Genomic DNA, 55,550 nt, shown 5'->3' with positions numbered 1-55,550 from the left:
CGCCTACTTCGAGGACACGGCCCGGGCCTGCAATGCGCCCAAGCTGGCCAGCAACTGGATCATGGGCGAGATCTCGCGCCGCCTGAACACCGAGGAAATCGGCATGGAGGCCGCCAAGGTCTCCAGCGCCCAGCTGGCCGCGCTGATCCAGCGCATCGGCGACGGCACCATCTCCAACAACGCCGCCAAGCAGGTGTTCGAGGCGCTGTGGAGCGGTGAAGGCAGCGATGTCGATGCCATCATCGAGGCCAAGGGCCTCAAGCAGATGAACGACACGGGCGCCATGGAGAAGATCATCGACGAGGTGATCGCCGCCAACCCGGCCAACGTGGAGCAGTACCGCGCAGGCAAGGACAAGGCCTTCAACGCCCTGGTCGGCCAGGTCATGAAGGCTTCCAAGGGCAAGGCCAACCCGGCGCAGGTCAACGAGCTGCTCAAGGCCAAGCTGGCCTGACCGGCCGCAGCGGGCGCCCCCACACGCTCCGGGGGGGCGCCTGCCTCAATCCACCGAGGCGCCCGACTGCCGCACGGCCTGGCCCCACTGCGTGATCTCGGAGGCCACGAAGGCATCCATCTCGCGGGGTGTGGTGGGTGCGGCTTCCGAGCCCCGGTCGCTGATGAACTTGCGCATCTCGGGGCTGCGCAGGATGGCCACGGCCTCTCGGTTGAGCCGGTCTATCACTTCCTGCGGCGTGCCCTTGGGCGCCATCAGGCCCAGCCAGCCCACGGCCTCGAAGCCCCGGAACTCGGGCAGGCCCGATTCGGCAATGGCCGGCACCTCGGGCAGCTGGCTGGAGCGGGCGCTGGAGGTCACGCCCAGCGGCACGGCCTTGCCCGCCTGGATATTGGGCAGGGCGGCCGTCACCGAATCCACCATCAGCGGCACCTGGCCGCCCACGAAGTCCGCCTGCGCGGGGCCGCTGCCCTTGTAGGGGATGTGCTCTATCTGTATCTTGGCGCGCGCCTTGACCATCTCGGCGCTCAGGTGCTGGGTGCCGCCGATGCCGGCGCTGGCGTAGTTCCAGCGGCCCGGCTCGGCACGCGCCTTGTCCACCAGATCTTTCATGGATTGGATGCCCGCACCCGGGTGCGCCAGGAACACCAGCGGCACCTTGGCGATCAGCGTGATGCCCAACAGGTCGGTGCGCGGGTCGAAATTCACCTTCTTGTACAGCGTCTGGTTCACGGCCATGGCACTGCCGGCCACGAGCAGCGTGTAGCCGTCGGCCGGGCTGCGCACCACCTGCTCGCTGCCGATGTTGCTGCCGGCCCCGGCCTTGTTCTCCACCACCAGCGGCTGGCCCAGCTTCTGGGCGAGCTTTTCAGCCAGCGCGCGCGCAAAGATGTCCGTGGCCTGCCCGGGCGGGAAGGGCACGATCAGGCGGATGGGCTTGTCGGGATAGGCGGCGCTGGCCGGCATGGCCAAGGCGGCGGCCGCGCAGGCTGCGGCGGCCAGAATGATCTGCTTCATGGTGTTGTTGTCTCCTGCGGGCCAGTTTAGCGGCGGCATGCCCGCTGCACCCGCACGCCGCTGTCCCGCAGCCAACAGCGCACCAAGCCATCTGCCGGAACAATCGGCGCACACCACAGGAGACTCCATGACCGCCAGCACCGACCGCCTGCACATCCCCGGCCTGCCCTGGGCCGACTCCCCTGAAACCGTGGGCCTGGGCAGCGCGCGCCTGGCGCGCCTGTCGGCCCGGCTGCAGCGCGGCGTGGACACCGGCGAGATCCCGGGCGCCGTGGCCCTGGTGGCACGGCGCGGCAAGCTGGCCTACCTGGAGAGCTTCGGCCTGCTGGACCCCGAGGCCGGCACGGCCATGCGGCCTGATGCCATCTTCCGCATCGCCTCCATGAGCAAGCCCATCACCTCGCTGGCCATCATGATGCTGGCCGAGCAGGGGCGGCTGTCCATCATCGAGCCTGTGGAGCAGTACCTGCCCGAGCTGGCCGCGCTGCGCGTGGGCCTGGAGCGCGCGCCGCTGGCGCGGCCCATCACGCTGCAGGACCTGCTGCGCCACACCTCCGGCATTCCCTATGGATTCGCCGGCACCGAACACCCCGTCAAGAAGATGTACCTGGATGCGGGCCTGTTCAGCGGCAAGTTCACCAATGCGCAGTTCATCACCAGGCTCGCGCAGCTGCCGCTGGTGGCCCAGCCCGGCGAGACCTGGGAATACGGCATGTCCACCGACGTGCTGGGCCGCGTGGTCGAGGTGGTCAGCGGCCAGACGCTGGCCGCCTTCGTGCGCGAGCACATCACCGGGCCGCTGGGCATGGCCGACACGGGCTTTCATGCGCCCGACAGCGAGATCGCACGCGCCGCGCGGCCCCAGCCCGAAGGGCCGCAGAAACAGATGCCGCCCATCCCCCCGGTCACGCGCGCCATGATGTTCGAGTCGGGCGGCGGCGGCATGGTCTCGACCATGGCCGACTATGCGCGGCTGTGCCTGTTCTGGTGCAACGGCGGCACGCTGGACGGCGTGCGCCTGGTCTCTCGCAAGACCGTGGAGCTGATGACCACCAACCACCTGCCCGCCAGCGTGCGCATGGGACCGGACATGGCGTATTTCGGCGCCCAGCTGCCCTCGCCCGAGGTGGGCCAGGGCTTTGGCCTGGGCTTTGCGGTGCGCACGGCGCCCGGCCTCAACCCGCTGCCGGGCAGCGTGGGCGATTTCTCGTGGAGCGGCATCTACGGCACCTTCTTCTGGGTGGACCCGAAGGAGGATTTGTTCGCCATCCTCATGATGCAGTCCATGGCCCAGCGCATTCCCTACCGCTGGGTGATGCGCGAGGGCGTGTACCAGTCCGTGGTGGACTGAGCCGGCAGGCGCGCCGCACCGAAAGGGTGCAAAGCCCATGCTGCCAGCAAGAGCGGCGTCCCTTCCTAAAATGACGCGCTTTTGCAGCCCTCCCCCGGGGCCGCGCAGGCAAAGACAAAAAGACAACAAGGCCATGGGCTGGAACAGAAAAGCATGGGGGCCGGTGGTGCCACGCCCCGCGCCTGCGGACATGTGGCGCGTGGCCATGGGCTCCATCGTGGGCATGGGGCTGGCCACGGCCCTGGTCTGGCTGGCGCATGCGGGCACCTGGGATCTTCCCCTGCGCCTGTTCGCGCCACTGGGTGCCACGGCCGTGCTGCTGTTCGCCGTGCCCACCAGCCCGCTGGCCCAGCCCTGGTCCTGCGTGGTGGGCAATACGGTGTCGGCGCTCTGGGCCCTGTTCGTGCTGCAGTGGTGCCCGCCCCAGCTGGCCCCTGCACTGGCCGTGGGCGGCGCCATAGGCTGCATGCTGCTGACGCGCTCGCTGCACCCGCCAGGTGGCGCCATGGCCCTGCTGACGGTGCTCAACGCCAAGGCCTCGCTGGCCGCCGGCTGGATGCTGCCCTTTCTGCCCGTGGGCGCGCTGACACTGGGGCTGGTCCTGGCGGCCACGGCGCTCCACCGCGCCACGGGCCGGCGCTATCCCCACCATGCCGACACGGCGCCCAAGGCCGCGCCCGCCGATGCGGCCCACCGCCATGCCTCGCGCCTGGGCCTGTCCCATGCCGATCTGGAGGCGCTGCTGCTGCGCTTCGGCCAGGAAAACAACCTGGAAGCCGATGACCTGGCCGAGCTGCTGGCCGCCGCCGAGGAAACCGCCATCGAGCATCGCCTGGGCGGCGTGCGCTGCGCCCAGCTGATGACGCGCGATCCCGTGAGCTGCTCCTTGGACGACGACGTGCACGCCGTGGCCGCACGCTTTCGCGCGCACCCGGCCAAGAGCCTGCCGGTGCTGAACGCCGATGGCGGCCTGGCCGGCACGGTCTCCCGTGCCGAGCTGTACGAGTGGCTGTGGATGAGCCCCGTGCGCCCGGCCGAATCGGCGGCAAAACCTTCTTTGTTGAACTGGCTGGGCCAGCGCCTGCCCGGCAAGACCCGGGCCGCGCCCCGCCTGTCGGAGCTGCCCCAGCTGGTTCATGCGCCTGAACTCAGCGTGGACGAAGACACGCCCGTGGGCCAGTTGCTGGACGCCCTGGCCCGGCACAGCGTGCCCTGCATTCCCGTGATGCGCGAAGGCCGGCTGACCGGCCTGATCACGCGCACGGATCTGATGCGGCTGCTGCTGCAGCCGGGCAGATAGGGCGACCCGGCAATGCGCCAGTTTCAGGAAGTGCGCCCAAGCGCAGCATCCTGAAACCTGGCCATCAGAACAGCACGCGGCAGCGGATGGTGCCGGGAACCTGGGTCAGTTTCTCGACCGCCAGGCCCGAGGACTGGGCCGCCAGGTCGATCACCACATAGCCCACCTTCTCGTCGGTGCGCAGGTACTGGCCGGCGATGTTGATGCCGTTCTCGGCAAACACCTGGTTGATGGCCGACAGCACGCCGGGCTGGTTGTGGTGCACGTGCAGGATGCGGTTCTGGCCGGGGTGGGCGGGCAGGGCCACTTCGGGGAAGTTCACCGCCGAGGTAGTGGTGCCGTTGTCGCTGTACTTGACCAGCTTCTCGGCCACTTCCAGGCCGATGTTGGCCTGGGCTTCCATGGTGGAGCCGCCCACGTGCGGGGTCAGGATGACGTTGTCCAGGCCGCGCAGGGGCGAGACGAATTCATCCTTGTTGCTGCGCGGCTCGGTGGGGAACACGTCGATGGCGGCGCCCAGCAGCTTGCCGGCCTTCAGGGCCTCGGCCAGCGGCTCGATTTCCACCACGGTGCCGCGCGAGGCATTGATCAGGATAGCGCCGGGCTTCATGGCCGCGATTTCCTTGGCGCCGATCATCCACTGGGTGGAGGGCAGCTCGGGCACGTGCAGGGTGACGATGTCGCTGCCGGCCAGCAGATCGGCCAGCGATGCGGCCTGGCGCGCATTGCCCAAGGGCAGCTTGGTGGACACGTCATGGAAGAGCACCTGCATGCCCACCGACTCGGCCATCACCGACAGCTGGGTGCCGATGGAGCCGTAGCCCACGATGCCCAGCGTCTTGCCGCGGATTTCGTAGGAATTCTCGGCGCTCTTGAGCCAGCCGCCGCGGTGGGCGGAGGCGTTCTTGGCAGGCACGCCGCGCAGCAGCAGGATGGCTTCGGCCAGCACCAGCTCGGCCACCGAGCGCGTGTTGGAGTAAGGCGCGTTGAAGACCACCACGCCGCGCTCGCGCGCCGCGTCCAGGTCCACCTGGTTGGTGCCGATGCAAAAGCAGCCCACGGCCACGAGCTTTTGCGCGGCGGCAAACACGTCGGCCGTCAGCTGCGTGCGCGAACGGATGCCGACGAAGTGCACGTCGGCGATCTTGCGCTTGAGCTCCTCGCCTTCCAGCGCGCCCGTCACGGTCTCCACATTGGTGTAGCCCGCATTGCGCAGCACTTCGAGTGCGGAAGGATGGATGCCTTCGAGCAGCAGGAACTTGATCTTCGATTTATCCAGCGACGTTTTGGTCATGGGCGAGCCCTCTCTAGTCAGTCAGAAATCAGAGCGAGCATTACAGCGGATTCGGGAAGCCGCTACAGCCGGTAGGCCCAAAGCCTGCGCGCCCGCAAGCGGGAGAACCATGCGCGCTGCGGCCATGAACGCCCCGCCATCCAGCAGGCGCTCATTGCAGGACGGCGCATGCCACAGGAGCACGCGCACACTTCGAGATTGGCGCGAAATGTAAAACATTGAGAACCGGTGCGCCCGTGCGCGGCAGCCTTCCTAGAATTCGCGCGTCTGTGTCCGGCGCTTTCAAATCAATAGCAACAGAACAGTCCTGCAGGCGGGCCGGGCACGCCCTTGTTTTACGAACCAACCGAGGATTCCGATGATTACAAACATGCTGCGCAGGATCGAGGACCTGCTGGTGCAGGTGGTGCGCGTGGTGCTGCTGGTGTTCTCCCTGCTCGTGCTGGTGGGCATGGCGCTGTGGACCTGGGAGAGCTTCAGGCCCGGCAAGGCCGAGGCGCCCCAGGCCGTGGCCCAGGAATTGAACTGGAAGGACGCCAGGCCCGACCTGCAGTTCGTCGTGGACGAAACCAGCCGCGACCTGGGCGCGGGCGGCGGCGAACCCGCCATGGAAAAGCGCCTGGCCGATCCGGCGCTGCGCCCCGCCTTCCAGAAGGCCGACGCCCTGGTGCGCGCCTACGTGAACAAGGATCCCGCGCGGCGTGAGCGCACCGAGCGGGACAATCAGGCCCGGGGCCTGGCGCCGCTGCACCCGCTGCTGCAAGGCGACGCCCTGCCGTCCGAGGCCGATGTGCAGCGCCGCATCCAGGAGCGCGGGCAGCGCGAAGGCGATGCCGGGGCCGTGGATGCGGCGGCCGACGCAGCGGCTGCCGCAGCCGCCTCCACCGGCGAGGAAGATGGCTGGATGGTCGAGCCCGTGGATACCGCCGCCGCCATCCACGAGCGCGCCCAGGCCGCCGAGCTGGAACATGGCAAGGGCGCCTATGCGGCCTATGTGCAGGGCCTGCCCGCCGCGCTGGAGCAGGTCTTCGGCAATGCCGCGCTGGAGCCGCGGCTGCAGGCGCAGACGGCCCAGCAGATCCTGTCCACGGTGCTGCTGAACTACACGCTGTCACTGGACAATGCGGCGCGCGCGCTGCGCGGCGAGGACAGCCACGGCAGCAGCTCCTGGAAGGAGCGCTTCGGCGCCGTGGAGACGGCCTTCTGGAGCATGCTGATGTCATTCCTCGTGCTGGTGGTGATGGTGCTGGTCTTCATCCGCATGGAGCGCCACCTGCGCGTGATCAGCCAGCAGCATGGCCAGGCACCGCGCCAGCCCTGAGGCCTTGCGCTATCGTTGCCGCTTTCCTTTCTGCTTGCCGCCTATCCGCATGACACGCAACACCACCACTCCCATCCATCCGCAATTCCTGGGCCGCATGTCGCCGCGCGCCTTCAAGCCGGAGGCACTGAGCCAGGCCCAGATCGAGCAACTGGCCGACGCCGCGCGCTGGGCGCCTTCGGCCAGCAACAAGCAGCCCTGGCACTTTGCCTATGCGCTGCGCGGCGATGCGAACTGGCAGGCCTTCAGCACCATTCCCAACGAGTTCAACCGCCGCTGGTGCCTGGAGGCGGGCGCGCTGATCGTGCTGATGTCCGACCGCCAGGCCTCGCCCGGCAAGCACAGCTTCGACGCGGGCTGCGCCTGGGGCTACCTGGCGCTGGAAGCCCACGCCATGGGCCTGGCCACGCACGCCATGGGCGGCTTCTCGGCCGACGCCGCCCGCGAGGTGCTGCGCCTGCCCGAGCACCTGGAGCCCGAGGTGGTGATCGCCGTGGGCTGGCGTGGCGATGCGGCCACCCTGCCCGACGATCTGCGCGAGCGCGAGGTGCCCTCGCCCCGCAAGCCGCTGGCCGAAGTGCTGAGCGCCGGCCCCGTGGCCACGGGCGGCTGACGGCGGGTTCCAAGTCCTACGCCGCTTTGCGGGGATGCCCCGGATGGCCTGCCCAGGCCCCGGGGCTACACTGGTCCACAGGCCTGCGGCGCAGCAGGCGTCCATGACCCCAAGGAGTTGCCATGACCCCATCCACCAGCCCCAATCTCGACAAGCTGCGCAACATCGTCCAGAAGTTCGGCGCAAGCTCCTTCACCACGGACCAGGTGGCCAGCGAATACGACGACGCCCCGGCCACGGCGGAAAGCACCGAGCAATTCGACGCCCTGCTGCAGCGCCACGCGGCCGTGCTGGGCATCCATGCCGTGCCTGGAAGCGGCGGCCAGGGCCACGGCGCCACCGTCTGGCAGCCGGCCTGAGCGCGCCGGCGGCGCAAAGCACGGCGCCGCTACACTCGCTGCGGCCGGCACGGTGCCGGCGCGCAGTTTCCTTTTGATGTCCTCACTCTCTCCCCATACCTGTCTGCAGCTGTCCGTGGCAGCCAGTGCCTTGCTGGTGCTCGCCTCCATCGGCTGGGTCTGGCACGGCACGCGCGCCCTGCCCGCGGATTCGCGCGATGGCCGCAGCGCCCGGTGCATGGCGGCCCTGTTCGCCCTGGGCGCCCTGGCCTGGCTGGCCTACGGCCTGTACACGGGCTATGCCGTGCTGTGGAAGGCAGACGCGCTGATGCTGTTCGCCCAGCAAGGCGCGCTGCTGCGCCTGCCGTTTCTGATCGGCGGACTGGCCTGGGTGGCCGCGCTGCTGGTCACGCGCGTGCTGCGCATGCTGGGCCGGGCCGGATCGGCATGAGGCGGAGCAGACCCCCACGGTGCTGAGCGCTCAGGGCGCCGCCACCTCCTTGGGCAGCACATAGGCGCGCACGCTGTCCCCGGCCTTGGTGCCGGTCGAACCATGCCCACCCGCCACCACCACCAGGTACTGGCGCTGGTCCGTGCCCAGGTAGGTCATTGGCGTGGCCTGGCCGCCTGCGGGCAGGCGGTCCTGCCAGAGCTGGCGACCGCTGTCCACGTCATAGGCGCGCACATAGTTGTCCAATGCCCCCGAGTAGAAGGCCACGCCGCCAGCGGTCATCACCGGGCCGCCAATGCCGGGCACGCCCATGCGAAAGCCCAGCGGCAGCGGGCTCAGGTCACGCGGCGTGCCGTTGCGGCGCTGCCAGACGATCTGGCCCGTGCGCAGGTCGGCACCCGCCACAAAGCCCCAGGGCGGCGCCTGGCAGGGAATGCCCAGCGGCGAGACAAAGGGCTTGAGCCGCACCGCAAACGGTGCGCCGAAGTTTTCGTTGAGCGCGGGCAGGCCGTCCTTGGGCGGGCCGCCGTCCTGCACCAGCAGCGAGGTATCGTCCGCACGCGGCACCAGGGTGGAGACGAAGGCCAGCCGCGTGGGCGTGGCAAACACCACCTGCCGGCGCGGGTCCACGGCCACGCCGCCCCAGTTGAAGACGCCGAAATTGCCCGGATAGATCAGCGAGCCCTGCTCCGAGGGCGGCGTGAAGCGCCCCTCGTAGCGCAGGCGGCGAAAGGCCAGCCGGCACCACAGTTGCTCGAAGGGGCTGGCGCCCCACATGTCGCGCTCGGTCAGGGCCGGGGGGTTGAAGCTCAGCTGCGAATGCGGCTGCGTGGGCGCCGTGCGGTCGCCGCGTGCCGCGCCCTGCGGCGCGGCCACCTCGGTGACGGGCAGCAGCGGCTGGCCCGTGCGCCGGTCCAGCACGAACAGCTCGCCCTGCTTGGTGGGCTGCACCAGGGCGGGCACGCTGTGGCCGCCGATCTCCAGGTCGATCAGGCTGGGCTGCGAGGGCACGTCGTAGTCCCAGAGATCGTGGTGCACTGTCTGGAACACCCAGCGCACGGCGCCCGTGGCAATGTCCAGCGCCACCACCGAGGACGAATACTGCTCGGCCTCGGCGCTGCGCCGCCCGCCCCATTGGTCGGGCGGCGCATTGCCCATGGGCACGAAAACCAGGCCCAGCGTCTCGTCCACGCTGGAGATGGACCAGCTGTTGGGCGAGCTGGGCACATAGGTCTGCCCGGGGGGCAGTGGCGTGCTGTTGCCTGGCCGCCCCGGGTCCCAGGCCCACAGCAGCGCGCCCGAGCGGATGTCGAACGCACGGATCACGCCCGAAGGCTCGCGCGTGGAATGGTTGTCCAGCACCGTGCCACCCACGATGATGCGGTCTCGCGCCACCACCACCGGCGAGGTCGAGTAGTACGAGCCCGGCTTGCGCTCGGGCATGCCCTGCCAGAGGTCGATCTGGCCCTGGCCGCCCGCCACATTGCTGCAGGTCTGGCCATCTGCGGGATTGAGCGCGACCACCTTGCCGTCGGCCGTGGCCATGAACAGCTTGGCGGTGCAGCGGCCGTCATCGCCAGGGGCTGCAGAAGCCGAAGCCGTGGATGCGGCGGTGGGTGAAGGCATGGCCTGCGCGCCGGACTTCCTTGCAGCCAGCGCCACCGCCGAATGCGTCTGCCCTGCCGCCGCATCGAACTGCGCGGCCGCCTGCGCGGACTGGTAGGACAGGCCCCGGCAGGTCAGATGCTGCAGCGCCAGCCCCTTGGGCATGGGCAGGTCGCGCCGCCACAGCTGCTTGCCCGTGGTGGCATCGAGCGCAATCACCGATTGATGGGGCGTGCACAGGAACAGGCGCTCGCCGATCTTCAGCGGCGTGACCTCGAACGTGGTTTCTTCGGGATCGCCGGGTTTGCCGCGCACATCGCCCGTGCGGAACTCCCAGGCCAATTGCAGCAGCCGCACGTTGTGCGGGCCGATCTGGCGCAGCGGCGAATAGCGCTGGCCCGCTCCGGTGCGGCCATAGGCATGCCATTCGCCCTCGGGCACGGCATCGGTGGCATCGCCCTGCAGCACCGGCGGGCTGCGCAGGCCACCGGCATCGGAGGCCACCATGGACATGTTCTGCACGGCCGTGACCTGGCCGTCGGCCGGCAGGTCCGACGCGGCGGCGGCCGCACCCGCAAACTGGCCCTGGGTTTCATGGGCATCGCGCTGGCGCCCGAATGACAGGCCCGCAAGAATGGCCGTGCCCAGCACCACCAGCGCCAGCGCCGCATGGGCCGGTGCCAGGCCCCGGTTCTGGCCCATGTCGGGCTCATGGCGCAGCGCACGCACCGACCAGGGCAGCACCAGCAGCAGGCCCATCAACCAGGGCACACCCAGGCGCCCCGCCAGCGGCCACCAGTCCAGCCCTATCTCCCAGACCGCCCACAGCGCGGTGCCCAGCAGCCACAGCGCAAACAGCCACAGCGCCGCCGCCGAACGGCGCGCCACGCCCAGGCCCACGGCCAACAGCAGCACACCTGCCACCACGTAGTAGCCGCTGCCCCCGGCCCACAGCAGCTGGGCGCCTCCCCAGGCCAGCCAGGCACCGGCGGCCCACAGCCACAGCACCGTCAACCATCGCCATGCCGTCATGCATGCTCCCTTCTCGCGGCGGCCCGGCACCAGTGGCTGCAGCGCACACCAGCAGCCAGGCCCTGAGGGCCCGGGAAAATCCGTGGCCGGGAATGTAGTGACAGCCTAGACCGCCGCAATGGCAGCGCTTGCAGGACGAATCCGATTCACGCGCACCGGGCGTGCGGCAGGCCGTTCGCGCCAGACGGGAAAGACAGGGGGCAAGGGCCGCTCAGCGGCCCGTGGGAGCCGCAGCGGCGGCGGCCGCGCTCCACAGCGCACGCAGCGGCACGAGCTCGGCATCGAAGCGCTGGTTGATGCGGCTTTTTTCCTGCTCCTGCTGCTGGATGAAGCGCTGCTGCTCTTCCTGGCTGCTGCGGTTTTCATCGAGCTGGCGGCGCAGGGAAGCGGGGGCCTTGGACGGGTCCTTGCGGTAGAACTCCATCTCGCCATCGATCTTGACGCGCTGGGCCTGCAGCTCCTGTATGCGCTGGCGCGCCAGGTTGGCGACCTGGTCGGTCTGCGACAGGGCCTCGGCGCGTTCGGCGTCGTGCGTGGCCTGGTTGGGATAGCGCGCAATCAGCGCGCGCTCGCGCGAGCGCTCCTCGCGCACACGGCGCTGTTCGGCCTGCTCGCGGCGGCGCTGGGCATCGAGTTCGGCGCGCTCGTTGTCGGTCAGCGTGGGACCGACGCGGCGCAGCTCCACGCCGGAGCTGCCCAGCACACGCTGGTCGCGGTCCACGCATTCGGCAATCGGGCGGTCTGCCGTCAGGCGCCGGCCCTTGGCATCGGTGCATGCATAGATGCCGGCCGGCACGCCGGCATCCAGGGCGCAGGCAGGGCCAACCGTGGCACCAGCCAGGGCGCACCACAGGAACCGTGCATGCAACGCCTTGTTCATCAAACCCTTATTCCTTGTCGTTGACTCCGTAACGCTGGCGGTAGGCCAGCACGCGCTCATGGTGGCCGCTGCCTTCGCTGCCGCCCTGAATCTCAAGATAAAGCAATAAGTCTGCCAACTTTGCAATGGTGCAGACCTGCATACCCAGCTGATTGCGCACGTACTGCACGGCGCTGTGGGGCACGTCCTGGCCATTCTCGGTGGCCATTTCCTGGCGGTCCAGCGCGATCGCCACGGCATGCGGCGTGGCGCCTGCGGCGCGGATGATGGCGATGGACTCGCGCGCGGCCGTGCCGGCGCTCATCACGTCGTCCACGATCAGCACGCGGCCCTTGAGGGGCGCGCCCACCAGGGTGCCGCCCTCGCCGTGGTCCTTGGCTTCCTTGCGGTTGTACGCAAAGGGCTTGTTCAGGCCCATGCGGGCCAGCTCCACGGCCACGGTGGCGGCCAGCGGAATGCCCTTGTAGGCGGGGCCGAAGATCATGTCGAACTCGATGCCGCTGGCTGCGATGGCTTTTGCATAGAATTCGGCGAGACGGCCCATCTTGCCGCCGTCATCGAACAGGCCGGCATTGAAGAAGTACGGGCTCATGCGCCCGGCCTTGGTCTTGAACTCGCCGAAACGCAGCACCCCTGCGTCAACGGCGAATTGCACAAATTCCTGCGCCAGACGGCCTGTGTCATCGGCCTGCAGATTACTCACCACCATGGATTCATCCTTGTTCAAATTGACCAGCCTCAACCTCAACGGCATCCGCTCGGCCTCGACCAAGGGCGTCGAAGCCTGGATCGAGGCCACTGCGCCGGATTGTATTTGCGTGCAGGAAATCAAGGCCCAGGCCGCCGACATGACCGGACGCTTCGAGCTGCTGGCCGGCCTGCGCGGCCACTTCCACTACGCCGAGAAAAAGGGCTACTCGGGCGTGGGCGTCTACAGCCGCCACGAGCCCAGCGATGTCGTGGTCGGCTTCGGCTCGCACGAGTTCGACGCCGAGGGCCGCTATGTGGAGGCGCGCTTCGACACGCCCGCGCGCAAGCTGTCCATCATCAGCGCCTACTTTCCCAGCGGCAGCTCGGGCGAACTGCGCCAGACGGCCAAGTTCCGCTTCCTGGCCGAAATGCACGAGCACCTGATGCGCATGAAGGGCGAGCGCGAGTTCATCCTGTGCGGCGACATCAACATCGCCCACCAGCAGATCGACCTCAAGAACTGGCGCAGCAACCAGAAAAACAGCGGTTTCACGCCCGAAGAGCGCGAGTGGATGACAAAGTTGTTACACAAAACTGATCCCACGGGCGGTCTTGTGGACGTTTATCGCCTGCTCCAGCCCGACACCACGGACGCCTGCTACACATGGTGGAGCAACCGAGGCCAGGCCTATGCCAACAACGTGGGATGGCGCCTGGACTACCACCTGGCCACCCCGGCCATCGCCGCACTGGCACGCACCGAGCACATCTACAAGGATGTGAAGTTCTCGGACCATGCGCCGGTGACCATCGGCTATGACATGAAGGTGTGAGCGCAAGGAGCGGCTCGCGCCGCCCCTTGTCCCTTGTGCCCCAGGCAGCACCTCACTCCAGCGCCTTGCCCATGTCCTCCACCACCTTCTTGGCATCGCCGAAGACCATCATGGTCTTGTCCATGTAGAAAAGCTCGTTGTCCAGGCCCGCATAGCCGGCCGCCATGGAGCGCTTGTTGACGATCACCGTCTTGGCCTTGTAGGCCTCCAGGATGGGCATGCCGTAGATGGGGCTGCCCTTGACGTGTGCGGCGGGGTTCACCACGTCGTTGGCGCCCAGGATGATGGCCACGTCGGCCTGGCCGAACTCGCTGTTGATGTCCTCCATCTCGAAGACCTGGTCGTAGGGGACCTCGGCCTCGGCCAGCAGCACGTTCATGTGGCCGGGCATGCGGCCCGCCACCGGGTGGATGGCGTACTTCACCGTCACGCCGCGCTCGGTGAGCTTGTCGGCCAGCTCCTTGACCGCATGCTGGGCACGCGCCACGGCCAGGCCGTAGCCGGGCACGATGACCACGGTCTCGGCATTGCCCAGGACGAAGGCCGCATCGTCGGCGCTGCCGCTTTTCACGTTGCGCTGCTGCTGGGAGCCTGCCGCCGCGCTGGTGGCCTCGCCGCCGAAGCCGCCCAGGATCACGCTGAAGAACGAGCGGTTCATGGCCTTGCACATGATGTAGCTCAGGATGGCGCCCGAGCTGCCCACCAGCGAACCCGCAATGATCAGCATGCTGTTGTTCAGCGAGAAGCCGATGCCCGCCGCCGCCCAGCCCGAGTAGCTGTTGAGCATGGACACGACCACCGGCATGTCCGCGCCGCCAATCGGAATGATCAGCAGCACGCCCAGCAGCAGGCCCAGGGCGATGACCAGCACGATGTCCATCCAGCTTTGGCTGTGCCAGAAGCCGAAGACGAAGAAGGCTGCTGCCAGCCCCAGCACGGCGTTGAGCGCATGCTGGCCCTTGAACTGCACGGGCGCGCCCTGGAACAGGCGGAACTTGTACTTGCCGCTGAGCTTGCCGAAGGCGATCACCGAGCCCGTGAAGGTCACGGCGCCGATGAAGGCGCCCAGCGCCAGCTCCACGCGGTTGCCGCCCGGAATGGCGCCGCCCTTGGCCGTGATGGCAAAGGCCCACGGCTCGGCCACGGCGGCCACGGCGATGAACACCGCCGCCAGGCCGATCATGCTGTGCATGAAGGCCACCAGCTCGGGCATCTTGGTCATCTCCACGCGCTGGGCCATGACGGCACCGGCCGTGCCGCCGACCAGCAGGCCCAGCAGCACCCAGCCCAGGCCCAGAGCGTTGCCGCCGGCCAGCTGCACGATGAGCGCCGCCGTGGTCAGCACGGCGATCACCATGCCGGCCATGCCGAACAGGTTGCCGCGTATGGAGGTGGTGGGATGCGACAGCCCCTTGAGCGCCTGGATGAAGCAGACGCTGGCCACCAGGTAGAGCAACGTGACGAGGTTCATGCTCATGACTGGCCCTCCGCCTTGGCATCCTTGCCGTCCTTGGCCGGAGCGCTCTTGCGCTCTTTCTTGCGGAACATCTCCAGCATGCGCCGCGTGACCAGGAAGCCGCCGAACACGTTGACCGCGGCCAGCGCCACGGCCAGCACGCCCATGGTCTTGCCCAGGCCCGTTTCCGTGAGCGCCGCCGCCAGCATGGCGCCGACGATGACGATGGCCGAGATGGCATTGGTCACCGCCATCAGCGGCGTGTGCAGCGCGGGCGTGACGGTCCAGACCACGTGGTAGCCCACGTAGATGGCCAGCACGAAGATGATGAGATGGATGATGGTGGGGGATACGGCTTCCATGTCATTTCCTCCGCAGCTGGCCTTCATGGGCCATCAGGCACGCGGCCACGATGTCGTCCTCCATGTCCACATGCAGGGCGCCATCCTTGTTGATGATGAGCTTGAGAAAATCGAGCACATTGCGTGCATACAGGGCCGAGGCATCGGCCGCCACCATGGCGGGCAGGTTGGTCAGTCCCACGATGGTCACGCCATGCGTGACCACGGTCATGCCGGCCTGGGTCAGCGGGCAGTTGCCGCCGCGCTCTGCCGCCAGGTCCACGATGACGGCGCCGGGCTTCATGGCCTGCACCATCTCGGCCGTGACCAGCACGGGAGCGGGCCGGCCCGGGATCAGCGCCGTGGTGATGACCACGTCGGCCTGGGCCACGCGCTTGGCCACCTCGGCCTTCTGGCGGTCCAGCCAGCTTTGCGGCATGGGGCGCGCGTAGCCGCCCACGCCTTCGGCGGCCTCCTTTTCCTCGGCGGTCTCGTAGGGCACGTCGATGAACTTGCCGCCCAGGGATTCGACCTGTTCGCGCACGCTGGGCCGCACATCGCTGGCCTCGATCACGGCGCCCAGGCGCTTGGCCGTGGCAATGGCCTGCAGGCCGGCCACGCCCACGCCCAGCACCACGACGCGCGCGGCCTTCACCGTGCCGGCCGCCGTCATCAGCATGGGAAAGAAGCGCTGGTACTGGTTGGCCGCAATCATCACGGCCTTGTAGCCGGCGATATTGGCCTGGCTGGACAGCACGTCCATGCTCTGCGCACGCGTGGTGCGCGGAGCCGCCTCCAGCGCATAGGCCGTCACTCCCGCGTCGGCCAGGCGCTGCAGGCCTGCGGGCTGGAACGGGTCCAGCATGCCGACCAGCGTTGCGCCCTTGCGGATGCCGGGCAACTCGTCCTCCGAAGGGATACGGACCTTGAGCACCAGGTCGGCGCCCAGGGCGCCTGCCACATCGACGATCTCCGCGCCCGCTGCCTCGTACAAGGCATCGGGCACGCTGGCCGCCACTCCCGCCCCCGCCTGCACGCGCAGCACATGGCCTTGCGCACGCAGCTTCTTGACGGTCTCGGGGGTCGCAGCCACCCGGGTTTCTCCTGCCATGGTCTCGGCAGGCACGCCAATCAACATACCGGTTCTCCCTCGCGTGATGCCGGTACCCGCCCTGCATTGCGCAGGTGGCGGCCCGGCCCATCCTCGAAAAAATCCTTGCGTGCCTGCATCGGGGGCAGGCTGGCTTGGCGGCACGGCTAGCTTGTAACACGGCGGCGTTGCCGCAGCCACGGGGTCTGCCCGCGAGGCTGTCTCCTGTCCGTCACAGGACCTGGATTGCCACGAGATGACAGCCACATTAAATGATCGCCATCCACGGCCCGGCGGACCGCTGCCGTGTCCCAATGCGCCTTTGAACGACTGCAGCGGCGCATCCGCGCAGTGCGAAGGAATACACCATGGGACTCTTGCAAAGACTGTTCGGAAATCATTCGCGCGGCGGCCACCACGGCGGCGGCGCATACCGTGCCGCAGCCGTGGCGGCGGTCTGCCCCGGCTGCCGTGCATCCATTGCCACCAGCTCGCGCTTTTGCCCGCAGTGTGGCGGCGCGGTGCTGCCGCAGGCCTGCAGGAGATGCAACGCCAGCCATCCGGCCGGCGCGCGGTTCTGCGGGCAATGCGGCCAGCCGACCACCTGACGGCGCAAGCGGGGCGGCCCTGCGCTGCCATCAGGGGAAGGAGCGGGAATAATGGGCGCTTTCGCCAGAAGCACCCACGCCGCCCATGCTCCAGTACCACACCATCCCCGTCACCGCCTTCCAGCAGAACTGCTCGCTGGTCTGGTGCGACCAGACCATGGAAGCCGCCGTCATCGACCCGGGCGGCGACCTGGAGCAGATCGGCTGGGAGATAGAGCGCCTGGGCCTGGCGCTCAAGGCCATCTGGCTCACGCACGCCCACATAGACCACGCAGGCGGCACGCGCGAGCTGGCCGATGCACAGCAGCTGCCCATCATCGGCCCCCATCCCGGAGACCAGTTCTGGATCGATGCGCTGCCCCAGCAGGGCGCCATGTTCGGCTTCCCGCATTCGGACCCCTTCACGCCCACGCGCTGGCTGCACGATGGCGACACGGTGAGCATCGGCCAGGAAACGCTGCAGGTGCGCCACTGCCCCGGCCATACGCCCGGCCACGTGGTGTTCCATGCGCCGCAGATCGACCGCGCCTTCGTGGGAGACGTGCTGTTCGCGGGCAGCATCGGCCGCACCGACTTTCCCCAGGGCAACCACCAGCAGCTGATCGACAGCATCGTCCAGCGCCTGTGGCCCATGGGCGACCAGACCGTGTTCATCCCGGGCCACGGCCCCGAAAGCAGCTTCGGCCGCGAGCGCAAGAGCAACCCCTACGTGGGCGGGACCTGAGCCGTACGGGAGTCCCCTACAGGACTCCGCGCGCCTGCGCCCATCGGGCATCATGCCCGGCACAGCCGGCGGCGCCCCCGGACCGCCTCCCATTCCAACTAACGGAGACAGCTTCATGAGCACGCAAGAGCACCTGCAGTTCTATATCGACGGCCAATGGGTTCCCCCGGCCGTGCCGCGCACGCTGGATGTGATCAATCCGTCCACCGAGGAGGTGGCGGCCCGCATCAGCATGGGCTCGGCCGCCGATGTCGATGCAGCCGTTGCCGCCGCACGCCGCGCGTTCGACGGCTTCTCGCAGACCACGCGCGACGAGCGGCTGGCCCTGCTGGACAAGGTGCTGGCGGTCTACATGCGCCGCATCGACGAGGTGGCGCAGACCATCTCGCTGGAGATGGGCGCGCCGCTGTGGCTGTCGCGCGCGGCCCAGGCCACGGTGGGCGCAGGGCACCTGAAGCAGACCCTGCAGGTGCTCAGGGACTTCGAGTTCGAGAGCGTGCGCGGCACCACCGGCATCGTGCATGAGCCCGTGGGCGTGGTGGGCATGATCACGCCCTGGAATTGGCCCATCAACCAGATCATGTGCAAGGTGGCACCGGCCCTGGCGGCGGGCTGCACCATGGTGCTCAAGCCCTCGGAGATCGCGCCGCTGAACGCCATCCTGGTGGCCGAGATCCTGCACGAAGCGGGCGTGCCGGCCGGCGTGTTCAACCTGGTCAACGGCGACGGCCCCTCGGTAGGCGAGGCCATGTCCGTGCACCCCGGCATCGACATGATGACCTTCACGGGCTCCACGCGCGCGGGCATTGCCGTGGCCAAGGCATCGGCCGATACCGTCAAGCGCGTGACGCAGGAGCTGGGCGGCAAGTCGGCCAACATCGTGCTGGACGACGCCGACATCGAAAAGGCCGTTGCCCAGGGCGTGAACGCCTGCTTCACCAACTCCGGCCAGAGCTGCAACGCGCCCACGCGCATGTTCGTGCCGCGCGCCATGCATGCGCGCGCCGTGGCGGCCGCCAAGGCCGCTGCCGAGGGCGTGAAGGTAGGCGATGCATTGGCCGACACGGGCGCCATGCACATGGGCCCCGTGGTCAGCGAGGCGCAGTTCCGCAAGATCCAGGGCCTGATCGAGGCCGGCATCGCCGAAGGCGCCACCCTGGTGGCCGGTGGCACGGGCCGCCCCGAGGGCCTTGCGCGCGGCTACTTCGTGCGGCCCACGGTGTTCGCCGACGTGCGCAACGACATGACCATTGCGCGCGAGGAAATCTTCGGCCCCGTGCTGGTCATCCTGCCCTACGACACGGAGGAGGAGGCCATCGCCCAGGCCAACGACACGCCCTACGGCCTGTCGGGCTATGTGCAGTCAGGCAGCCTGGAGCGCGCACGCCGCGTGGCATCGCGCCTGCGCACCGGCATGGTCCACCTCAACGGCGCGGGGCCGGACTTCGGCGCGCCGTTCGGTGGCTACAAGCAGTCGGGCACGGGCCGGGAATGGGGCGAGCATGGCTTCAAGGAGTACCTTGAAGTGAAAGCCGTGATGGGCTATCAACCAAAGCAAAAAGCCGCCGCCTGAAGGCGGCTGCCTACCCGCGCCGTGCGGCCTCGTAGAGGCCTTCCACGCGCGGGATGTTGCGCTCCAGTTCGCGGATGCGCTCGGGGCCTGCGGGGTGGGTGGACAGGAATTCCAGGCCGCCGCGGTCGCCCGTGGCCTGGCCCATCTTGCGCCACAGCGAGACCGAGGCCTGGGGGTTGTAGCCGGCGCGCGCGGCCAGTTCCAGGCCCACGAGGTCGGCCTCACTCTCGTCGCCCCGGCTGAATTTCAGCGACAGCAGCTGGCCACCCAGGCGGGCCGCCGCATTGCCCAGGTCGCCCAGGCCCAGCAATTGGGCGCCCAGCGAGATGCCGATGCTGGTGGCCTGGTTCTTGGCCAGCTGCTCGCGCGAGTGTTCGCGCAGCGCATGGGCCATTTCGTGGCCCATGATCATGGCGATCTCGTCGTCGGTCAGCTGCAGCTGGTCGATGATGCCCGTGTAGAAGGCGATCTTGCCGCCCGGCATGCAAAAGGCGTTGATCTCCTTGCTGCCGATCAGGTTCACCTCCCAGCGCCAGGCATTGGCACGCGGGTTCCATTGGGCGGTGTAGGGAATCAGCCGCCGGGCGATTGCGCGCAGCCGCTGCAGCTGCGGGTTGCTGTCGCCAGCCAGCGCGCCCTGGGCGCGGGCCTTGGCCAGCAGTTGCTGGTACTGGTCGGTGGCGGCGCCTTCCAGCGTCTCGGCCGGCACCAGCTTGCGCAGGCCCGAGGCACCGCCTACCTGCACCTGTGCCGCCACCGGCGCCGTGGCCAGCCCCATGGCCGCCGCGCTGCCGGCCAGCAGAAAACCGCGACGCGCGCGCCAGGGCGCGCAGGCACAGCCCCAGGCGGACGGGGCACAGGGTTCGGAGGAGAGATGGGATGGCTGCTGCATGCCGCCAAGTATAGCGGCCATGCATGCCTGAAACATGCGGAGAACAGCGCATCGTGAAGAGCGGCGCCGGCCTACAAAGAGTTACGCCATCTGCGCGGCCATCACGGCCCGCTGCGAGCGCATCTCGGCGCCAATCACCAGCATCAGCCCCGCCAGCACGGCCAGCAGCCCCAGCCACGATTGCAGCGGCTGCCGCTCGCCCACGACCCACACCGCCAGCACGAAGGCCGCCACGGGCTCGATCAGGCTCAGCGTCACGCCCGTGGGGCCCGAGATGCTGCGCAGCCCGATGGAAAACAGCATGTGCGCCAGGCCCGACACCACCACGCCCAGGTAGACCACCACCAGCACGGCCGCCAGGCTCCACTGCGGCAGGCCGCTTTGCACCAGCGCAATCGGCACCGCCATGCAGGCCGCCCCGGTGAAGACATAGAAATTCACCACGCGCGGCGACATGTGGGTGACCAGGCGCTTGTTGATCAGCGCATAGCCCGCGTACGACAGCCCCGCCAGCAGGCACAGGGCCAGGCCGCTCCAGGACAGCGTGGCGCCGCCCCTTGCCATCACCATGGCCGCACCTCCCGCCACGCTCACCAGCGTGCCGGCCCACCACAGGGCAGACAGGGGCGCGCGCAGCACCAGCGCCTGCATCAGCCCGGCCCAGATGGGGCCGCTGCCAATGGCCACGGCCGTGCCCACGGCCACGCCCGTGAGCGTCACGCCCTCGTAGAAGAAGACGCTGTAGCCGCCGATTCCCATGGATGCCAGCACGAACCAGACCGGGCGCAGTCCCAGGTGCACAGGGTTGGGCAGCAGCGGCTGGACGGGCGCCACGCCCTGCCCGGCCCGCCCGCGCAGCCTCCAATGGGAAACCGCCAGCAGCGCCCCCAGAAACAGGCTGGAGACGGCCAGCTGCGCGGCGCCCACCCAGAAGGGCGAGAGCCCGCCCGCGCCCAGGCTTTGCGCCGTGCCCGTCGTGCCCCAGAGCACGGCAGCCACGGAGACGAAGGCGATGCCGACGGCGGAGGAAGAGGCGGAAGAGTTGCGAGCCATGGCGCCATGTTGCGCCTGGCGCGGCCGGGCATTTGTCGAGAAACGCTCGTAGTCCGGAGGAATGTGAACGGGCTAGCCGCGCAGCTGCCGCGCCGTCACGCCCCGGTCGCGCCGCAGCGCATAGGCCAGCGCACTGGCCGAGGCATAGCCGCAGCGCAGCGCCGTGGCCTCCAGAGGCAGGCCCCGCGCCAGCCCGCGCTCGGCCGCATCCAGGCGCAGGCCGCGCAGCCAGGCCTGGGGCGGCTGGCCCGCCAGCTCCACGAAGCGCGCGTGAAAGCGCTGGGCGCTCATGTGGCACAGGGCGGCCAGCCGGGCCGTGGGCCAGTCCTCGTGCAGCGCGGCCTGCACCTGCGCGGCCAGCCCTTGCAGGTCCAGCCCCCGGCGCGCCAGCAGGCCGGGCGCCTGCAGCACCTGGGCCAGTTGCTCTGTGGCCGGGCCTTCCGACTCCCGGCCGCGCAGGGCCGGTGGCACGGAAAAGCGCCGCATCCGGTCCAGCCCCGGGCCGCTGGGCGCATCGATGACGAACACGCGCGAGCGCGGCGCCGCCAGGTAGCCGTGGTCCACGCCGGCGGGGATGAGCATGCCGCTGACGGCGTCCACAAAGGCGCTGCGCCCGCCCACCTCCAGCTCCATGCGGCCCTGCAGGGCATAGAGGATCTGCGCATGGCCGTGGGCGTGGGCCTGGTGCTCGCCGCTGTAGCTGCGCACCGAGCTGTGCGGCGCGAAGGCGGTATCGGTGGCATCGGCCGCGCCGTCTTGCGCGGCGGCATCGCTGTGGAGGGAAGAGAGGGTGTAGGCCATGGCGGCATCCTGTGCCCGCGATGGTAGCGCGCGCCAGTCCGCGCCACCATGGGCCCGATAATGGCCGCAGCCTGCCGCAGCCCAACATGACCGAGCCGTCCACCACCACCTCCTCCGCCCCTTCCACCCCCACTGAAGCGCCCCGCCGCAGCTGGGCCCAGACCCTGCGCGTCTATGCCGAGCCGGCCAGCCTGCGCATGCTGGCCCTGGGTTTTTCGGCAGGCCTGCCGCTGCTGCTGGTGCTGGGCACGCTGTCGTTCTGGCTGCGCGAGGCCGGCGTGGACCGCACCACCATCGGTTACCTGAGCTGGGTGGGCCTGGCCTATGCCTTCAAGTGGGTCTGGTCGCCGCTGGTGGACCGCATGCCGCTGCCGCTGCTCACGCGCTGGCTGGGGCGGCGGCGCGGCTGGCTGCTGTTCGCGCAGATGCTCATCGTCGCCGGGCTGTGCGGCATGGCGTTCAATGATCCGCGCGTCTCGCTCACGCCGCTGGTGTGGTGCGCGCTGGCCGTGGCCTTCGGCTCGGCCACGCAGGACATTGCGCTGGACGCCTACCGCATCGAATCGGCCGACACCGATCGCCAGGCCGCGCTGGCCGCCACCTACCAGACCGGCTACCGGCTGGCCATGATCTGGGCCGGCGCCGGCGTGCTGTGGCTGGCCGCCCGCGCCGAGGTGGCGGGCACGGCGGGCTACCAGAGCGGCGCCTGGCAGGTGGCCTACCTGGCCATGGCTGCCTCCATGGCCGTGGGCATGCTGACCGTGCTGCTCTCGCCGGAACCGGTGCCACGCCCGCTGGCGCCTGCCCGCAACGCGGCCGAGTGGCTGCGTGGCGCGCTGGTCGAGCCCTTCGCCGACTTCCTGGGCCGCTACCGCTGGCAGGCGCTGCTGGTGCTGGGCCTGATCGCCATCTACCGCATCAGCGACGTGGTCATGGGCATCATGGCCAACCCCTTCTACGTGGACATGGGCTTCACCAAGGACGAGGTGGCCGCCGTGACCAAGGTATACGGCGTGATCATGACGCTGGCGGGCGCCTTCCTGGGCGGGGCGCTGGCCATGCGCTGGGGCGTGATGCGCGTGCTGATGCTGGGCGCCGCGCTGTCGGCCGCCACCAACCTGCTGTTCGCCTGGCTGGCCACGCGCGGCCATGACGTGAATGCGCTGGTCTGGGTGGTGAGCGCGGACAACCTGGCCGGCGGCATCGCCTCGGCGGCCTTCATCGCCTACCTGTCGGGGCTGACCAATGTGCAGTACTCGGCCACGCAGTACGCGCTGTTCAGCTCCATGATGCTGCTGGCGCCCAAGTGGCTGGCCGGCTTCTCGGGCGCCTTTGTCGATGCGCATGGCTACGTGAGCTTCTTCCAGGCCACGGCCCTGCTGGGCCTGCCCGTGCTGGTGCTGATCGCGCTGGCCTCGCGCGTGCACGCGGTGCGGCCCGCGCAACGCGGCAGTTGAGCGGCTGGCCGCAGGCTGCGCTGTTTTACCGAACTTTACGCAAGCGACAAGCGCGGCTGACGGGGCGCTGCGAGCATCGTCGCAATACGACGCCAGGCCCCAGCATGAATACACTGCCCTCCATGAGTACGCACCATCTTCTGATGATCGAAGACGACACCCGCCTCGCGCAGATGGTGGGTGACTACCTGGGCAACAACGGCCTGCAGGTCACGCACATGGGCGATGCCCGCAGCGGCCTGGAGCAGCTGCAGCCCGCCGACGGTGTGCCGGGCGCCGACCTGCCCGACCTCGTCATCCTCGACCTCATGCTGCCCGACATGGACGGCCTGGAGGTCTGCCGGCGCATCCGCGCCCTGCCCGGCCCCGCAGCCCAGGTGCCGGTACTGATGCTCACGGCCAAGGGCGATCCCATGGACCGCATCATCGGCCTGGAGATCGGCGCCGACGACTACCTGCCCAAGCCCTTCGAGCCGCGCGAGCTGCTGGCGCGCATCCGCGCCATCCTGCGCCGGCGCGGCGGCGGCGAGGGCACAGCCAACGCCCAGGTGACCACGGCGCTGCGCTTCGGCAGCCTGGAGATCGACCGCGACGCGCGCAGCGTCACCGTGGCGGGCCAGCCCTGCGAGCTGACCTCCTACCAGTTCGACCTGCTGGTCACGCTGGCCGAGCGCGCGGGCCGCGTGCTCACGCGCGACCAGATCATGGAGGCCGTGCGAGGCCGCGAGCTGGAGGCCTTCGACCGCTCCATCGACGTGCACATGGGCCGCATCCGCGCCGCAATCGAGGCCGACCCCAAGGCGCCCAAGCGCATCCTGACCGTGCGCGGCGTGGGCTACGTCTTCGCCAAGCAACAAGACTGACCGCTGCATGAAGCTGCTGTCCCTCTTCTCCCAGCGCCTGTACCTGCGCATCTGGTTGGCCGTGGTCGGCGGCGTGGCCGTGCTCACGCTGACGGTGGCATGGGCCTGGCAGATCGCGGCCGAGCAGAACGCGCAGAACGTGCAAAGCGCCAGCTCGCCGCCCTCGCGCGACGTGGCCATGCGCGACGGCCAGGGCAACGTGATCGCCCAGGGCCGTGCACGGCGCCTGCCCGGCTCGCCCGAGGAGGGGCTGCGCTTCGAGATCGAGGGCACGGACGGCCAGACCTACATGCTGCACATGGCGCCGCGCCCGCCGCGCGGCGACCGCCCGCCGCACGACGGCGCAGCCGCCTTCTGGCTGCGCCCGCCCTTCGGCTTTCTGTGGCTGTTGGGCCTGGTGGGCGTGGCCGTGGCCGTGGGCGTGTTCCCCATCATCCGCCGCCTGCTCAAGCGGCTGGAGAACCTGCAGCGCGGCGTCAAGCGCTTTGGCGAGGGCGACCTGTCGGTGCGCGTGCCCGAGCACGGCAGCGACGAGGTGGCCGACCTGGCCCACCAGTTCAACGCCGCCGCCGCGCGCATCGAGACCCTGGTGACCTCGCACAAATCGCTGCTGGCCAATGCCTCGCACGAGCTGCGCTCGCCGCTGACGCGCATCCGCATGGGCCTGGAATTCATGGGCGACGACCCCGCCAGCGCCCGCGCGCGCGCCGAGATCCAGCGCAACATCAGCGAGCTGGACCAGCTGGTGGACGAGATCCTGCTGGCCAGCCGGCTGGAGACCTATGAGGGCGACGTGGGCACGATCGAGCCCGTGGACCTGATCGGCCTGGCCGCCGAGGAATGCGCGCGCGTGGATGCCGACCTGGACCTGCAGTCCACGGACGCGCTGGAAGTGCCCGGCATCTCCAAGCTGCTGCGCCGCGCCGTGCGCAACCTGCTGGAGAACGCGCGCCGCTACAGCCAGGGCGCCATCACGCTGGAGCTGGCGCGCCAGGACGCCATGGCCGAGATCCGCGTCTGCGACCATGGCCCCGGCGTGGCGCCGGCCCACCGCGAGCGCATCTTCGAGAAGTTCTTTCGCCTGCCCGGCGCCAGCGAGCGCTCGGGCGGCGTGGGCCTGGGCCTGGCCCTGGTGCGCTCCATCGCCCAGCGCCACGGCGGCAGCGTGCACTGCGAAGGCCGCGCCGACGGCCAGCCGGGCGCCTGCTTCGTGCTGCGGCTGCCGCTGGCCTGAGCTGCCGCCTGCGGCTCAGCCGCGCCGGTGCTGCCACTCCACACGTTCCACCAGATCCCTGAGCAGGTCGAAATGCCAGCGGGTGCGCTTGAGCAGGCGGCCGTAGCGCGAGCGGGGGAAGCGGTAGGCGCCATCGGCCAGTTCGATGGCGCAGGACGCCAGGTGCCACTGCTGCTCGAACGCCTGGTGGCTGTCAGGTGGGTCGGCGCGCATGCGGCGTATGTGCGCCAGCGCCAGCTCCACCGCGCATTCCACGTCGAACTGGCGGGCCTTGCGGTCGGGCTTTTTGCCACAGACCTCGGCCAGGGTGACCAGCCGCCCCTCGATGACGACCAGACAGACATGCATGGCCTGCCACGCGCTGGGCCAGTCGGAAGGCCTTGCGGCTTGCGATCGCTTCGGCAACGGCTGCGCCTGCACTGCCGCGCCGGCAGTGTTTTTGCGGGATGTCATGGGGTCAGCCCTCCTGATAGAGAGGAGGGCTGGAAGGGGCAAGCGCAGCGCTGGGGCTGGCAAGGATGGGGAGGGACATGGTCTGTTTTCCTACGAGATCACAGAAAACCACCGGTTGAGTTTCTACGCACAACAGGTGGGCGTGGTGGTTAGAAACACGTCCGTAGCCGTGCGGGCGTCCTTGCGGATAGCCCCCACCACGCCCGAAACCATGCGGACAGGCGCAAGCAAATGCGCCAATCCGACGAGATAAGGCATGACAAAGCCCCGCTTTAAGGTGGGGGCTGCAACCTCACGGAAGGTGTTTCTACGCACCGGGCCTTTCGGCTTGCGGCCAGTTTAACGGGGCCAGGGCGGGCCGGCCAGCCGCACCCTCAATCCCGGCCCAGGTGCTCGCACAGGAAGTCGATGAACACGCGGGTCTTGCGCGGCAGGTGGCTGCTGTCGGGAAAGACCACGCTGATGGGCTGGGGCGGCAGGGCGTGGTCCGGCAGCACGCGCTGCAGCACGCCGCCGGCCAGGTCGTCCTCCACAAACCACGCAGGCAGCACCGCCACACCCAGCGAGGACCGGGCCAGGGCGCGGATGGCGGTGGAGGAGTTGGATTGGTGGGCCGCCCGGCCCACCACGTCCACGCCCTGGCCGCCGGCAGTGCGCAGCGTCCAGGCCGTGGGATGGGCGAGGTTGCTGTTGGCAATCCAGGGCAGGTCCGCCAGGTCTTCGGGCTGGCGCACGGGATGGCTGCGCAGGAAGGCGGCCGAGGCCACCAGCACGATGTCGTAGCCGGCCAGCCTGCGGCTTTTGAAGCTGGAGTCCGCCAGGTGGCCCAGGCGCACGACCAGGTCCAGCTTTTCGGCCACCAGGTCGCTCAGTGAAGAGTTGACGTCATAGGCCACCGAGATGCCCGGGTAGCGCTCCAGGAAGGCCGGGATCAGCGGAAGAATGTACTTCTCCCCGTATTCGCTGGTGGTGCTGATGCGCAGCCGGCCCGCGATGCGGTTGCCGCTGTGCATGGCGTTGTCGAAGGCGCTGCCCACGTCGCGAACGATGCCCTTGAACTCGTCGTAGAACTCCCGCCCGGTTTCCGTCAGGGCGATGCTGCGGGTGTTGCGCACCAGCAGGGCCACCGACAGCGCCTCTTCCAGCGATTTCACGTGCAGGCTGGCCATGGCCTTGCTGATACCCAGGAAGTCCGCCGCCCTGGTGTACGAGCCGAAATCCACCACGGCCAGAAACGTCTGCGCGCGGTGGAGCAGCGTGTGCATGGCCGTGCTTGTGGGGGTCATTGTTCAATCCAGTCAAACAAAGAGTCCAGCATAGCCCCATCGACGTGGCCGCCCGCGCTCTTTAGTCTTGCCCCTCCTGAAAGCGCAAGATGACATACCGATACCGCCTGGCCACCGTTTTCCTGATGGGCTTCTTCGTCGACTGCATCAACATCTTCATGCCCGCCGTCGCGCTGCCCACGATTGCGGCCGAGTTCCATGTGGGCATCTCGGCCGGGGCCTGGGTGGCCAATGCCTACATGCTGGGACTGACGCTGGCCATTCCCCTCGCCCCCTGGCTGGCCGACCGCTGGGGCGCGCGCGGGCTGATGGCGGGCTCCATGCTGGCCTTCGCCCTGGCCGCCTGGGCCTGCGGCGAGGCGGGCAGCTTCGGCCAGCTGGTGGGCTGGCGCTTCATCCAGGGCATGGCGGGCGGCCTGGTGATTCCCGTGGGCCAGGCCCTGGCCTTCAATCGGTTCCAGGGACCGGAGCGCGCGCGTGTCTCCACGCTGGTCATGGCCGTGGCGCTGATCGCACCGGCCCTCTCGCCCTGGCTGGGCGGGCTGATCGTGGACCACGGCTCCTGGCGCTGGGTGTTCCATTCCAATATTGCGCTGGCCCTGGCCGCAGCAGGCCTGGCCTGGCTGTGGGTGCGCGATGCACCGGCCACGGCCCGGCAGCGGCCCGACCTCAAAGGCCTGGTGCTGGTCAGCGCCGCGCTGGCCGCCTGGCTGCTGGGCATGTCGCTCTATGGCGCAGGCCAAGGTTCGGGCCAGGGCCTGGCGCTGGCCTGGCTGGGCATGGCGGCGGGCCTGGCCTTCACGGTGCTGTATGCCCTCCATGCCCGCAAGACGGCCCACCCCATTGTGGAACTGCAACTGCTCAAAAGCCCGCGCCTGCGCATGTCGGTGGCCGTCTACCACGCCATTCCCGGCGTGTTCACGGGCGTGAACCTGCTCAACATCTTCTACCTGCAGGACATGCTGCACCTGAGCGCGCAGGCCACAGGCCGATTCATGATGGTCTACGCAGGCGGCGCCCTGGTGTCCATGCTGGTGGGCGGCCGGCTGTACAACCGCGCGGGCGCACGGCCCCTGTTCATCGCCAGCATGGTGCTGCACAGCCTGGGCATTGCGGCGCTGGCCGCCGTGGCGGCCCCTGCCGACCCCTGGCTGCTGGCGGCCGCCTACGGCCTGATGGGCCTGGGCGGCGGCCTGGGGGCCAATACCGCGCAGACGACGGCGCTGCTGGACTTCGACGGCCGGCAGACGCAGCAGGCCAGCGTGATCTGGAACCTCAACCGGCAGATGGCCTTCAGCGTGGGCGCCGCGTTTTTCCTGATGGTTTTCAACATGCTCGCCACCCGCCTGGACGCAGGCCGGGCCTATCACATCACGTTTCTGATCGCATCGCTGGCAGGGCTTGTACCCCTGCTGCAACTGCGATCGCTGCACACCCTCAAGGACCACCATGCAAGACAACAAGCCCATCGACCGTGACATTGACATCGGCATCGCCGAACGCAGCATCCACCAGGTGCACGAGCTGATCCACACCGTCTTCACCCAACCAGCGGGCGCACAGGCCGCGCTGCAGGCGCTGATGCCGCAGTTCAGCCCGGAGTTCAGCATGGTGACCACCACGGGCAGACTCGTCGGCCTGGACGATGTGGAGCAGATGTTCCGGCGCGCGGCCGGCCAGCGGCCAGGGCTGGAGATATGCGTCTGCGACATGCAGCCCGTATGGCGGGACACGGCCGGCCTGGCCATGCGCTACCTGGAAACCCATCGCCTGGACGGCGTGGAGACCTCGCGCCGATCAGTCGTGATCCTCAAACGTGCGGGCCAAGGGGTGCTGTGGCACTACCTGCATGAGACGGCCCTGGGCTGATGGCCCAGCGCGCGCTCGCCGCTCAGCCCCGCAGGTAGCGGTCGGCGATGCTGCCGGGCACGTAGAGGCCGCGCTCCAGGTACAGGTCCAGCTTCTTGCGGTCGGGCGCGCGCAGCTTGATCAGCGGCACGGGCGCCTTTTCGGTGCGCGAGAACATCAGGCGGATCTTGAGCGGGGTGCGGCCCCAGTTACCCTGCACGTGCAGGAAGAAGGGGCCGTCCTCGGCCTTGGCCAGCCGCAGGCGGTAGCTGCCGCCGGCGCGCAGCACGCGCTGCATGGCCAGGTGCATGCTGAGGTAGGCGGGCATGTCGATGCCCTGGCGCAGTTGCTCGTATTCGCCGGCCTGCTGGAGCTGGGCGATATAGGCCTCGCCCGTCTGCGGCAGGACCTGTTCCACGTATTCCTTGTGCAGGGCCGCGATGAAGGCGCTGCCCGGGGGGGCGGCCATGAGCCAGTTCTCGACCACGGGCACCTGCGGGTCGCGGGTGTAACGCTCCAGGTAGTAGGCGACCAGGTCGGCGCCGCTGCGTTGCTGCTGCTCCAGCAGCCAGTCCAGCGGCTCGGTGAGGATGGTGCTGGCGTCCAGCCAGATGCCGCCGTGGCGGTGCAGCAATTCCAGGCGCAGCCAGTCCGAGCGCTTGGCCACGGGCAGCTGCTGCAGGTTGCCGGGCAGCTGCGGCACGTATTGCGGCAGTTGCGCGTCGTTGAGGATGCGCAGGCTGTAACCGGGATTCAGGCGGGCCCAGTTGTCAAAGCAGCGCTGTATGAGCAGCGGCACCGAGTCGCCATTCCAGTAGGCCCAGATGATGCGGGGTATGGGCGTGGAGACGGGCACGGGCGCCGCAGGCCCGATGTCATGGCTGCGGAAGTCGGGCGCGGGGCCCTGCTCCAGGCGGCGTGCGAAGGTGGCGTAGAAGCGGCGCATGCCCGCCGCCAGCCACAGCTCGCCCCGGGTTTTCAGTTTCAGGCCGCTCATGCGTGGGCTCCTTGCTGGCGTGCCCACTGCTCCCAGCGGCGCAGCTTCCAGGCGCGCAGCACCCAGCCCCTGCGCACATAGGCCTGGCGCAGGGCCGGCAGGGACAGCGGGGAGATGCGGCCGAAGTCCGCCAGGAACTGCTGTGCCAGCACCTGCCGCTGCGCGGGCGGCATGTCCCGCTGCCGGTCGAGAAAGCGCAGGGCGCCGATGAGGTTGCGCGCGGCCTGGTGCGCCCAGGCGAAGTGCAGGCGCCCGTCGTTGCGCAGCGCATCATCCTGCAGGGCTTGCACGGCCTGCGCCAGGGGCCACAGGGCGGCGGACTGGTCTGCCGCCTTGGCAGGCGTCATGGACGCAAGGATGGAGTTGGCACGCTGCCGGTAGGCCACCCAGGGCTGGGGGTGGTAGTAGAAGCTGCTGCAGCGCAGCGCCATCTGCGGCATGGTCATCATGTCTTCGAAGTAGCGGCCTGCAGGAAAGCGCAGGCCCGCATCCCACAGGCTGCGGCGCGAGATCTTGGACCAGGCATGCAGTTGGCCCGTGCGCAGCAGGCCGGCCAGCAGGGCGCCCCGGTCCTGCGAGCGCTGCAGCGTGGGGCCCTGGAAGCTGTGCCGGTGCGCCTCGCCGCGCAGGCGGTGCTTGAGGCGCGGGGCCTCGCGCCAGACGGAGAAGTCGCAGAGCACGGCATCGGGCGCATGTTGCTTCACGATGGCCGACAGCCCGGCAATCGCGCCGGGCAGCAGCTTGTCGTCGGAGTCCAAAAACCACAGGTAGTCGCCCGTGGCCGCTTCGATCATGGTGTTGCGCGCCGCGCTCAGGCCGGCATTGCGCTCGTGCTGCATGAGCTGCAGGCGGCCGGGCCAGCGCTGGTCCAGCTGCTGCATCAGGGCCCAGGAGCCATCAGTGGAGCAGTCGTCCAGCACCAGCACCTGCACGCCGGCATCGGCCTGGTCCATGACGGACTGCAGGCATTCCTCCAGGTAGGGCAGCACGTTGTAGACGGGCACCAGGATGCTGAGCCAGGTCACGGACGCTCCCCCTGCAGCAGGCGGGCGAACAGGTCTTCGTACTGGCCGGTCATGCGCTGCAGGCTGTAGTGCGACAGGGCTTCCTGCCGCGCGGTGGCGGCCATGCGCAGGGCGGCCTCGTCATCCTGCAGCGCCTGCTGCAGGGCGTCGGCCAGCGATTCGGGGTCGGCATGCGCGGCCAGCAGGCCGTTGTCGCCGGGCCGCACCACTTCCTGCACGCCCACCACGCGGCTGCCCACCACCACGCAGCCCGCCGCCATGCCTTCCAGCAGGGAAAGGGGCATGCCCTCGTAGTGCGTGGACAGCACGCAGACGCGGTGCGCACGCAGCAGGCCGGGCACGTCGTTGCACATGCCGATGAATTGCACCTGGTCCTGCAGGCCCAGTTCGGCGCTGAGCCGCTGCGCCGCCTGCTGGGCGCGCGCCTTGCCGCCGCCGGCCAGGGTCAGCGTGGGCGTGAGGCCGCGCTGTCGCAGCACCACCAGCGCGCGCAGCAAGGTGGCATGGTCCTTTTGCCGCGCAAAGCGCGCGGCCATGACGATGTCCGGGCGGCGCTGCAGCAAGGGTGGCGGCTCCTGCAGATAGGGCTCGGGCCGGATGCCGTTGCTGATGGCCAAGAGCTTGGCGGCAGGAAAGCCGCGGTCCTGCAGGCTCTGGCGCACGCCTTCGGAGCAGCCGACGATGGCGGCCGTGCGCTCGGTCAGCCACAGGGCCTGCGCCAGCCGCCAGCGCGTGTAGCGCTCGCGCGAGTTGTGTTCCACATGCACCAGGCAGGGCACGCCGGCCCACAGCGCGGCAAAGCGGCCCCAGAGGTGGTCGCTGAACCCATGGGCGACTACGATGTCCGGCCGAAAGTCCAGGCAGATGCGGCGCAGCTGCCAGACGGTGGCGGCATGGGACCAGCCGGCCACCACATCGACATCGATGCCGCCGTCGCGCAGCTTTTGCACGCGTTCATCGGAGGTATTGCGTTTGCGCCGCAGCACCAGCCGGGCGTCGAAGCGGCCCGATGCGCGGTGCGCCGACACCAGATCCACCGCCACCTGGGTGGCACCCGAGAAGCCGCCCGTCACGAAGTGCAGCACCCGGGGCCGGGCCGTGGTGGCGCGCTCCGTCACCGCACGGCTCCGCTGGCCCTTTCCAGGCCATGCAGCGATGTCCACAGGGCCACCACGAGGAAGACGAAGAAGACGATGCCGCTGTTGTGCACGAAAAATTGCTGTGACATGCCGAACGCCAGGTACATGGCTGGCATCAGGCTGCCCAGGATACGCAGCAGCAGGGCCTCGCGCCAGGGGGTGCTGTCCGCAGGCCACAGCGCCATGCGCCGCCGCGAGGGCCAGAACAGCCACAGCAGCGAGATGAACAGCGCTGCCTGCAGCAGAACGCCCGGCACGCCGAGCTTGACCCAGATGTCCAGGAAGTCGTTGTGGATGAAGTTGTATTCGCGGATGGACTGGCCATAGCTGCCGGCGGCCACGCGCCGGTGCATCTCGTCCACATAGCCCTGCATGCCCCAGCCCAGCAGTGGCTTCTCGCCGATCATCTGCACGGCCAGCCGGTACTGCTCCAGCCGGGTGCCCAGCGAGGTGTTGGAGTTGCCGGCATAAAGGTAGGTGCTCACATCCAGGTAGACCTCATCCACGCGCTCGCTGACGCGCGGGATGAAGGCCATCACGGTGGCCAGCGCCACCACAATTGCAGCGCAGCCCAGCAACAGGCGCCCGAAGTACTGCGGGCGGTACATGCGCACCAGGACCATCAGCATGAAGAACATGGGCAACAGCGCCAGCCACCCGCCGCGCGAGCCCGACAGCAGCGAAGCCAGCGCCCCCAGCGCGGCAGCCGCCAGCACCAGCAGGCGCCAAAGCAGGGAGCGCTGGTGCCAGAAGGACACGGCATAGATGCAGGAGAAGCAGCCCAGCAGCAAGGCCATGTTGCCCCACTGGATGGCATTGGTGTAACCCGTGGCCCGTTCCATGCCCAGTACGCAGACCTGCCACAGGGCCATGAAGCCCGCGCCCGCGCTGCCCAGCGGTATGCCCCACAGGAAGATCCGCGCCGTGGGCGGATAGCACATGGCGAACAGCAGGCTGACCGCGCCCAGGATGAATTTCACGGGCCGGTCGAACTGCCCGGTGCCCCCGTCCAGCACGGACAGGAAGTACCACATCACCGCCATGCCCAGGAACAGCGCGACCAGCAGCCAGGTGCCGTTGGACTGCCGGTATCTGACCCAGCGAGGCAGAAAACACAGGGCGCCCAGGACCATGAGGCCGGCGCCATAGGAATAGCCCGAGCGCAGCCACAAGGCCAGCCCGGGCACCAAAATAGCGGCCAGGGTCGTGAGGAGCCCTGGCAGCTTCGACTTGTCAAATCTCATCAAGACCGCAACTTTCTGCCCCAAAATGCGGGCATTCCGCTTTCCATCCGCTCATGAAAAAAATTCCTGCGGTCTTATTCAGGCTGCTCCATCGCTGGGCGGCGCCTTCCAAAATCGGCGCAGATTACACCATGCCTGCGCCCTTGCAGCTGCCCCCATCGCCCCCGGCAGCCGATGGTCTTGCAGCGGAAATCCCGAAAACGATCTGGACGTACTGGAACCAGTCCGGCCTGGATCCCTTCGTCCAGCAGTGCGTGGACAGCTGGCGGCGGCAGTGCCCGGATCACCAGGTCATCGTCGTGACGCCAGAGAACCTGGGCCAGTACGTCGCCTGCGGCGACCTTCCTGCGGCGTTTGCCGAACTCCATCCCACCAAGCAATCGGACTGGCTTCGCCTGTACCTGGTGGCACACCACGGCGGCTACTGGTTTGACGCCACCACGCTGCTGACCGCGCCACTGGACTGGATGAGCGCCTCCCCCGGCGCAGGCGCTGCCGAGCTGGCAGGCTTCTACCTTGAGGGCTTCACCAGGGACAGGCGCTACCCAGTGATCGAAAGCTGGTCATTCTGCGCTCCGGCCGGCTCGCGCTTTGTATCGGAATGGCAAAAGGAGTTTCACCAGGCGCTGATCGTGGACGGCCCCGAGGCCTATCTGCAGCGCCTGCAGTCGCGGCACGACGCCGCCGAGGTGCTGCAGGGCATTCCCGATCCAAATTACCTTCTGATCCATGTGACGGCCCAGCAGGTGATGCGGCGCCTGCCCGATGCCCGGCTCACGCTGTTCAAGGCCGAGGACACGGCCTTCTTCTATCACTCTGCCCTGCGCTGGAAGTGGTACCTGCTCTACCCCCAGCTGTGCCTGGCGAAGGCGCCGCAGGTGGCGGCGCCCATCGTCAAGCTGCGCGGCGGGGAGCGACGCCATTTCACGGACATGCTGGCTTTGCACGGAGGTGCTGCGCCCGGCAGCATCTGGAGCCGCGCGCTGTCGGCGCGCTGAGACACACAAAGCGGGCCGAGGCCCGCTTTGTTCAATGCCCGCCTGCGAAGACTTCGCCGGCTTTCAGGCGGTACAGCGTGCCGCAGTAGGGGCACTTGGCTTCGCCGGTGTGGGCCACGTCCAGGTAGACCTTGGGATGGCTGTTCCACAGCTTCATGTCGGCCTTGGGGCTGGGGCAGAACACGCCGCCCTGGGCGTTGAGGTCCTTGGCCGCCAGTTCGACGGTGGCATTCGTTGTCATGCTTGCTTATCTCTTTCGTGGGTCTCTAGGGATGTTCAGACCCGAGTCAGCCAATGGGCGTACTTGGGGTTGCGGCCGTTGACGATGTCAAAGAAGGCCTGCTGGATCTTTTCGGTGAGGGGGCCGCGGCTGCCCGCGCCGATCTCGATGCGGTCTACCTCGCGGATGGGCGTGACTTCGGCGGCCGTGCCGGTGAAGAAGACTTCATCGGCGATGTACAGCTCGTCGCGCGTGATGCGCTTTTGCACCACTTCCAGGCCCAGGTCCTTGCAGATGTGCATCACGGTGTTGCGCGTGATGCCGTTGAGCGCGCCGGCCGACAGGTCGGGCGTGTAGACCACGCCGTCCTTGATGACGAAGATGTTCTCGCCCGAGCCTTCGGAGACGAAGCCCGAGGCGTCCAGCAGGATGGCCTCGTCATAGCCGTCGTCCAACGCCTCGGTGTTGGCCAGGATGGAGTTGGTGTAGTTGCTCACCGCCTTGGCCTGGCTCATGGTGATGTTCACATGGTGGCGCGTGAAGCTGGAGATCTTCACGCGGATGCCGCGCTGCATGCCTTCTTCGCCCAGGTAGGCGCCCCAGGCCCAGGCTGCAACCATCAGGTGGATGGTGTTGCCCTTGGGGGAGACGCCCAGCTTGCGGTCGCCGATCCAGGTCAGCGGACGCAGGTAGCACGATTCCAGCTGGTTGGCGCGCACGACCTCGACCTGGGCCTGGTTCACCACTTCCTGGGTGAACGGGATCTGCATGCGCAGGATCTTGGCGCTGTTGAACAGGCGCTTGGTGTGGTCTTCCAGGCGGAAGATGGCCGTGCCCTGTTCGGACTTGTAGGCCCGCACGCCCTCGAATGCGCCGCAGCCGTAGTGCAGCGTGTGGGTCAGCACATGGATCTTGGCATCGCGCCAGTCCACCAGCTGGCCATCCATCCAGATCTTGCCGTCACGGTCGGCCATCGAGGGAACAACGGGGCTCATAGGAACATCCTTGGGGGTATTGAACAGAACACCAACCCGCTATTTTAGGGCGCAGGGGCTGCCTCGGGGGCCGCAGACGCCGGCTCGGGCTCGGGCGTGGGGCGTACCAGGGTCCACTTCATGAGACGGCCACTCTTGAACTCGCAGGTCACATGCGACTGCGTACCGTCGGTCCAGCGGTAGATCTCGGGCTGCTGGCCCTCCTCGGACAGGCGCTCGCCCAGGGAGCGCGTCATGGCCACCACGTGCATCAGCGAGACCTTGGGCTTGAGCTTGACGTTGAGCATGACGGCGCTGCCCACATAGCCCATGGGCCGGTCCGCGGCCTTCCTCATGATGGACATCAGCCGCGTGAAATGCAGCAACAGCCACATCATGATGCCGCCGCCCACGGCGACCACACCCATCCAGCCATAGGACTGGTGCGCAGCCACCAGCAGTACGAGCAGGCCCAGAGGAATCAGGATATTGCGCAAATTCATGGCGCCGATTGTCTTATGGAGGCGCCGCAGGGCCGCTGCGGACAGTGCGTATGCCCCCGCAATGCGCTCGGCAAGCGCGTCAGCCCATCCCTCGGACGATGTTCATGGCCTCGTCCACGCGTTCGACGGCATGAACGGTCAGACCAGCGATGGCCTTCTTGGGCGCATTGGCCTTGGGTACCACGGCCATGGTGAAGCCCAGCTTGGCCGCTTCCTTCAGGCGCTCCTGGCCGCGCGGCGCGGGGCGCACTTCGCCGGCCAGGCCCACTTCGCCAAAGGCGAGGAATCCCTTGGGCAGGGCGCGGCCACGCAGACTGGAAGTGATGGACAGCATGACGGCCAGGTCGGCCGCAGGCTCGCTGATGCGCACGCCGCCCACGGCGTTGACGAACACATCCTGGTCCGCGCAGGCCACGCCCGCGTGGCGGCTGAGCACGGCCAGCAGCATGGCCAGCCGGTCGCGGTCCAGGCCCACGGACAGGCGACGCGGCGCGGGGCCGCCCTGATCGACCAGGGCCTGTATCTCCACCAGCATGGGGCGCGTGCCCTCCAGCGTGACCAGCACGCAGGAGCCGGGCACGGGCTCGCTGTGCTGGGACAGGAAGATGGCGCTGGGGTTGGTCACGCCCTTGAGGCCCTTCTCCGTCATGGCGAAGACGCCGATCTCGTTGACGGCGCCAAAGCGGTTCTTGATGGCGCGCACCAGGCGGAAGTTGCTGTGCGTATCGCCCTCGAAGTAGAGCACCGTGTCCACCATGTGCTCCAGCACGCGCGGTCCGGCCAGTGCGCCTTCCTTGGTCACATGGCCGACCAGGATCACGGTGATGCCCGTGGTCTTGGCCGCGCGCGTGAGGTGGGCCGCGCATTCGCGCACCTGGGCCACCGAGCCCGGCGCCGAGGACAGCTGGTCCGAGTACACGGTCTGTATGGAGTCGATGACGACCACGGCCGGCTGGGTGGCCTCCATGGTGGCGAGGATTTTCTCCAGCTGGATCTCGGCCAGCACGTTGACCTGGCTGGCCTCCAGCCCCAGGCGGCGCGAGCGCAGCGCGACCTGGGCACCGCTTTCCTCGCCCGTGACATACAGCGTGGGCAGGCCGACGCGGTGCAGCGCGTCCATGGCCTGCAGCAGCAGGGTGGACTTGCCGATGCCGGGATCGCCACCAATCAGCACCACGCCGCCTTCGACAATGCCGCCGCCCAGCACGCGGTCCAGCTCCTCGATGCCGCTGGGCGTGCGCGCCACGTCCTGGGCCTCGATGGCCGACAGCGGCATCACGGCCTGGACATTGGCCAGGCCCGCATAGCCCTGGGGCTGGCTGAGCCGGTTCTTGCCCGCGCTCGCAGGCTCGGCAACGGCCTCGATCAGAGAGTTCCAGGCCCCGCAGGCCGGGCACTTGCCCAGCCAGCGCGGGCTGGTGCCTCCGCAGGCATTGCAGATGAACGTGGTTTTGTCTTTGGCCATGGGGTGAGCACTATACCGAGCGGTGGCCGCCGCCCTGGCACGCATGTTTCGCGCCTATCGCAGTTGCGTGGCGGAAAGATATCGGTTATAGTTCACTTCTTCGCTGCAGAAAATGCAGTGAAAACGAAATTACTGCGGATTACCGCGCGATGGAGCAGTCTGGTAGCTCGTTGGGCTCATAACCCAAAGGTCGGAGGTTCAAATCCTTCTCGCGCAACCACCACGAAAAAAAGCCCACTTCGGTGGGCTTTTTTTCGTCTGTGCTATCCGTTCTTTTCTCCAGGCAGGTCAGCTGGGATCGTTCAGGTCTTCATGGTGGTCGGCCGTGCCCTGCTTCCAGTAGGAGGCCACGCGCATGCGCTTGGGCGATGCGCCTTTGGCCAGCAGAAGGCGACGCAGCTCGGCCATGGCGCTGTGCTCGCCCGCCGCCCAGATATAGCCGTCGTCCTGGGGCAGCTCCAGCGCCTGCACGGCGTCGGCCAGCGATTCGACCCAGTCGCAGTCCAGCCGGGCCGTGCTGCTCCACTGGCGGCGGTCGGCCGGGTTGCGCAGCTGCACGCGCACCACGGCGCGGCTGCCGGCGGGCAGCTCGGCCAGGCGCCGCTCGATGGCGGGCATGGCGGTCTCGTCGCCGAACAGCCAATGCCATGGCAGGTTGGCCGAGATCACCAGGCTGCCGCGCGGCCCGGCCAGGCCCACCCACTGGCCCAGCGGGGCGGTCAGCGCCCATTCGGTGGCGGGGCCGGCATCGTGCAGCGCGAAATCCATGATGAGGTTCTGGCGCGCGGCGTCGTAGCGCAGCGGCGTGTAGTCGCGCAAGGTGGGGCGCTCGTCCTCCACGAAGGTCGGACGGCCATCGAGCAGCACGGGAAGCGCAGGCAGTTCGCGCCCGGCCTGCGGCAGGATGAGCTTGACGTGGTCGTCAAAACCGGCGCTCACGAAGTCCTCAAGATCGGGTCCGCCCAGGGTCAGGCGGACAAAGCCGGGGCTGGGCTGCTCGCGCGAGAGCAATTGCACATGGCGGGCGCGGAAGGAATGGCGGACACGCTGGACGACGGGGGCCGGTGTCACGGCAGAGGTGGCTGGATTGGGCAAGTTCATTGGCGAAACGGCCTGCGACGGCCTAGAATGTTGATTTAGTCCACCAATTCTCTGCCATCCGTTGACTTTGTCAACGTATTTCCACAAGACCCTGCCATGAATGCCTCCCTGCCCGCCGATATCTTCGAGGCCATGCACGAGCTGCTGCACCTGTTCCGGTCGCGCATGCGCGAGGACATGGAGTCCATGGAGCCCGGGCTGACGCCCAACGAGGTGCGCGTGCTGATGTACGTGGGCCGGCACCCGGGCCGCACGCAAAGGGATCTGGTCGACCACAGCCACATGGACAAGGCCCAGCTTGCGCGCATGCTGGCGCAGCTGCAGGAGCAGGGATGGCTGGACCGCGAACCGGACGCCCGCGACCGCCGCGTGCGCTGCCTGAGCCTCAGCCCCCAGGGGCAGGCCCTGTTCGACCGGCTGCGCCAGTCGCGCCAGGCGCTGGCGGCCCGGCTGCTCAAGGATTGGGAGCCCGCCGCGCAACAGCAGTTGATGGCGCTGCTGGAGCGGGCCAGGGACAGCGTGGAAGCCGCGCCCTGATCAATCGATGGTCTTGTTCACGCGCGGCGCGACGGCGCACATGAGTTCATAGCCCAGCGTGCCTGCGGCCTCGGCCACCTCGTCGATGGGCAGCACGGCGCCGTTGCTGGCGCGGCCCCACAGCGTGACCTCGCTGCCCATGCCGGCATCGGGCACGGGCGTCAGGTCCACGGCCAGCATGTCCATGCTCACGCAGCCCAGGGTGCGGGTGCGCACGCCGTTCACCAGCACGGGCGTGCCCGTGCCGCAGTGGCGTGGATAGCCGTCGGCATAGCCGCAGGCCACGGTGCCCAGGCGCAGGGGGCCCTCGGCCGTGAAGCGCGATCCATAGCCCACGCTCTGCCCCTCGGTCAGTTGCTGCACGCCGATGATGCGCGAGCTCAGCGTCTGCGTGGGCTGCAGGTCCCAGTGGGCCGCCGTGTGCTGCGGATAGTCGGGGGAGCTGCCGTAGAGCACGATGCCCGGCCGCACCCAGTCGCAGCGCACCAGCGCGTCGTCGCCCTGGCGCAGCGTGGCTGCGCTGTTGCCCACGCTGCGCTCGCCGGGCAGGTCGCGCGTGGCGTCATGAAAGCGCTGCAGCTGTGCCGAGATTCCGGGCTGTCCGGCCCCTGCGTCGGCATCGCTGAAATGGGTCATGAACGAGATTTCCTCCACCTGGGGCAAGGCGTTCAGCCGGGCCCAGGCCGCGCGGTATCGCTCGGGCGTGAAGCCCAGGCGGTTCATGCCGGAGTTCATCTTGAGGAAGACGCGGTGGCCGTTCTGCGTCTTGTGCGCGGCCAGCCAGTCGATCTGGGCGTCGCAGTGCACGGCATGCCAGATGGACAGGCGCGAGCACAGCTCCAGGTCGCGCGGCTCGAAGACCCCCTCCAGCAGCAGGATGGGGCCGCGCCAGCCCAGCTGGCGCACACGCTCGGCCTCGGCCAGGTCCAGCATGGCGAAGCCGTCGGCGCCGCGCAGGGCCTCGAACACGTTCTCGATACCGTGGCCATAGGCGTTGGCTTTGACCACGGCCCACAATTTGGCATCGGGGACCGCCTGCCGCACCCGCTCCAGGTTGTGGCGAAGCGCGGCGGAATGGATGGTGGCAAGAATGGGACGCGGCATGGTTTTCACTCAGTCAGAAGCTTGGGATTCTGGCACTGCCGGCCGAAGGCCGCGTGATATAACCGCCAGTCACTTGCCACGGGGTCCTTATTTAACCGGTCAGCAGCCCTGCAGCTGACCCCATCTGCCTATCCATGAAGCGCGGTTTCTACACCATCATGTCAGCGCAGTTCTTCAGCTCGCTGGCAGACAACGCCCTGTTCGTGACCGCCGTGGAACTGCTGCGCACCAATGGCGCCCCCGAGTGGCAGCGCGCCGCCCTGGTGCCCATGTTCGCGCTGTTCTACGTGATCCTGGCCCCCTTCGTCGGCGCCTTTGCCGACGCCCTGCCCAAGGGGCGGGTGATGTTCATCAGCAATGCGATCAAGATCGTGGGCTGCCTGATGATGCTGTTCGGCAACCACCCGCTGATCGCCTACGCCGTGGTGGGCCTGGGCGCAGCGGCCTACTCGCCGGCCAAGTACGGCATCCTCACCGAATTGCTGCCCGCCTCCCAGCTGGTCAAGGCCAATGGCTGGATCGAGGGGCTGACCATCACCTCCATCATCCTGGGCGTGCTCGTGGGCGGGCAGTTGCTGAGCCCGGGCATCTCGGCACATCTGCTGGACTTTGACCTGCCGCTGCTGGACACGGGCGTGGACACGGCCGCCGAAGCGGCGATTGCCGTGCTGGTCGGCGTCTATGCGCTGGCCGCCTGGTTCAACCTGCGCATTCCGCTGACCGACACCATCCTGCGCCCGCTGCGCCAGGACCCCAGCAAGAGCCTGCTGGCCAACACCCTGGCCCTGCTGCCCGACTTCTGGACCTGCAGCCAGCGGCTGTGGGGGGACAAGCTGGGCCAGATCTCGCTGTCCACGACCACGCTGTTCTGGGGCGTGTCGGGCAACCTGCGCTACATCGTGCTGGCCTGGGGCGCGGCGGCCCTGGGCTACGGCACCTCCCAGGCATCGGCCCTGGTGGGCGTGGTGGCCATCGGCACGGCCGCAGGCGCCATCCTCGCGTCCATGCGCATGCGGCTGGACAACGCCACGCGCGTGATTCCGCTGGGCATCACCATGGGCCTGCTGGTGATCGCCATGATCTTCATCAAGAGCGTGTGGGTGGCCATTCCCTTCCTGATCCTGCTGGGCGGCCTGGGCGGCTTCCTGGTCGTGCCCATGAATGCGCTGCTGCAGCACCGCGGCCACAACCTCATGGGCGCGGGCCGCTCGATTGCCGTGCAGAACTTCAACGAGCAGGCCTGCATCCTGGCGCTGGGCGCCTTCTATGCGCTGTCCACCAAGTTCGGACTGTCGGCTTTCGGCGCCATCACGGTGTTCGGCCTGGTGGTGGCCGGCATCATGTGGCTGATCGGCCGCTGGCACGTCAGCAACGTGCGCAACTATCCCGAGGAAGTCGAGCGCCTGCTGGTGATTGCCCGCAAGGATTGTCATTGAGACTACCCCCTGAGGCGCTTCGCGCCTTCCCCCAGGGGGGACGACACCCTCGCGGCGGGGCGGCCCTGGCTCGGTGTCTCTCGCTTTGGGCCTCGCCAGTTCCATAGGGCGCTATCGATTGATAGGCCTGGTCTAAATGGTCTTCTCGTATTGTGTCCGGTGCGGGCTTTGCCTGACCGGGCACTTTTTCGTGGTTTTATGCACAGCCCCCTGCCCGTTCTCGCCCTGCTGTTCAACACCCTGGTCTGGGGTCTGGCCTGGTGGCCGTTTCGCGCCATGCACGAGGCCGGCCTGCATCCGCTGTGGGCCACGGCGCTGATGTATGCCCTGGTGCTGGCGGGGCTGGTGGCGCTGCGCCCGGCCAGCCTGCGCCAGGCGCTGCAGTACCCGGTGCTGATCCTGCTGGGTGCCTGCGCGGGCAGCAACAACATCGCCTTCAACTGGGCCGTGACCATTGGCGATGTGGTGCGCGTGGTGCTGCTGTTCTATCTGATGCCGGCGTGGTCCGTGCTGCTGGCCTGGAAGATCCTGGGCGAGCGGCCCACGCCGGCCGCGCTGACACGGCTGCTGCTGGCCTTTGGCGGGGTGGCGCTGGTGCTGGTGCCCGAGGGCACATTCAGCGGCGGCTCGCCCGGGCTGCTGCGCGGTCTGTCGCTGGCCGACGGCCTGGCACTGTTTGGCGGCTTCACCTTTGCGCTGACCAATGTGCTGCTGCGCCGCCTGCAGGCCGTGCCGGCGCAGGCGCGCATGCTGGCCATGTTCAGCGGCTGCATGGCCATGGGACTGGCCAGCGCCTTCGCGGGCAGCAGCGTGGGGCTGGTGCCGCCCATGCCTGCGCCGCAGGCCGGCTGGATGCTGATTGCCGCCGGCTTGGCCGTGCTGCTGATGCTGGGCAACTGGGCGCTGCAGTTCGGCGCCGCGCGCCTGCCGGCCGGCGTGACCGCCGTGGTCATGCTGGCCGAGGTGGTGTTTGCCAGCGCCTCCTCGGTGTTGATTGCAGGCGAGGTGCTGACGCCGCGCACGCTGCTGGGCGGCGCCTGCATCATCGCGGCCGCGCTGCTGTCTGCACTGGCGCATGCACGGCGGCGTGGGGCTTGACGCCCCGCCCGTACTGACGCTGCGCAATCAGCCCGTGAGCTGCCCGGCCAGCAGCAGGTAGCCCGGCAGCCAGCCCGTGAGCACGCCCTGCGCAATGCACAGGGCGCCCGTCACGCGGCCGATGTTGCGGCCCAGGGCCAGCAGCACGAAGAACATGGCCCACAGCACGGCCCAGGCCGCCCAGTTGGCCGCCATCCACCAGTCGATGGCGGTGCGCGCGCCCAGCAGGGTGTCGATGGCCACGGGCACCGCAGTGATGGCCACGAACAGGCTGAACCAGCCCAGGCCCCGGCCATCGGCGCCCGTGAAGCGGTTGATGGCCACCCACAGGTAGGTGAAGGCGAACAGCAGGGTCAGCGCGCCGGTCTTGACCGAGGCCGCATCAGGCTCGGGCCCGAAGGCCGAGGCCAGGCCGATGATCAGCGAGACCAGGCCCGCGAACACGTTGATGACCCAGATCTCCCGGTCGGCGATGCGCCCCAGCATCCACAGGCCGTTCAGGCACAGCACGGCGCCCACGTAGAACAACGACAAACCCAGCCACATCGCAAGTCTCCTTTTGCTTTTTGCCTTTTGCTTTTGAAGTGCCTTGCGCGCCGTGTTCATTTCCCGGAACGAGCGCGCACGGCAAGGCGCCGCCGCCCCGTGGCCGGGTGCAGCGGCGTCCGTGAAACAGTTCATCCCCGGGCCCGCCCCTGGTGGGCATCTGCGTGCTGGCGGAAGGGTCCGCTGCAGAGATGCCGCCTGTGATCCAGGGCAGGTGCACCGGCGCGGCCCTTGCCGGGCACGCGGCGGTGGAGTGTGCCGGCAGGCGGTGCTGCCGGTCTTTGGTGCCTCAGGCCGCCTGCGTCTGCAGGCGGCGGCGGGCGCGTTCCAGCTGCTGCGCCACCTGGCGCGGGTTCATGCCGTACATGTCGGCAAAGCCGGCTTCGGAGGTCTGGCCGCTGGCCTCGAAGGCGCGCAGCAGCGCCTCGTCGCGTGCGGTGCGCGCATCGGCCTCGGCCAGTGCCTCGGCCACCAGGGCGTTGGTGGCCTCGTCACGGCCTTGCACCCGCGCCGCGTAGTCGTCGCGCGACAGGCCCGATGCCTCGTAGGCCGCGATGATGCGGTTGCGCAGCTTGGGCGCCAGGTCTTCGGGCGAGCGGTGCTGACGGCGGCGGAAGACTTCGATCAGCGCATGGTGCACATGCTCGGGCGCCATGGCCTCGACCGACTGGCCCTGCAGGTCATGCCGGGCCTGGCCGCTGGCCACCACGGTGAGGTAGCGGCTCGAGCGCGTGTGCTGGGACAGGGCCAGCTTGAGCTGGTCGCGGTCAATGGCTTCAGGATGGGCGGCCAGCAGGTCCTCGAAGATGCCGCGCTTGAGCGGCAGCGGCTGCTCGCCGAACAGGTTCGGATGCCATTGGGCCAGTTGCGCCAGCAGCGGGTGCTGGGTGCGCACGGGCCTGGAAGCGTTGGCCTCGGCACTGGCGGCCGTGCCGGATGCGGCATCGGCGGCAGGCTCGGTGGCCTTGCCCTTGTTGCGGCCACGTCCGCCACGGCGCGAGCGCTTGCGGCCCTGGCCATCGGCGCTGGCTGCAGCCTGCGGCTCGGTGCCGGCAGCGGCGTCCGCCGGCAGCGCGGCGCTCTGTTCTTGCGGTTCAGACACGGATTCAGTCATGGCGGAGCACGTGGGCTTGGAGAAAACGAAACCCCGCATCATGCCAGCATTGCAAAGGCTTGCGCGGGCATAGGCCCCACGGCGTCGCGCTGGAGGCACAGATGCGCAGTCGGTACGCGGCGGGTCTCAGGCCAGCAGGGCCTCGTCCAGCACCTCGATCCAGTGGCGCACGGGCAGGTCCGTGCCGTTTTGCAGGTGGACGATGCAGCCCATGTTGGCCGAGAGGATGGCGGCGGGCCGCCGGGCATCGAAGCCTTCGGTCAGCGCACCGATCTTGCGGTCGCGCAACTGGTGCGAAAGTTCGGGCTGCAGCACCGAGTAGGTTCCCGCCGAGCCGCAGCACAGGTGGGACTCGGTGCGCGCCACGCGCAGCTCGAAGCCCAGCCTGGCCAGATGGGTTTCCACGCCGCCCCGCAGCTTTTGCCCGTGCTGCAGCGTGCAGGGCGGGTGGTAGGCCATGGGCGCGGCCGGTGCGCGCACCCTGCCCTGCAGGCGCTCGGCCAGCTCGGGCAGGAGCTCAGGCAGCAGCTCGCTCAGGTCGCGCGTGAGGGCGCTGATGCGGGCTGCCTTGTCCGCGTACTGCGCATCGTCCTTGAGCAGATGGCCGTATTCCTTGACGGTGACGCCGCAGCCCGAGGCATTCATGACAATGGCCTCCACCGCGCCGCTGTCCACCTGCGGCCACCAGGCGTCGATATTGGCGCGCATCTGCGCCTTGCCGCCTTCCTGGTCGTTGAGGTGGAATTTCACGGCGCCGCAGCAACCGGCCTTGGGCGCGATCACGGTCTGTATGCCGGCCGCATCCAGCACGCGCGCGGTGGCGAAGTTGATGCGCGGCATCATGGCCGGCTGCACGCATCCGGCCAGCAGCAGCACCTTGCGCGCATGCTCGCGCACGGGCCAGGCGCCCGCATCCTGGGGCTGGGGCACTTTCTCGGCCAGGACTTCGGGCAGCAGGCCGCGCACGGCCTGGCCCAGCTTCAGGGCCGGGGCGAACAGCGGCGAGTTCAGCCCCTCCTTGAGCGCCCAGCGCCTGGCGCGCTCGCCGAAGGGGCGCGGCACCTGTTCCTCGACGATCTTGCGGCCTATGTCCACCAGGTGGCCGTACTGCACGCCGCTGGGGCAGGTGCTTTCGCAGTTGCGGCAGGTCAGGCAGCGGTCCAGGTGCTGCTGGGTGGCGCGCGTGGGCTTCTCGCCCTCCAGCACCTGCTTGATCAGGTAGATGCGGCCACGCGGCCCGTCCAGCTCGTCGCCCAGCAATTGGTAGGTCGGGCAGGTGGCCGTGCAAAAGCCGCAGTGCACGCACTTGCGCAGAATGGCTTCGGCCTCCTGGCCCTCGGGCGTGGCGCGGTACTGGGGTGCGAGTTGGGTCTGCATGGTGGGGCTCTTGTTGTATGGGTATCGGGGAACGGTCAGGCACGGCAGCCGGACGCGGCGGTCACGCGCGAGGCGCGGCTCGCCGGCCCAGCAGCAGGGGCAGCCGCGCACGGTCGGCCCACAGCGGCGGCAGGGACAGCAGGCACAGCACCACGGCCAGCGGCACGACGAACACAAAGCCCAGGTGCCGGAAACCCAGCGCACCCGCAATGCCGCCCAGCAGGAACATGGACAGCAGCCCTGCGAACAGCCGCAGCCGCACATGGTTGGCGTGGACCCGGTGCTCGGGCGGGCTGCCATGGCGGTTCCAGTAAAGGGCTCGGCCCAGCTCCATGCCCAGGTCGGTGATCACGCCCGTCATGTGCGTGGTGCGGATCTGCGAGGACGACATCTTGGTCACCGTGGCGTTCTGCAATCCCATGATGAAGGACAGCAGCAGCACGGCCAGCGGCACGGCGAACGGCGTGGGCCAGGCCAGCATGGCCGCGCCCAGCACGCCGAAGAGCAGCATCAGCGCGGCTTCCAGCAGCAGCGGCAGCGCATAGCTGCTGCGCAGCCGGTGGTGGCGCGCCCAGTTGACCAGCAGCGATGTCGCGGCCGCGCCGCACAGAAAGGCCAGCAGCGCGCCGCAGGCACTGAGCACCAGCGCCGTATTGCCCAGCACGAGGTTGTCGGCCAGCAGCGAGACAAAGCCCGTCATGTGCGAGGTATAGGAGTGCACCAGCAAAAAGCCGCCCGCATTCACCGCACCCGCGTTGAAGGCCAGCAGCAGGCCCAGCGTGCGGTTGCTGGCCACCGTGCGGTGCCGGTCCGTGAGCAGGTGCAGGTGGTGGCGCATGCGCATGGGCGGAGCCAGGCGTTGGCCAGGCCTACCAGGCGGCGGCCAGCCGGCCGCGGTTGAAGATGCCCGCAGGATCGAAGGCCTGCTTGAGCCGCGCATGCAGCGCAGCCGTGGCATCGGCCGCCTGGGCGTCGAAATCGGGCTCGGCGCCGGGCTGGTCTGCGGCCTCGGAGCGGAACAAGGTGGCCGATCCGCCCGCTGCTTTTGCCAGCGCGCGCAGCGCATGGCCCAGCGCGCGCGGCGCCTGTACCCAGCGCAGTGCGCCGTGCCATTCGATCAGCGGCCCCGTGCAGCCGTCCGGCAGCGCCAGGGCTGGAGCCGTCTGCGGCACGGACAGGCGCCACAGCGCATGGCCCGGCGCGCGTGCGGTGAACCAGGGCAGCTGCTGCTCGCGGCAGGCCTGCCAGTCGGCAGCGGCATGCGCAGGGTCCATGCGCTGCACACGCTCGCCACCCAGGCGCTCGCAGGCCGCCTGCACGGCGGCACGTGCGCCGCGCAGGCGCAGGTACAGCACGCCCTGGGCTGCGCCGTCTTCCTGCAGCCAGCAACTGGCATTGAGCGGCAGCGGCTGCCCGCCCCAGGCATTGAGCCAGTCCAGCGCCTGCTGCTGAGTGCATTCGAAGCGCAGCGTGGCCTCGGCCGGCGCCACGGGCAGCACCTTGAGGCTGACCTCGGTGATCAGGCCCAGCGCGCCCCAGGAGCCCGCCATCAGCCGCGAGACGTCGTAGCCCGCCACGTTCTTCATGACCTGCCCGCCGTAGCGCAGCAGCTCGCCCTGGCCGTTGATCATCTCCAGCCCCAGCACGAAGTCGCGCACGGCGCCCACGCTGGCGCGCGCCGGCCCGGACAGGCCGCTGGCCACCATGCCGCCCACGGTGGCGTTGCGGCTGTCTCCATCGAAATGCGGAGGCTCGAAGGCCAGGCACTGGCCCTGGGCGGCCAGCAGGGCCTCGACCTCGGCCAGAGGCGTGCCGGCACGCACGGTCACGACGAGTTCGCTGGGCTCATAGCTGACCACGCCGGCCAGCGCCCGCGTGTCCAGCAGCTCGCCCTGCAGGGCCAGGCCGTGAAAATCCTTGGTGCCGCCGCCGCGTATGCGCAGCGGCGTGGCGTCGGCCGCAGCAGCGCGCACGCGCTGGGCGATCTGGAGGAGGTGGCTTTGGGCTGAATCCATGGCCTGCATCGTAGCGGCTGGGCCCTTTTGCGCCTCGGTGCGGACCCGTGAATTTTTTGAACGGCGCGCTTGAAGTTCTGCGGGCGGCGCAAAACAGCCGGGACGAAAAGGCAAAGACGCCATCTCTGCAGCGGCTCCAAAGCAAAAAAGGCCCCGGTGCAAGCACCGAGGCCAATCCGCAATGAAATCCCTGGAAACCGATCAGCGGTAGTACGCCACCTCGCCGTGCGTGGTGATGTCCAGGCCCTGGCGCTCGGACTCTTCGCTGACGCGCAGGCCGACGACCAGGTCGCAGATCTTGTAGGAGATGCCAGCCACCACGCCGGACCAGACGATGGTCAGCAGCACGCTCTTGACCTGCACCCACACTTGATGGCCCATGTTGAAGTCTGCGGGCTCGATGCCGCCCAGGCTGGAGGCGCAGAACACGCCGGTCAGGATGGCACCCAGGATGCCGCCCACACCGTGCACGCCGAACACGTCGCAGACATCATCGACCTTGAGCAGCTTCTTGAGGCCCGACACACCCCACAGGCAGACAGGACCGGCGATCAGGCCCATGACGATGGCACCCATGGGGCCCACGAGGCCGGCCGCCGGGGTGATGACCACCAGGCCGCCCACGGCGCCCGAGGCGGCGCCCAGCATCGAGGCCTTGCCCTTGTGCAGGGCTTCGGCAGCCAGCCAGGAGATGGTGGCGGCGCCCGTGGCGACGATGGTGTTGATGAAGGCCAGGCCGGCAATGCCGTTGGCAGCACCTGCCGAGCCGGCGTTGAAGCCGAACCAGCCCACCCACAGCAGCGAGGCACCGACCATGGTCAGCGTCAGGCTGTGCGGAGGCAGTGCCTCGCGGCCGAAGCCGATGCGCTTGCCCAGCATGTAGGAGCCCACCAGACCGGCGATACCGGCGTTGATGTGCACCACGGTGCCGCCGGCGAAGTCCAGCGCGCCGTCCTTGCCCAGCAGGCCGCCACCCCAGACCATGTGGGCCATGGGAATGTAGCTGAAGGTGAACCACAGCACCGAGAACAGGATCACGGCCGAGAACTTGATGCGCTCGGCGAAGGCGCCGACGATCAGGGCCACGGTGATGGCGGCGAACGTGGACTGGAAGGCCACGAACACGTACTCGGGAATGGTAGGCAGCGCGCCGGACAGCGTGTCGGGCGCGATGCCCTTGAGGAAGATCTTGCCGAAGCCGCCGAAGAAGTTGCCTTCGCCCGCAAAGGCCAGCGAGTAGCCGTACACGGCCCACAGCAGCGTGATCAGCGAGAAGATCACGAAGACCTGGCAGAGCACGGACAGCATGTTCTTCGTGCGCACCAGGCCGCCGTAGAACAGTGCCAGGCCCGGGATCACCATCAGGATCACCAGCATGGTCGAGGTCAGCATCCAGGCCGTGTCACCGGCGCTGAGTGCGGGGGCCGGCGCCTCGGCTGCGGCCGCGGCGGCGGGGGCTGCTGCAGCGGCCGCATCGGCAACGGCTGCAGCGGCGGCGGGCTCCTGTGCCAGGGCAGCGGCGCCTGCGGCCAGCAGGCCCAGCCCCAGGCCCATGGAAAGAAGTCGTTTGGTCATGGCAGTCTTTCGGGAAACGAGGGGTTGAAACTCACAGTGCGCTGTCGCCGGTCTCGCCGGTGCGGATGCGGACGGCCTGCTCGATGGGCAGCACGAAGATCTTGCCGTCACCGATCTTGCCGGTGCGCGCAGCGGCCTCGATGGCATCGATCACCTGATCCACCAGCGCGTCGGGCACGGCGGCCTCCAGGCGCAGCTTGGGCAGGAAATCGACCACGTATTCCGCGCCGCGATACAGCTCGGTATGGCCCTTTTGGCGGCCGAAGCCCTTGACTTCGGTCACGGTGATGCCCTGCACGCCGATGTCGGAGAGCGCCTCGCGCACCTCGTCGAGCTTGAAGGGCTTGATGATGGCGGTCACCAGTTTCATGATGCTTTGCTCCTCAGGTCCGGTTACAGGGTCTTGGTCAGCGTCACGATCAGGCGCGCCTTGTTGACGTCACCGAAGTACGACTTCTTGTTCGCACCCGTCACGGCCGCGCCCAGCGACACGCCGTCGCCGAAATCGTAGGCACCGCCCACGCTGTAGTCCATATAGTTGGGCACGCCCAGGCCCTTGATGTCGCTGGCAAAGCGGGTGAAGCCCAGCGATGCCTTGACCGTCACCTTGGGCATCACTTCCTGGGTGAAGCCCAGCCACAGGTAGCCGGTGTTGCGGCCCGACAGTCCCGAGCCGGCCTTCTCGCCAGCCCAGTTGAAATAGTCCTTGGAGACGGTGTGCGAGTACTTGGCCGTGAACGGTCCATAGGTGGCCGCACCGTACAGCTCCGTCGTGTTGCCGGCGGAGTTGCCCGAGTACAGGTACTGCAGCGCGCCGAAGTCCAGGTCCACCTCGCCGGCCTTGAACTTGTAGCCGCCGTAGAAATCGGTTTCCAGCGAATTGCGGGGGAGCCAGTCCACGCTGGAGTTCCAGTTGCCGATGTACCAGCCGCTGTCACCGAAGGTGTAGTCGAAACCGCCCTGCAGGGCCGGCTTGACGGCCTTGTTGCGTCCCGAGTCCTGGTCCTGGCCACGGAACTTGTAGTTCGTGGTCAGCGACACATTGGCCGTGAGCTGGGCATGGGCCCAGAGCGGAGCGATGGCGACACAGGCGATGGCGAGCGACTTGAGGCTGGCACGGGACATGGGATCCTCCGGTTTGAAAAATTTCGTGACAACCGGGTTAAGCACGGACCGTGCCAGTCTTTTGATGCCGGGGCATGCGCCTTTCTGGCTCCCCAATGCGGCACTGCACCACACAGCGATGCACCGGCTTTGTGCAAAAAATGTGCACCGATGCGGCGATAGCGGGCACTCACATGGCGCATCATCAAAAATGCACCAAGATAGTGCATATCACACTGCAATCCTGCTTGCACTGCCATGAGAGGCCCGGCATTGCTAGAACGCACTGTTAGCAGGGACTCTCAAAACGCCTGTATTGGGGTATTCCGATATCGATGATTTCCCAAATAAACACCACCTTGCATCCCAGATAAGGCAATTGCTTACATATCCAGGATATTTCCGACCCATCATTTGATTGCCCTATGGCCATCGGCTTGTCTATGATCCCCGCTCATCAAGAGCAGGGAGGCCGCCCCCAGGGCGGCGCGCACTATGACACGCAGAGTCACCATACACACGCCATTGGGCGAGCAGCTGCATTTCCGTGAATTGCGCGGCCAGGAAAACATCAGCCAACTCTTCAGCCTCGATGTGGAAATGCTCAGCGAAAGCGAAAGCATCGATCCCAAGGCCCTATTGGGTAAAAACGCCACCATAGAAATAGAAACCCAGGGCGGCGGCAGGCGCTTCATCGACGGCATCGTCACCCGCTTCGGCATGCAGGGCCAGGACCACCGCCACTACGCCTACAAGGCCCGCCTGAGCCCCTGGCTGTGGCTGGCCACGCGCAAGAGCGACTTTCGCATCTTCCAGAACCAGACCGTGCCCGACATCATCGAGCAGGTATTGGGCGTCTATGGCCATCCATTGCAAAGGAAACTCACGCGCGCCTATCGCAGTTGGGATTACTGCGTGCAATACAACGAAAGCGATTGCGACTTTGTCTCGCGATTGATGGAGCACGAAGGCATCTACTACCACTTCGCGCATGCCATGGGAGAACACACCCTGGTGCTGTGCGACGACATCATTGCCTCGCACAGCGTATTGCCCGGGGGCGCCTCCATTCCCTTTTATCCCCCGGAAAAAGCCGCCGCAGGCGATCAGGAAAACATCCACGCCTGGCAGCTGGAGCAGGAAATCAAATCGGGCCGCCATTACAGCGACGACTACGACTTCAAGAAACCCCGGGCCGACCTCACCCACCTGCGGCGCGACCCGCCGGGCCACGCCCATGACGGCCACGAAATCTACGAATGGCCGGGCGGCTACACCCAGCTGAGCGACGGCGAGGACTACATCCGCGTGCGCCTGAAGGAAAGCCTCACGGGCCAAAGCCGGGTGCGGGGCCAGTCCTGCCACCGGGCGCTGGCCACGGGCTACACCTTCAGCCTCTACAACTATCCGCGCGGCGACCAGAACCAGCAGTACCTGATCACGGGCCTGAGCTACCACTTGAAGGAGAATCCCCGCGTCAGTGCCGTGGCCCCGGGCGCCAAGGGCAGCGCCGCGGAAGACGGCTCCTTCCAGCGCTACGAGTTGCAGGCCCAGCCCACGAGTCTTGCCTACACCCCTGCGCGCACCACGCCCAAGCCGCGTACCACCGGCCCGCAGACCGCCGTCGTCGTGGGCCCGGCCGGAGAAGAAATCTGGACCGACGAATACGGCCGCATCAAGGTGCAATTCCACTGGGACCGCCTGGGCGCCATGAACGAGAACTCCAGCTGCTGGATCCGCGTGGCCACGAACTGGGCAGGCCCGGGGTTCGGGGCCATCTCCATTCCCCGCATAGGGCATGAAGTCGTCGTCGACTTCCTCAATGGCGACCCGGACTACCCGCTGGTCACGGGCTGTGTCTACAACGCGGCCAACATGCCGCCCTGGGCGCTGCCGGCCAACGCCACGCAATCGGGCATCAAGACCAGATCGAGCAAGGGCGGCGCACCGGGCGCCGGCATGAAGAACGGCCAGGGCGACGCCAACGCTATCCGCTTCGAGGACAAGGCGGGCGCAGAGCAGCTGTGGCTGCATGCCCAGAAGGACCAGCTCACCGAGGTCGAGAACGACGAGGACAAATGGGTGGGCAACGACAGGCGCAAGACCATCGACCGGGACGAGACCAGCGTCATCCACCGGGACCGCACGGAGACGGTGGACCGCAACGAGACCATCACCGTGCACAACAACCGCACGGAGCGCGTGGACCACGACGAGAAGATCAGCATCGGCGACAACCGCAACGAAGACGTTGGCATCGACGAGAACATCTCCATCGGCAAGAACCGCAGCAAGACCATCGGCAAGACCGAGACCGACAAGATAGGCCAGAACTGGCACGTCACGGTGGGCCTGCTCAAGACCCAGACCATAGGCATGGCCTACATGCAGAACGTGGGTGTGATGAAGATGATGAACATCGGCGTCAACTACATGGAAAACATCGGCGTGGCCATGCAGACCACGGTCGGCATGAGCCAGAACCTCACCGTGGGGCAGGAGCGCCAGGTCAAGGTCGGCAGCAAGCAAAGCACGGAAGTGGGCTCGCAGTACTCGCTGACCGTGGGCGGTGGTGGTGGCGCGGGAGGCGGAGGCGGAGCCGGTGGCGGCATGGCCATGAACATCACGTCGCCCGGTGGCGGTGGCGGTGGCGGTGGCGGTGGTGGTGGTGGTGGTGGCGGCGGCAGCGGTGGGGGCGGTGGAGGCGGAGGTGGCAAGGCCTCCCAGCTCACCATGGATGGGCAAAGCATTGAGCTCAACGCCGCCAAGATCCGGCTCGAAGCCCAGCAGGAAATCCTGCTGACCTGCGGCGAAAGCACCATCCGCATCACGCCCGGCGACATCCAGATTCTCTCGCCCACGGACCGGCTCAACTGCTGAGGCCCGCATGTCCTGCAGCCCCTGCATTCCCCGCATCCGCCGTCCCGTTCTCTCTCACCTCTCCAGGAGCAGCCTCGCATGAGTGGCAAACCCGCAGCCCGCATCACCGACAGCGTCGTCAAGGGCAAGATCGTCACCGGCTCGCGCACCGTGCTCATCGGCAGCCAGGGGGGCCTGGCCTGCTCCGTCTGCCCAGGTGGCATCACCGTCGGCTCCCCCGTCAACCCCCAGCTGGGCGCCAAGGTCCTGCTGGGCGCACAAGACCTGGACTTTGCCCTGCCGTCGGCCGCGCTGCCTGTGGCATGGCAGCGCCAGTACAGCAGCTACGTCAACCCCGAGCACGGCGCTGCCTGCGGCCTGCTGGGCCATGGCTGGCACCTGCTGCAGGAGCTCAGCATCCGCCTGCAGGAAGAGGCCACCTTGCTGCTGGATGCCAGCGGCCGCGTCATCACCTTCGACCAGCCTCTGGTGCCGGGCGGCCAGCTGCACAGTGCCAGCGAAGACCTCTGGCTGCTGCGCGGCGGCAGCATGGAGCCGGACGGCGGCACAGCGCCCTGGGCCGCCAATCCTCGGTGGTCGCATGTGGAACAGGCACTGGTGCGCAACCCGCAAGCCATCCTCGCGGTCAGCGGCGATGGCGACACCCTCTGGGGCTTTGGTCCTGCGCCCGGTGAACCTGTCGACGGTCCCTGGCGGCTCATGGCCCAGATCGACCGCTTCGGGCGCCGCCAGCTCTACCACTACAGCGACGGCACCACGCCAGAGGCCGGCCACAGTGCCGGCAAAGAGGCTGTGCCCGCAGGCCGCCTGGTCTCGCTGAGCGACGGCACAGGCCGGCGCTACCGGCTGCTGCACCAGCGCATCCATGGTGGCAAGGACGCGCAGGGACTGAACGGACTGTGGGGCGCCGACGACGGCTGGCGAGTCACAGGCGTGGACCTCACACAGGACCCGTTGCACCCCCTGTCCACCCCCATTGCCCTCGTGCGCTACGGCTACAGCAGCGCAGGCGACCTCATCACCGTCCACGACCGCGCAGGCCAGCTCGTGCGCGAATTCGAATGGGACCACCACCGCATCAGCGCCCACCGCCATGCCAGCGGACCCTGGCACCGCTACCGCTACGAGAGCGCCCAGCCCGGCGCCCGCGTCATCGAGCACAGCAACCAGGAAGGGCTCAGCTACCGCTTCGACTACCTGGCCCAGCCCCCGGGCCCGGACGGCCAGCCACGCGCCGCCACCCGCGTCAGCGACAGCCTGGATCGCATCGAGACCTACTACTTCGAAGGCGCAGCGGGCCTGTCGCGCCTCATCGCCCACCACAAGGCCGATGGCAGCCGCTGGCTGCAGGCCTTCGACAGCTTCGGCCGGCTGGCCTCGCGCACCGACCCGCTGGGACGCAGCGTGCACCTCAGGCGTGATGGCCAGGGCCGACTCATCGGCGTGCAACTGCCCGACGGGCGCAGCACCCAGCAGGAACACGATGAAGCCACGGGCCGCCTGCTGCAAAGCACTGACACCGCAGGGGCCACCACCGGCTACGAATACGACAGCTGGGGCCGCCTCACCCAGATCACCCAGGCCGACGGCAGCACCGAGCGCTACCACTACCCCGATCCCAAAGAAGCGCCGCTCACCTGCGACAGCCCCCGGCGCATCGAAGACGCCCAGGGCGGCAGCAAACAGCTGGCCTGGAGCGACGCGGGCCAACTGCTCAGCTACACCGACTGCTCGGGCCACAGCACGCACTACCACTACGACCGCTGGGGAGCGCTCATCGAAGTGGACAACGCCCTGGGCCAGCGCCAACGCCACCAGCGCGACGGCCAGGGGCGCATCGTGGCCAGCGAACTGCCCAACGGCCAGATCGAGCGCTACCACTACGACAGCGCAGGCCACCTCACGCGCATCGAGCCAGCCCAGCCTGCGGGCACCTCCAGCGAAACCCAGACCGCAGACCCCAGCATCCACCTGCGCTACGACCTCTGGGGCAGGCTGGTCCAGCGAACACATGGCGGCCTCACCCTGGCCTTCGAATACGACAGCGCAGGCCGCCTCCTGCGCCTCGTCAACGAGAACGGGTCGCAAAGCCGCTTTGCCTGGGACGCGCTGGACCGGCTCGTGCAGGAAGAAGGGTTTGACCAACGGCTGCAGCGCTACCGCTGGGACGCGGCAGGCCAGCTCCTCGAAGCCACGGACGGCAACGCCGCACAGCAAAGCAGCAGCCACTACCGCTGGGA

54 protein-coding genes and 1 tRNA gene (2 of these 55 running past the window's edge) are annotated in these 55,550 nt (G+C 68.3%); 24 read left to right on the top strand and 31 right to left on the bottom strand.

The features are described 5' to 3' along the window. Positions 1-454 carry the end of an Asp-tRNA(Asn)/Glu-tRNA(Gln) amidotransferase subunit GatB gene (gatB, locus tag DACI_RS01755; RefSeq protein WP_012202290.1) on the top strand. The gene continues 992 nt to the left of window position 1, outside the view, so 454 of the gene's 1,446 nt are visible here — the last part of the coding sequence; the start codon falls outside the window, past its left edge; its stop codon occupies positions 452-454. A 45-nt stretch (positions 455-499) separates the two neighbouring features. Here the strand turns inward: gatB and DACI_RS01750 are convergent, their stop codons facing one another. Beyond that, on the bottom strand, positions 500-1,471 hold the full coding sequence (locus tag DACI_RS01750) for a tripartite tricarboxylate transporter substrate binding protein (RefSeq protein WP_043780336.1): 972 nt from the start codon (positions 1,469-1,471) through the stop codon (positions 500-502). Between the two features lie 127 nt (positions 1,472-1,598). Between DACI_RS01750 and DACI_RS01745 the strand changes: the two genes are divergently transcribed. Further along, positions 1,599-2,822 carry a serine hydrolase domain-containing protein gene (locus DACI_RS01745; protein WP_012202288.1) on the top strand — a complete coding sequence of 408 codons (1,224 nt, stop codon included), beginning with the start codon at positions 1,599-1,601 and terminating at the stop codon, positions 2,820-2,822. A gap of 133 nt (positions 2,823-2,955) precedes the next feature. Then, positions 2,956-4,122: an HPP family protein gene (locus DACI_RS01740; RefSeq protein WP_043780333.1), complete on the top strand. Its 1,167-nt coding sequence runs from the start codon at positions 2,956-2,958 to the stop codon at positions 4,120-4,122. A 64-nt stretch (positions 4,123-4,186) separates the two neighbouring features. Here the strand turns inward: DACI_RS01740 and serA are convergent, their stop codons facing one another. After that, a complete protein-coding gene (gene serA / locus DACI_RS01735; RefSeq protein WP_012202286.1) occupies positions 4,187-5,416 on the bottom strand; it encodes a phosphoglycerate dehydrogenase in 1,230 nt (409 codons plus the stop codon). 358 nt (positions 5,417-5,774) lie between these two features. On the opposite strand from serA, the gene DACI_RS01730 reads away from it, so the two are divergent. The 4 genes from DACI_RS01730 (at position 5,775) to DACI_RS01715 (ending at position 8,139) form a co-directional block, all read left to right on the top strand. Continuing rightward, a complete protein-coding gene (locus DACI_RS01730; protein ID WP_012202285.1) occupies positions 5,775-6,737 on the top strand; it encodes a hypothetical protein in 963 nt (320 codons plus the stop codon). A gap of 49 nt (positions 6,738-6,786) precedes the next feature. Next, the gene (locus tag DACI_RS01725; protein WP_034397858.1) at positions 6,787-7,350 is read left to right on the top strand and encodes a nitroreductase family protein; all 564 of its coding nucleotides are present in this window, start codon (positions 6,787-6,789) and stop codon (positions 7,348-7,350) included. A gap of 122 nt (positions 7,351-7,472) precedes the next feature. Further along, a complete protein-coding gene (locus tag DACI_RS01720; RefSeq protein ID WP_013800215.1) occupies positions 7,473-7,709 on the top strand; it encodes a hypothetical protein in 237 nt (78 codons plus the stop codon). A gap of 76 nt (positions 7,710-7,785) precedes the next feature. Beyond that, the gene (locus tag DACI_RS01715; protein WP_043780328.1) at positions 7,786-8,139 is read left to right on the top strand and encodes a hypothetical protein; all 354 of its coding nucleotides are present in this window, start codon (positions 7,786-7,788) and stop codon (positions 8,137-8,139) included. A gap of 30 nt (positions 8,140-8,169) precedes the next feature. Here DACI_RS01715 and DACI_RS01710 read toward each other — a convergent pair whose 3' ends face one another. The 3 genes from DACI_RS01710 to pyrE form a co-directional block, all read right to left on the bottom strand. After that, the gene (locus DACI_RS01710) at positions 8,170-10,776 is read right to left on the bottom strand and encodes a membrane-bound PQQ-dependent dehydrogenase, glucose/quinate/shikimate family (protein ID WP_012202281.1); all 2,607 of its coding nucleotides are present in this window, start codon (positions 10,774-10,776) and stop codon (positions 8,170-8,172) included. A 211-nt stretch (positions 10,777-10,987) separates the two neighbouring features. Beyond that, positions 10,988-11,656 carry a hypothetical protein gene (locus DACI_RS01705; protein ID WP_012202280.1) on the bottom strand — a complete coding sequence of 223 codons (669 nt, stop codon included), beginning with the start codon at positions 11,654-11,656 and terminating at the stop codon, positions 10,988-10,990. A gap of 7 nt (positions 11,657-11,663) precedes the next feature. Beyond that, positions 11,664-12,365 (bottom strand): orotate phosphoribosyltransferase, encoded by a 702-nt coding sequence (pyrE, locus tag DACI_RS01700; RefSeq protein ID WP_013800211.1) that lies wholly within the window; start codon positions 12,363-12,365, stop codon positions 11,664-11,666. Positions 12,366-12,375: 10 nt separating this feature from the next. Here pyrE and DACI_RS01695 point away from each other — a divergent pair, with 10 nt between their 5' ends. Continuing rightward, complete coding sequence (locus DACI_RS01695) at positions 12,376-13,179, top strand: exodeoxyribonuclease III (RefSeq protein WP_012202278.1); 804 nt, start codon at positions 12,376-12,378, stop codon at positions 13,177-13,179. Positions 13,180-13,231: 52 nt separating this feature from the next. Here DACI_RS01695 and DACI_RS01690 read toward each other — a convergent pair whose 3' ends face one another. The 3 genes from DACI_RS01690 to DACI_RS01680 are packed head-to-tail and all read right to left on the bottom strand — an operon-like array spanning position 13,232 to position 16,114. Continuing rightward, on the bottom strand, positions 13,232-14,656 hold the full coding sequence (locus tag DACI_RS01690) for an NAD(P)(+) transhydrogenase (Re/Si-specific) subunit beta (protein WP_012202277.1): 1,425 nt from the start codon (positions 14,654-14,656) through the stop codon (positions 13,232-13,234). Further along, entirely contained in the window at positions 14,653-14,997 is a 345-nt protein-coding gene (locus DACI_RS01685) for an NAD(P) transhydrogenase subunit alpha (protein WP_012202276.1), read from the bottom strand. Before DACI_RS01685 ends, DACI_RS01690 begins: the two co-directional genes overlap by 4 nt. Before the next feature lies 1 nt (position 14,998). After that, a complete protein-coding gene (locus tag DACI_RS01680) occupies positions 14,999-16,114 on the bottom strand; it encodes a Re/Si-specific NAD(P)(+) transhydrogenase subunit alpha (RefSeq protein ID WP_012202275.1) in 1,116 nt (371 codons plus the stop codon). A 320-nt stretch (positions 16,115-16,434) separates the two neighbouring features. On the opposite strand from DACI_RS01680, the gene DACI_RS30860 reads away from it, so the two are divergent. The 3 genes from DACI_RS30860 (at position 16,435) to DACI_RS01670 (ending at position 18,971) form a co-directional block, all read left to right on the top strand. Next, complete coding sequence (locus DACI_RS30860; protein WP_080518230.1) at positions 16,435-16,674, top strand: zinc ribbon domain-containing protein; 240 nt, start codon at positions 16,435-16,437, stop codon at positions 16,672-16,674. An 85-nt stretch (positions 16,675-16,759) separates the two neighbouring features. Then, positions 16,760-17,398, top strand: a complete 639-nt coding sequence (locus DACI_RS01675; RefSeq protein WP_012202273.1) for an MBL fold metallo-hydrolase — start codon at positions 16,760-16,762, stop codon at positions 17,396-17,398. A gap of 115 nt (positions 17,399-17,513) precedes the next feature. Continuing rightward, positions 17,514-18,971, top strand: coding sequence for an aldehyde dehydrogenase family protein (locus tag DACI_RS01670; RefSeq protein WP_012202272.1), 1,458 nt, complete (start codon positions 17,514-17,516; stop codon positions 18,969-18,971). Positions 18,972-18,981: 10 nt separating this feature from the next. On the opposite strand, the gene DACI_RS01665 is transcribed toward DACI_RS01670, so the two are convergent. From DACI_RS01665 to DACI_RS01655, 3 genes are all read right to left on the bottom strand, one after another. Next, a complete protein-coding gene (locus DACI_RS01665) occupies positions 18,982-19,884 on the bottom strand; it encodes a M48 family metallopeptidase (RefSeq protein WP_043783126.1) in 903 nt (300 codons plus the stop codon). A 60-nt stretch (positions 19,885-19,944) separates the two neighbouring features. Beyond that, positions 19,945-20,916, bottom strand: coding sequence for a DMT family transporter (locus DACI_RS01660; RefSeq protein ID WP_012202270.1), 972 nt, complete (start codon positions 20,914-20,916; stop codon positions 19,945-19,947). Positions 20,917-20,988: 72 nt separating this feature from the next. After that, positions 20,989-21,717, bottom strand: a complete 729-nt coding sequence (locus tag DACI_RS01655; protein ID WP_012202269.1) for a helix-turn-helix domain-containing protein — start codon at positions 21,715-21,717, stop codon at positions 20,989-20,991. Between the two features lie 86 nt (positions 21,718-21,803). On the opposite strand from DACI_RS01655, the gene DACI_RS01650 reads away from it, so the two are divergent. From DACI_RS01650 to DACI_RS01640, 3 genes are all read left to right on the top strand, one after another. Further along, on the top strand, positions 21,804-23,174 hold the full coding sequence (locus DACI_RS01650; protein ID WP_404825842.1) for an AmpG family muropeptide MFS transporter: 1,371 nt from the start codon (positions 21,804-21,806) through the stop codon (positions 23,172-23,174). A gap of 104 nt (positions 23,175-23,278) precedes the next feature. Then, complete coding sequence (locus tag DACI_RS01645) at positions 23,279-24,037, top strand: response regulator transcription factor (RefSeq protein WP_012202267.1); 759 nt, start codon at positions 23,279-23,281, stop codon at positions 24,035-24,037. Positions 24,038-24,044: 7 nt separating this feature from the next. Beyond that, positions 24,045-25,271 (top strand): ATP-binding protein, encoded by a 1,227-nt coding sequence (locus DACI_RS01640; RefSeq protein ID WP_012202266.1) that lies wholly within the window; start codon positions 24,045-24,047, stop codon positions 25,269-25,271. Between the two features lie 15 nt (positions 25,272-25,286). Here DACI_RS01640 and DACI_RS01635 read toward each other — a convergent pair whose 3' ends face one another. Beyond that, the gene (locus tag DACI_RS01635; RefSeq protein ID WP_012202265.1) at positions 25,287-25,724 is read right to left on the bottom strand and encodes a hypothetical protein; all 438 of its coding nucleotides are present in this window, start codon (positions 25,722-25,724) and stop codon (positions 25,287-25,289) included. 374 nt (positions 25,725-26,098) lie between these two features. Beyond that, positions 26,099-27,010, bottom strand: a complete 912-nt coding sequence (locus DACI_RS01630; protein ID WP_012202264.1) for a LysR family transcriptional regulator — start codon at positions 27,008-27,010, stop codon at positions 26,099-26,101. Between the two features lie 89 nt (positions 27,011-27,099). Between DACI_RS01630 and DACI_RS01625 the strand changes: the two genes are divergently transcribed. Together DACI_RS01625 and DACI_RS01620 are read left to right on the top strand one after the other, a co-directional pair. After that, positions 27,100-28,488 (top strand): MFS transporter, encoded by a 1,389-nt coding sequence (locus tag DACI_RS01625; RefSeq protein ID WP_012202263.1) that lies wholly within the window; start codon positions 27,100-27,102, stop codon positions 28,486-28,488. Then, positions 28,460-28,879: a hypothetical protein gene (locus DACI_RS01620; RefSeq protein ID WP_012202262.1), complete on the top strand. Its 420-nt coding sequence runs from the start codon at positions 28,460-28,462 to the stop codon at positions 28,877-28,879. Before DACI_RS01625 ends, DACI_RS01620 begins: the two co-directional genes overlap by 29 nt. A gap of 22 nt (positions 28,880-28,901) precedes the next feature. Here DACI_RS01620 and DACI_RS01615 read toward each other — a convergent pair whose 3' ends face one another. From DACI_RS01615 to DACI_RS01600, 4 genes are read right to left on the bottom strand one after another with little or no spacing between them, the layout of a single operon-like run. Further along, positions 28,902-29,855, bottom strand: coding sequence for a glycosyltransferase family 32 protein (locus tag DACI_RS01615; protein ID WP_012202261.1), 954 nt, complete (start codon positions 29,853-29,855; stop codon positions 28,902-28,904). Next, the gene (locus DACI_RS01610; RefSeq protein WP_012202260.1) at positions 29,852-30,880 is read right to left on the bottom strand and encodes a glycosyltransferase family 2 protein; all 1,029 of its coding nucleotides are present in this window, start codon (positions 30,878-30,880) and stop codon (positions 29,852-29,854) included. Before DACI_RS01610 ends, DACI_RS01615 begins: the two co-directional genes overlap by 4 nt. Next, positions 30,877-31,998 (bottom strand): glycosyltransferase, encoded by a 1,122-nt coding sequence (locus tag DACI_RS01605; RefSeq protein WP_012202259.1) that lies wholly within the window; start codon positions 31,996-31,998, stop codon positions 30,877-30,879. The genes DACI_RS01610 and DACI_RS01605 overlap by 4 nt, the downstream gene beginning before the upstream one ends. Continuing rightward, positions 31,995-33,263: an O-antigen ligase family protein gene (locus DACI_RS01600; protein ID WP_012202258.1), complete on the bottom strand. Its 1,269-nt coding sequence runs from the start codon at positions 33,261-33,263 to the stop codon at positions 31,995-31,997. Before DACI_RS01600 ends, DACI_RS01605 begins: the two co-directional genes overlap by 4 nt. A 131-nt stretch (positions 33,264-33,394) precedes the next feature. Here DACI_RS01600 and DACI_RS01595 point away from each other — a divergent pair, with 131 nt between their 5' ends. Then, entirely contained in the window at positions 33,395-34,261 is an 867-nt protein-coding gene (locus tag DACI_RS01595; protein WP_043780325.1) for a capsular polysaccharide synthesis protein, read from the top strand. Positions 34,262-34,292: 31 nt separating this feature from the next. On the opposite strand, the gene DACI_RS01590 is transcribed toward DACI_RS01595, so the two are convergent. The 4 genes from DACI_RS01590 to radA form a co-directional block, all read right to left on the bottom strand. Continuing rightward, on the bottom strand, positions 34,293-34,502 hold the full coding sequence (locus DACI_RS01590) for a zinc-finger domain-containing protein (protein ID WP_012202256.1): 210 nt from the start codon (positions 34,500-34,502) through the stop codon (positions 34,293-34,295). A gap of 35 nt (positions 34,503-34,537) precedes the next feature. Then, positions 34,538-35,476 (bottom strand): branched-chain amino acid transaminase, encoded by a 939-nt coding sequence (locus DACI_RS01585; protein WP_012202255.1) that lies wholly within the window; start codon positions 35,474-35,476, stop codon positions 34,538-34,540. Positions 35,477-35,520: 44 nt separating this feature from the next. Next, entirely contained in the window at positions 35,521-35,958 is a 438-nt protein-coding gene (locus tag DACI_RS01580) for a hypothetical protein (RefSeq protein WP_012202254.1), read from the bottom strand. A gap of 79 nt (positions 35,959-36,037) precedes the next feature. Next, positions 36,038-37,423, bottom strand: a complete 1,386-nt coding sequence (radA, locus tag DACI_RS01575) for a DNA repair protein RadA (RefSeq protein WP_034397813.1) — start codon at positions 37,421-37,423, stop codon at positions 36,038-36,040. A gap of 143 nt (positions 37,424-37,566) precedes the next feature. Between radA and DACI_RS01570 the strand changes: the two genes are divergently transcribed. Next, a tRNA-Met gene (locus tag DACI_RS01570) sits at positions 37,567-37,643 on the top strand. 68 nt (positions 37,644-37,711) lie between these two features. On the opposite strand, the gene DACI_RS01565 is transcribed toward DACI_RS01570, so the two are convergent. After that, the gene (locus DACI_RS01565) at positions 37,712-38,524 is read right to left on the bottom strand and encodes a siderophore-interacting protein (RefSeq protein WP_012202252.1); all 813 of its coding nucleotides are present in this window, start codon (positions 38,522-38,524) and stop codon (positions 37,712-37,714) included. 96 nt (positions 38,525-38,620) lie between these two features. Here DACI_RS01565 and DACI_RS01560 point away from each other — a divergent pair, with 96 nt between their 5' ends. Then, the gene (locus tag DACI_RS01560) at positions 38,621-39,061 is read left to right on the top strand and encodes a MarR family winged helix-turn-helix transcriptional regulator (RefSeq protein ID WP_012202251.1); all 441 of its coding nucleotides are present in this window, start codon (positions 38,621-38,623) and stop codon (positions 39,059-39,061) included. Here DACI_RS01560 and alr read toward each other — a convergent pair whose 3' ends face one another. After that, positions 39,062-40,165: an alanine racemase gene (gene alr, locus DACI_RS01555; RefSeq protein WP_012202250.1), complete on the bottom strand. Its 1,104-nt coding sequence runs from the start codon at positions 40,163-40,165 to the stop codon at positions 39,062-39,064. A 134-nt stretch (positions 40,166-40,299) separates the two neighbouring features. Here alr and lplT point away from each other — a divergent pair, with 134 nt between their 5' ends. Further along, complete coding sequence (gene lplT, locus DACI_RS01550; RefSeq protein WP_012202249.1) at positions 40,300-41,601, top strand: lysophospholipid transporter LplT; 1,302 nt, start codon at positions 40,300-40,302, stop codon at positions 41,599-41,601. A 198-nt stretch (positions 41,602-41,799) separates the two neighbouring features. Then, positions 41,800-42,699, top strand: coding sequence for a DMT family transporter (locus DACI_RS01545; RefSeq protein ID WP_012202248.1), 900 nt, complete (start codon positions 41,800-41,802; stop codon positions 42,697-42,699). 27 nt (positions 42,700-42,726) lie between these two features. Here the strand turns inward: DACI_RS01545 and DACI_RS01540 are convergent, their stop codons facing one another. The 5 genes from DACI_RS01540 to glcE form a co-directional block, all read right to left on the bottom strand. Then, a complete protein-coding gene (locus DACI_RS01540) occupies positions 42,727-43,245 on the bottom strand; it encodes an AmiS/UreI family transporter (protein WP_013800183.1) in 519 nt (172 codons plus the stop codon). A 289-nt stretch (positions 43,246-43,534) separates the two neighbouring features. Further along, the gene (locus DACI_RS01535; protein WP_012202246.1) at positions 43,535-44,401 is read right to left on the bottom strand and encodes a ProQ/FinO family protein; all 867 of its coding nucleotides are present in this window, start codon (positions 44,399-44,401) and stop codon (positions 43,535-43,537) included. A gap of 84 nt (positions 44,402-44,485) precedes the next feature. Then, positions 44,486-45,736, bottom strand: a complete 1,251-nt coding sequence (gene glcF, locus DACI_RS01530; RefSeq protein WP_012202245.1) for a glycolate oxidase subunit GlcF — start codon at positions 45,734-45,736, stop codon at positions 44,486-44,488. Between the two features lie 61 nt (positions 45,737-45,797). Further along, positions 45,798-46,580, bottom strand: a complete 783-nt coding sequence (locus DACI_RS01525) for a YoaK family protein (RefSeq protein WP_012202244.1) — start codon at positions 46,578-46,580, stop codon at positions 45,798-45,800. A 25-nt stretch (positions 46,581-46,605) separates the two neighbouring features. Then, complete coding sequence (gene glcE / locus DACI_RS01520) at positions 46,606-47,760, bottom strand: glycolate oxidase subunit GlcE (protein ID WP_043780318.1); 1,155 nt, start codon at positions 47,758-47,760, stop codon at positions 46,606-46,608. A 38-nt stretch (positions 47,761-47,798) separates the two neighbouring features. On the opposite strand from glcE, the gene DACI_RS31795 reads away from it, so the two are divergent. Next, on the top strand, positions 47,799-47,936 hold the full coding sequence (locus DACI_RS31795) for a hypothetical protein (RefSeq protein ID WP_156179898.1): 138 nt from the start codon (positions 47,799-47,801) through the stop codon (positions 47,934-47,936). A 16-nt stretch (positions 47,937-47,952) separates the two neighbouring features. Here DACI_RS31795 and amt read toward each other — a convergent pair whose 3' ends face one another. From amt to DACI_RS01505, 3 genes are read right to left on the bottom strand one after another with little or no spacing between them, the layout of a single operon-like run. After that, positions 47,953-49,326 (bottom strand): ammonium transporter, encoded by a 1,374-nt coding sequence (gene amt, locus DACI_RS01515; protein WP_012202242.1) that lies wholly within the window; start codon positions 49,324-49,326, stop codon positions 47,953-47,955. Positions 49,327-49,357: 31 nt separating this feature from the next. Further along, the gene (locus tag DACI_RS01510) at positions 49,358-49,696 is read right to left on the bottom strand and encodes a P-II family nitrogen regulator (RefSeq protein WP_012202241.1); all 339 of its coding nucleotides are present in this window, start codon (positions 49,694-49,696) and stop codon (positions 49,358-49,360) included. Positions 49,697-49,719: 23 nt separating this feature from the next. Then, positions 49,720-50,451, bottom strand: a complete 732-nt coding sequence (locus DACI_RS01505) for a TorF family putative porin (protein WP_012202240.1) — start codon at positions 50,449-50,451, stop codon at positions 49,720-49,722. A gap of 474 nt (positions 50,452-50,925) precedes the next feature. On the opposite strand from DACI_RS01505, the gene tssI reads away from it, so the two are divergent. Together tssI and DACI_RS01495 are read left to right on the top strand one after the other, a co-directional pair. Beyond that, a complete protein-coding gene (gene tssI / locus DACI_RS01500; RefSeq protein WP_012202239.1) occupies positions 50,926-53,310 on the top strand; it encodes a type VI secretion system Vgr family protein in 2,385 nt (794 codons plus the stop codon). 78 nt (positions 53,311-53,388) lie between these two features. Further along, positions 53,389-55,550, top strand: partial view of an RHS repeat-associated core domain-containing protein gene (locus DACI_RS01495; protein ID WP_012202238.1) — the start only. 2,416 nt of this gene lie beyond the right edge of the window; the window shows 2,162 of its 4,578 coding nt (coding positions 1-2,162); its start codon is at positions 53,389-53,391; its stop codon lies off the right edge, out of view.

This window comes from Delftia acidovorans SPH-1 (assembly GCF_000018665.1).
Classification (GTDB): Bacteria; Pseudomonadota; Gammaproteobacteria; order Burkholderiales; family Burkholderiaceae_C; genus Comamonas; species Comamonas acidovorans.
Note: the sequence above shows the minus strand (reverse complement) of the source record. Positions and strands in the feature narration are given on the sequence as shown.

Bases quoted from the DNA above. Each gene is read 5' to 3' on its own strand.
- DACI_RS01750 (WP_043780336.1), bottom strand. From the start codon at position 1,471: ATGAAGCAGATCATTCTGGCCGCCGCAGCCTGCGCGGCCGCCGCCTTG.
- DACI_RS01745 (WP_012202288.1), top strand. From the start codon at position 1,599: ATGACCGCCAGCACCGACCGCCTGCACATCCCCGGCCTGCCCTGGGCC.
- DACI_RS01740 (WP_043780333.1), top strand. From the start codon at position 2,956: ATGGGCTGGAACAGAAAAGCATGGGGGCCGGTGGTGCCACGCCCCGCG.
- serA (WP_012202286.1), bottom strand. From the start codon at position 5,416: ATGACCAAAACGTCGCTGGATAAATCGAAGATCAAGTTCCTGCTGCTC.
- DACI_RS01730 (WP_012202285.1), top strand. From the start codon at position 5,775: ATGATTACAAACATGCTGCGCAGGATCGAGGACCTGCTGGTGCAGGTG.
- DACI_RS01725 (WP_034397858.1), top strand. From the start codon at position 6,787: ATGACACGCAACACCACCACTCCCATCCATCCGCAATTCCTGGGCCGC.
- DACI_RS01720 (WP_013800215.1), top strand. From the start codon at position 7,473: ATGACCCCATCCACCAGCCCCAATCTCGACAAGCTGCGCAACATCGTC.
- DACI_RS01715 (WP_043780328.1), top strand. From the start codon at position 7,786: ATGTCCTCACTCTCTCCCCATACCTGTCTGCAGCTGTCCGTGGCAGCC.
- DACI_RS01710 (WP_012202281.1), bottom strand. From the start codon at position 10,776: ATGACGGCATGGCGATGGTTGACGGTGCTGTGGCTGTGGGCCGCCGGT.
- DACI_RS01705 (WP_012202280.1), bottom strand. From the start codon at position 11,656: ATGAACAAGGCGTTGCATGCACGGTTCCTGTGGTGCGCCCTGGCTGGT.
- pyrE (WP_013800211.1), bottom strand. From the start codon at position 12,365: ATGGTGGTGAGTAATCTGCAGGCCGATGACACAGGCCGTCTGGCGCAG.
- DACI_RS01690 (WP_012202277.1), bottom strand. From the start codon at position 14,656: ATGAGCATGAACCTCGTCACGTTGCTCTACCTGGTGGCCAGCGTCTGC.
- DACI_RS01685 (WP_012202276.1), bottom strand. From the start codon at position 14,997: ATGGAAGCCGTATCCCCCACCATCATCCATCTCATCATCTTCGTGCTG.
- DACI_RS01680 (WP_012202275.1), bottom strand. From the start codon at position 16,114: ATGTTGATTGGCGTGCCTGCCGAGACCATGGCAGGAGAAACCCGGGTG.
- DACI_RS30860 (WP_080518230.1), top strand. From the start codon at position 16,435: ATGGGACTCTTGCAAAGACTGTTCGGAAATCATTCGCGCGGCGGCCAC.
- DACI_RS01675 (WP_012202273.1), top strand. From the start codon at position 16,760: ATGCTCCAGTACCACACCATCCCCGTCACCGCCTTCCAGCAGAACTGC.
- DACI_RS01670 (WP_012202272.1), top strand. From the start codon at position 17,514: ATGAGCACGCAAGAGCACCTGCAGTTCTATATCGACGGCCAATGGGTT.
- DACI_RS01665 (WP_043783126.1), bottom strand. From the start codon at position 19,884: ATGGCCGCTATACTTGGCGGCATGCAGCAGCCATCCCATCTCTCCTCC.
- DACI_RS01660 (WP_012202270.1), bottom strand. From the start codon at position 20,916: ATGGCTCGCAACTCTTCCGCCTCTTCCTCCGCCGTCGGCATCGCCTTC.
- DACI_RS01655 (WP_012202269.1), bottom strand. From the start codon at position 21,717: ATGGCCTACACCCTCTCTTCCCTCCACAGCGATGCCGCCGCGCAAGAC.
- DACI_RS01650 (WP_404825842.1), top strand. From the start codon at position 21,804: ATGACCGAGCCGTCCACCACCACCTCCTCCGCCCCTTCCACCCCCACT.
- DACI_RS01645 (WP_012202267.1), top strand. From the start codon at position 23,279: ATGAATACACTGCCCTCCATGAGTACGCACCATCTTCTGATGATCGAA.
- DACI_RS01640 (WP_012202266.1), top strand. From the start codon at position 24,045: ATGAAGCTGCTGTCCCTCTTCTCCCAGCGCCTGTACCTGCGCATCTGG.
- DACI_RS01635 (WP_012202265.1), bottom strand. From the start codon at position 25,724: ATGACATCCCGCAAAAACACTGCCGGCGCGGCAGTGCAGGCGCAGCCG.
- DACI_RS01630 (WP_012202264.1), bottom strand. From the start codon at position 27,010: ATGACCCCCACAAGCACGGCCATGCACACGCTGCTCCACCGCGCGCAG.
- DACI_RS01625 (WP_012202263.1), top strand. From the start codon at position 27,100: ATGACATACCGATACCGCCTGGCCACCGTTTTCCTGATGGGCTTCTTC.
- DACI_RS01620 (WP_012202262.1), top strand. From the start codon at position 28,460: ATGCAAGACAACAAGCCCATCGACCGTGACATTGACATCGGCATCGCC.
- DACI_RS01615 (WP_012202261.1), bottom strand. From the start codon at position 29,855: ATGAGCGGCCTGAAACTGAAAACCCGGGGCGAGCTGTGGCTGGCGGCG.
- DACI_RS01600 (WP_012202258.1), bottom strand. From the start codon at position 33,263: ATGAGATTTGACAAGTCGAAGCTGCCAGGGCTCCTCACGACCCTGGCC.
- DACI_RS01595 (WP_043780325.1), top strand. From the start codon at position 33,395: ATGCCTGCGCCCTTGCAGCTGCCCCCATCGCCCCCGGCAGCCGATGGT.
- DACI_RS01590 (WP_012202256.1), bottom strand. From the start codon at position 34,502: ATGACAACGAATGCCACCGTCGAACTGGCGGCCAAGGACCTCAACGCC.
- DACI_RS01585 (WP_012202255.1), bottom strand. From the start codon at position 35,476: ATGAGCCCCGTTGTTCCCTCGATGGCCGACCGTGACGGCAAGATCTGG.
- DACI_RS01580 (WP_012202254.1), bottom strand. From the start codon at position 35,958: ATGAATTTGCGCAATATCCTGATTCCTCTGGGCCTGCTCGTACTGCTG.
- radA (WP_034397813.1), bottom strand. From the start codon at position 37,423: ATGGCCAAAGACAAAACCACGTTCATCTGCAATGCCTGCGGAGGCACC.
- DACI_RS01565 (WP_012202252.1), bottom strand. From the start codon at position 38,524: ATGAACTTGCCCAATCCAGCCACCTCTGCCGTGACACCGGCCCCCGTC.
- DACI_RS01560 (WP_012202251.1), top strand. From the start codon at position 38,621: ATGAATGCCTCCCTGCCCGCCGATATCTTCGAGGCCATGCACGAGCTG.
- alr (WP_012202250.1), bottom strand. From the start codon at position 40,165: ATGCCGCGTCCCATTCTTGCCACCATCCATTCCGCCGCGCTTCGCCAC.
- lplT (WP_012202249.1), top strand. From the start codon at position 40,300: ATGAAGCGCGGTTTCTACACCATCATGTCAGCGCAGTTCTTCAGCTCG.
- DACI_RS01545 (WP_012202248.1), top strand. From the start codon at position 41,800: ATGCACAGCCCCCTGCCCGTTCTCGCCCTGCTGTTCAACACCCTGGTC.
- DACI_RS01540 (WP_013800183.1), bottom strand. From the start codon at position 43,245: ATGTGGCTGGGTTTGTCGTTGTTCTACGTGGGCGCCGTGCTGTGCCTG.
- DACI_RS01535 (WP_012202246.1), bottom strand. From the start codon at position 44,401: ATGATGCGGGGTTTCGTTTTCTCCAAGCCCACGTGCTCCGCCATGACT.
- glcF (WP_012202245.1), bottom strand. From the start codon at position 45,736: ATGCAGACCCAACTCGCACCCCAGTACCGCGCCACGCCCGAGGGCCAG.
- DACI_RS01525 (WP_012202244.1), bottom strand. From the start codon at position 46,580: ATGCGCATGCGCCACCACCTGCACCTGCTCACGGACCGGCACCGCACG.
- glcE (WP_043780318.1), bottom strand. From the start codon at position 47,760: ATGCAGGCCATGGATTCAGCCCAAAGCCACCTCCTCCAGATCGCCCAG.
- amt (WP_012202242.1), bottom strand. From the start codon at position 49,326: ATGACCAAACGACTTCTTTCCATGGGCCTGGGGCTGGGCCTGCTGGCC.
- DACI_RS01510 (WP_012202241.1), bottom strand. From the start codon at position 49,696: ATGAAACTGGTGACCGCCATCATCAAGCCCTTCAAGCTCGACGAGGTG.
- DACI_RS01505 (WP_012202240.1), bottom strand. From the start codon at position 50,451: ATGTCCCGTGCCAGCCTCAAGTCGCTCGCCATCGCCTGTGTCGCCATC.
- tssI (WP_012202239.1), top strand. From the start codon at position 50,926: ATGACACGCAGAGTCACCATACACACGCCATTGGGCGAGCAGCTGCAT.